Source organism: Chryseobacterium sp. SIMBA_028 (assembly GCF_046535285.1).
GTDB lineage: Bacteria > Bacteroidota > Bacteroidia > Flavobacteriales > Weeksellaceae > Chryseobacterium.
On the sequence record NZ_JAWRWZ010000019.1, the window covers coordinates 1 to 57,671 of the forward strand.

47 protein-coding genes and 1 tRNA gene (1 of these 48 running past the window's edge) are annotated in these 57,671 nt (G+C 35.5%); 23 read left to right on the forward strand and 25 right to left on the reverse strand.

Features of this window, described 5'->3' with window-relative positions; translation table 11 throughout:
* The first annotated feature begins 229 nt into the window (after window positions 1–229).
* On the forward strand, window positions 230–1,696 hold the full coding sequence (locus SCA31_RS20520) for a helix-turn-helix transcriptional regulator (RefSeq protein ID WP_410698860.1): 1,467 nt from the start codon (window positions 230–232) through the stop codon (window positions 1,694–1,696).
* 100 nt (window positions 1,697–1,796) lie between these two features.
* Here SCA31_RS20520 and SCA31_RS20525 read toward each other — a convergent pair.
* Together SCA31_RS20525 and uvrA are read right to left on the reverse strand one after the other, a co-directional pair.
* Window positions 1,797–1,871: transfer RNA gene (locus SCA31_RS20525), tRNA-Arg, on the reverse strand.
* Between the two features lie 531 nt (window positions 1,872–2,402).
* Window positions 2,403–5,195 carry an excinuclease ABC subunit UvrA gene (gene uvrA / locus SCA31_RS20530; protein WP_410698904.1) on the reverse strand — a complete coding sequence of 931 codons (2,793 nt, stop codon included), beginning with the start codon at window positions 5,193–5,195 and terminating at the stop codon, window positions 2,403–2,405.
* 644 nt (window positions 5,196–5,839) lie between these two features.
* Here uvrA and SCA31_RS20535 point away from each other — a divergent pair.
* Together SCA31_RS20535 and SCA31_RS20540 are read left to right on the forward strand one after the other, a co-directional pair.
* Window positions 5,840–7,651 carry a TonB-dependent receptor plug domain-containing protein gene (locus tag SCA31_RS20535; RefSeq protein ID WP_410698861.1) on the forward strand — a complete coding sequence of 604 codons (1,812 nt, stop codon included), beginning with the start codon at window positions 5,840–5,842 and terminating at the stop codon, window positions 7,649–7,651.
* Window positions 7,652–7,722: 71 nt separating this feature from the next.
* Window positions 7,723–8,439, forward strand: coding sequence for a DUF2490 domain-containing protein (locus tag SCA31_RS20540; protein WP_410698862.1), 717 nt, complete (start codon window positions 7,723–7,725; stop codon window positions 8,437–8,439).
* On the opposite strand, the gene SCA31_RS20545 is transcribed toward SCA31_RS20540, so the two are convergent.
* From SCA31_RS20545 to SCA31_RS20600, 12 genes are all read right to left on the reverse strand, one after another.
* Complete coding sequence (locus tag SCA31_RS20545; RefSeq protein ID WP_410698863.1) at window positions 8,436–8,882, reverse strand: phosphohydrolase; 447 nt, start codon at window positions 8,880–8,882, stop codon at window positions 8,436–8,438. The genes SCA31_RS20540 and SCA31_RS20545 overlap by 4 nt on opposite strands.
* Before the next feature lie 80 nt (window positions 8,883–8,962).
* On the reverse strand, window positions 8,963–9,298 hold the full coding sequence (locus tag SCA31_RS20550) for a YegP family protein (protein ID WP_410698864.1): 336 nt from the start codon (window positions 9,296–9,298) through the stop codon (window positions 8,963–8,965).
* Between the two features lie 300 nt (window positions 9,299–9,598).
* On the reverse strand, window positions 9,599–11,374 hold the full coding sequence (locus SCA31_RS20555; RefSeq protein WP_410698865.1) for an acyl-CoA dehydrogenase family protein: 1,776 nt from the start codon (window positions 11,372–11,374) through the stop codon (window positions 9,599–9,601).
* A gap of 17 nt (window positions 11,375–11,391) precedes the next feature.
* Window positions 11,392–13,674 carry a hypothetical protein gene (locus tag SCA31_RS20560; protein ID WP_410698866.1) on the reverse strand — a complete coding sequence of 761 codons (2,283 nt, stop codon included), beginning with the start codon at window positions 13,672–13,674 and terminating at the stop codon, window positions 11,392–11,394.
* Between the two features lie 49 nt (window positions 13,675–13,723).
* Complete coding sequence (locus tag SCA31_RS20565) at window positions 13,724–14,902, reverse strand: thiolase family protein (protein ID WP_410698867.1); 1,179 nt, start codon at window positions 14,900–14,902, stop codon at window positions 13,724–13,726.
* A 107-nt stretch (window positions 14,903–15,009) separates the two neighbouring features.
* A complete protein-coding gene (tnpA, locus tag SCA31_RS20570; RefSeq protein WP_410698868.1) occupies window positions 15,010–15,474 on the reverse strand; it encodes an IS200/IS605 family transposase in 465 nt (154 codons plus the stop codon).
* Between the two features lie 82 nt (window positions 15,475–15,556).
* Window positions 15,557–17,950, reverse strand: coding sequence for a 3-hydroxyacyl-CoA dehydrogenase/enoyl-CoA hydratase family protein (locus SCA31_RS20575; RefSeq protein ID WP_410698869.1), 2,394 nt, complete (start codon window positions 17,948–17,950; stop codon window positions 15,557–15,559).
* 55 nt (window positions 17,951–18,005) lie between these two features.
* Window positions 18,006–18,458, reverse strand: a complete 453-nt coding sequence (locus tag SCA31_RS20580) for a MarR family winged helix-turn-helix transcriptional regulator (RefSeq protein ID WP_410698870.1) — start codon at window positions 18,456–18,458, stop codon at window positions 18,006–18,008.
* 165 nt (window positions 18,459–18,623) lie between these two features.
* Window positions 18,624–19,547 (reverse strand): ABC transporter ATP-binding protein, encoded by a 924-nt coding sequence (locus SCA31_RS20585; RefSeq protein ID WP_410698871.1) that lies wholly within the window; start codon window positions 19,545–19,547, stop codon window positions 18,624–18,626.
* Window positions 19,548–19,660: 113 nt separating this feature from the next.
* On the reverse strand, window positions 19,661–19,897 hold the full coding sequence (locus SCA31_RS20590; RefSeq protein WP_410698872.1) for a GxxExxY protein: 237 nt from the start codon (window positions 19,895–19,897) through the stop codon (window positions 19,661–19,663).
* A 231-nt stretch (window positions 19,898–20,128) separates the two neighbouring features.
* Window positions 20,129–21,100: a FecCD family ABC transporter permease gene (locus SCA31_RS20595; protein ID WP_410698873.1), complete on the reverse strand. Its 972-nt coding sequence runs from the start codon at window positions 21,098–21,100 to the stop codon at window positions 20,129–20,131.
* A gap of 25 nt (window positions 21,101–21,125) precedes the next feature.
* A complete protein-coding gene (locus SCA31_RS20600; protein ID WP_410698874.1) occupies window positions 21,126–21,686 on the reverse strand; it encodes a TlpA family protein disulfide reductase in 561 nt (186 codons plus the stop codon).
* Window positions 21,687–21,719: 33 nt separating this feature from the next.
* Here SCA31_RS20600 and SCA31_RS20605 point away from each other — a divergent pair, with 33 nt between their 5' ends.
* Window positions 21,720–22,844, forward strand: coding sequence for a ferredoxin--NADP reductase (locus SCA31_RS20605; RefSeq protein ID WP_410698875.1), 1,125 nt, complete (start codon window positions 21,720–21,722; stop codon window positions 22,842–22,844).
* Window positions 22,845–22,900: 56 nt separating this feature from the next.
* A complete protein-coding gene (locus SCA31_RS20610) occupies window positions 22,901–23,458 on the forward strand; it encodes a vancomycin high temperature exclusion protein (RefSeq protein WP_394337078.1) in 558 nt (185 codons plus the stop codon).
* Here SCA31_RS20610 and SCA31_RS20615 read toward each other — a convergent pair.
* Complete coding sequence (locus tag SCA31_RS20615) at window positions 23,455–26,064, reverse strand: BamA/TamA family outer membrane protein (RefSeq protein WP_410698876.1); 2,610 nt, start codon at window positions 26,062–26,064, stop codon at window positions 23,455–23,457. The genes SCA31_RS20610 and SCA31_RS20615 overlap by 4 nt on opposite strands.
* Here SCA31_RS20615 and SCA31_RS20620 point away from each other — a divergent pair.
* Window positions 26,050–26,775: a TrmH family RNA methyltransferase gene (locus SCA31_RS20620; protein ID WP_410698877.1), complete on the forward strand. Its 726-nt coding sequence runs from the start codon at window positions 26,050–26,052 to the stop codon at window positions 26,773–26,775. The two genes, SCA31_RS20615 and SCA31_RS20620, sit on opposite strands and share 15 nt — an antisense overlap.
* Before the next feature lie 68 nt (window positions 26,776–26,843).
* Here SCA31_RS20620 and SCA31_RS20625 read toward each other — a convergent pair whose 3' ends face one another.
* From SCA31_RS20625 to porQ, 5 genes are all read right to left on the reverse strand, one after another.
* Window positions 26,844–27,341 (reverse strand): phosphoribosyl-ATP pyrophosphatase, encoded by a 498-nt coding sequence (locus SCA31_RS20625; RefSeq protein ID WP_106915822.1) that lies wholly within the window; start codon window positions 27,339–27,341, stop codon window positions 26,844–26,846.
* Between the two features lie 3 nt (window positions 27,342–27,344).
* Window positions 27,345–27,653, reverse strand: a complete 309-nt coding sequence (locus SCA31_RS20630) for a phage holin family protein (RefSeq protein WP_076355480.1) — start codon at window positions 27,651–27,653, stop codon at window positions 27,345–27,347.
* Window positions 27,654–27,733: 80 nt separating this feature from the next.
* On the reverse strand, window positions 27,734–28,084 hold the full coding sequence (locus tag SCA31_RS20635; RefSeq protein WP_106915821.1) for a YtxH domain-containing protein: 351 nt from the start codon (window positions 28,082–28,084) through the stop codon (window positions 27,734–27,736).
* A 95-nt stretch (window positions 28,085–28,179) separates the two neighbouring features.
* Window positions 28,180–28,854, reverse strand: a complete 675-nt coding sequence (gene cmk / locus SCA31_RS20640) for a (d)CMP kinase (RefSeq protein WP_410698878.1) — start codon at window positions 28,852–28,854, stop codon at window positions 28,180–28,182.
* A gap of 73 nt (window positions 28,855–28,927) precedes the next feature.
* Window positions 28,928–29,920, reverse strand: coding sequence for a type IX secretion system protein PorQ (gene porQ / locus SCA31_RS20645; RefSeq protein WP_410698879.1), 993 nt, complete (start codon window positions 29,918–29,920; stop codon window positions 28,928–28,930).
* Between the two features lie 167 nt (window positions 29,921–30,087).
* On the opposite strand from porQ, the gene pyrH reads away from it, so the two are divergent.
* Window positions 30,088–30,795, forward strand: a complete 708-nt coding sequence (gene pyrH / locus SCA31_RS20650; protein WP_076355472.1) for a UMP kinase — start codon at window positions 30,088–30,090, stop codon at window positions 30,793–30,795.
* Between the two features lie 82 nt (window positions 30,796–30,877).
* On the opposite strand, the gene SCA31_RS20655 is transcribed toward pyrH, so the two are convergent.
* Window positions 30,878–32,236 (reverse strand): lipase family protein, encoded by a 1,359-nt coding sequence (locus SCA31_RS20655; RefSeq protein ID WP_410698880.1) that lies wholly within the window; start codon window positions 32,234–32,236, stop codon window positions 30,878–30,880.
* 487 nt (window positions 32,237–32,723) lie between these two features.
* Between SCA31_RS20655 and frr the strand changes: the two genes are divergently transcribed.
* Together frr and SCA31_RS20665 are read left to right on the forward strand one after the other, a co-directional pair.
* Complete coding sequence (frr, locus tag SCA31_RS20660) at window positions 32,724–33,278, forward strand: ribosome recycling factor (RefSeq protein WP_410698881.1); 555 nt, start codon at window positions 32,724–32,726, stop codon at window positions 33,276–33,278.
* 225 nt (window positions 33,279–33,503) lie between these two features.
* On the forward strand, window positions 33,504–34,565 hold the full coding sequence (locus SCA31_RS20665) for a 3-oxoacyl-ACP synthase III family protein (protein ID WP_410698905.1): 1,062 nt from the start codon (window positions 33,504–33,506) through the stop codon (window positions 34,563–34,565).
* Window positions 34,566–34,652: 87 nt separating this feature from the next.
* On the opposite strand, the gene SCA31_RS20670 is transcribed toward SCA31_RS20665, so the two are convergent.
* The 4 genes from SCA31_RS20670 to SCA31_RS20685 all read right to left on the reverse strand — a co-directional run bounded on the left by SCA31_RS20670 (window position 34,653) and on the right by SCA31_RS20685 (window position 40,466).
* Window positions 34,653–35,450 carry a hypothetical protein gene (locus SCA31_RS20670; RefSeq protein ID WP_410698882.1) on the reverse strand — a complete coding sequence of 266 codons (798 nt, stop codon included), beginning with the start codon at window positions 35,448–35,450 and terminating at the stop codon, window positions 34,653–34,655.
* A gap of 159 nt (window positions 35,451–35,609) precedes the next feature.
* Entirely contained in the window at window positions 35,610–37,067 is a 1,458-nt protein-coding gene (locus SCA31_RS20675; RefSeq protein WP_410698883.1) for an LptF/LptG family permease, read from the reverse strand.
* Between the two features lie 99 nt (window positions 37,068–37,166).
* Entirely contained in the window at window positions 37,167–37,814 is a 648-nt protein-coding gene (locus SCA31_RS20680; protein ID WP_410698884.1) for a LolA family protein, read from the reverse strand.
* A gap of 66 nt (window positions 37,815–37,880) precedes the next feature.
* A complete protein-coding gene (locus SCA31_RS20685) occupies window positions 37,881–40,466 on the reverse strand; it encodes a DNA translocase FtsK 4TM domain-containing protein (RefSeq protein WP_410698885.1) in 2,586 nt (861 codons plus the stop codon).
* Window positions 40,467–41,069: 603 nt separating this feature from the next.
* Between SCA31_RS20685 and SCA31_RS20690 the strand changes: the two genes are divergently transcribed.
* From SCA31_RS20690 to SCA31_RS20755, 14 genes are all read left to right on the forward strand, one after another.
* Window positions 41,070–42,758 (forward strand): hypothetical protein, encoded by a 1,689-nt coding sequence (locus tag SCA31_RS20690; RefSeq protein WP_410698886.1) that lies wholly within the window; start codon window positions 41,070–41,072, stop codon window positions 42,756–42,758.
* 10 nt (window positions 42,759–42,768) lie between these two features.
* Complete coding sequence (locus tag SCA31_RS20695) at window positions 42,769–43,269, forward strand: hypothetical protein (protein WP_410698887.1); 501 nt, start codon at window positions 42,769–42,771, stop codon at window positions 43,267–43,269.
* Window positions 43,270–43,405: 136 nt separating this feature from the next.
* Window positions 43,406–44,050, forward strand: a complete 645-nt coding sequence (locus SCA31_RS20700) for a cysteine hydrolase family protein (protein WP_410698888.1) — start codon at window positions 43,406–43,408, stop codon at window positions 44,048–44,050.
* A 78-nt stretch (window positions 44,051–44,128) separates the two neighbouring features.
* Window positions 44,129–44,710 (forward strand): Crp/Fnr family transcriptional regulator, encoded by a 582-nt coding sequence (locus tag SCA31_RS20705; RefSeq protein ID WP_410698889.1) that lies wholly within the window; start codon window positions 44,129–44,131, stop codon window positions 44,708–44,710.
* A gap of 291 nt (window positions 44,711–45,001) precedes the next feature.
* Window positions 45,002–48,271 carry a cytochrome c biogenesis protein CcsA gene (gene ccsA, locus SCA31_RS20710; RefSeq protein ID WP_410698890.1) on the forward strand — a complete coding sequence of 1,090 codons (3,270 nt, stop codon included), beginning with the start codon at window positions 45,002–45,004 and terminating at the stop codon, window positions 48,269–48,271.
* A 166-nt stretch (window positions 48,272–48,437) separates the two neighbouring features.
* Window positions 48,438–49,304 carry an SPFH domain-containing protein gene (locus SCA31_RS20715; RefSeq protein WP_410698891.1) on the forward strand — a complete coding sequence of 289 codons (867 nt, stop codon included), beginning with the start codon at window positions 48,438–48,440 and terminating at the stop codon, window positions 49,302–49,304.
* A 71-nt stretch (window positions 49,305–49,375) separates the two neighbouring features.
* Window positions 49,376–49,564, forward strand: coding sequence for an Arc family DNA binding domain-containing protein (locus tag SCA31_RS20720; RefSeq protein WP_106915807.1), 189 nt, complete (start codon window positions 49,376–49,378; stop codon window positions 49,562–49,564).
* 477 nt (window positions 49,565–50,041) lie between these two features.
* A complete protein-coding gene (locus SCA31_RS20725) occupies window positions 50,042–51,592 on the forward strand; it encodes an aldehyde dehydrogenase family protein (protein WP_076355452.1) in 1,551 nt (516 codons plus the stop codon).
* 112 nt (window positions 51,593–51,704) lie between these two features.
* The gene (lat, locus tag SCA31_RS20730; RefSeq protein WP_410698892.1) at window positions 51,705–53,030 is read left to right on the forward strand and encodes an L-lysine 6-transaminase; all 1,326 of its coding nucleotides are present in this window, start codon (window positions 51,705–51,707) and stop codon (window positions 53,028–53,030) included.
* A gap of 61 nt (window positions 53,031–53,091) precedes the next feature.
* Complete coding sequence (locus SCA31_RS20735) at window positions 53,092–53,319, forward strand: DUF2007 domain-containing protein (protein ID WP_106915805.1); 228 nt, start codon at window positions 53,092–53,094, stop codon at window positions 53,317–53,319.
* Between the two features lie 164 nt (window positions 53,320–53,483).
* Window positions 53,484–53,996, forward strand: coding sequence for a GNAT family N-acetyltransferase (locus tag SCA31_RS20740; protein WP_410698893.1), 513 nt, complete (start codon window positions 53,484–53,486; stop codon window positions 53,994–53,996).
* A 116-nt stretch (window positions 53,997–54,112) separates the two neighbouring features.
* On the forward strand, window positions 54,113–54,568 hold the full coding sequence (locus tag SCA31_RS20745) for a transcriptional regulator (protein WP_410698894.1): 456 nt from the start codon (window positions 54,113–54,115) through the stop codon (window positions 54,566–54,568).
* Between the two features lies 1 nt (window position 54,569).
* On the forward strand, window positions 54,570–55,757 hold the full coding sequence (locus SCA31_RS20750; RefSeq protein ID WP_410698895.1) for an efflux RND transporter periplasmic adaptor subunit: 1,188 nt from the start codon (window positions 54,570–54,572) through the stop codon (window positions 55,755–55,757).
* A protein-coding gene (locus tag SCA31_RS20755; protein ID WP_410698896.1) for an efflux RND transporter permease subunit crosses the window boundary here: on the forward strand, window positions 55,757–57,671 show its 5' portion. Its footprint extends 1,232 nt past the window's final position; the window shows 1,915 of its 3,147 coding nt (coding positions 1–1,915); it begins with the start codon at window positions 55,757–55,759; its stop codon lies off the right edge, out of view. Before SCA31_RS20750 ends, SCA31_RS20755 begins: the two co-directional genes overlap by 1 nt.

Consider the following 57,671-nt stretch of genomic DNA (forward strand, 5'->3'; position numbering starts at 1 on the left):
TAATTGAATTCCCCCGAAAAAAAACTTGGAAATAATTTTATAAATACGCCAAACCTATTAAAGTTTAGAATGGAACAGAAGCAAATTTACAAGAAACCATATATTCTTTTATTTGAATTGAAAATGATACAGATATTAAAAACTAACGGAGTACATATCAATGTGTATATAATTTAAATTTCTCTGCTATAGATTTATCAAAAAGAAATAATAAATTAAAAAAAGGGGTATGAAAATATATGTATTGATCGGCTTGTTTTTTTCAATTTTGCTTCACTCGCAGAATCCTGATCAGCAGGTAATACAGGAAAAGATTAAGCAACTTAAAAATGTAGATCCAGATAGTAAAATTGAGGAAAAAAAGATCATTTTACTATCCAATGAAATCTATTATATTTCAAAAAACGTGGGATATAAAAAAGGGATGTTGACAGCCTTACTAAGCCAAGCAGTGCTATATGGAAACATGGGGGAGACTAATCAATGCTTGAAGGCCACTGAAGAAGGACTTGGCCTAGGTAAAGAATTAAAGGCCTATGGAGAATATACCTCATTGCTGGCACTAAAAGCCGGAGCATTGTTAAATGCAGGAAATTATCTTGATTCTCGGATTAATTTTTCAAGAGCATTGAAATATTCTGAATTGATAAAGGATAAAGATGAGGAACATTTTATAAAAAGCTATATCTATAATTACCTTGTAAATTATGCATCATTTTTAGAAAATGAATCTCATAATACTGTGTATAAAGATTCTATATTAATTTTTGCTAAAAAGAGCTATGAAGAATCATTGCAAATGTCAGTAAGAGGTGGTGCTCGTAGAGAAAAAATTGTTGCAAACTCTGCTATAACGTTAGGACAGATTTATATAGACATGAAGGATTTTAAAAAGGCTGAAGTATATGTAAATATAGGAGAAAAGCATATTGATACTAATAATAAATCTTTATTGGGAGGTTTATATTATACTAAAGGATGCCTGAAATTTGAGAACGGAGATAAGGAAAAGGCATTGGAATATTATGAAAAAGCTCTTGCCTTATCACTAGAGGCTCATTATACAGGACTTACGATGTCCATCTATGAAAGCTTATTGGAGTATTATAGGGAGACAAAAGATGTTAAGAATGAATTATATTATCTAAATAAAAGCAAGAAATTAAATGACAGCTTTTCCAAAATTAATAGGAATGCCCTGATAACACAAAGCAGGCATGATATTAATTTACTGTACCAACAGCAATCGGATAATAACACTTGGAAGATTCTGCTGATCGCATCCGGAGGTACTTTGGGTGCTCTCCTCTTATTTTACTTTTATCGAAAACAAAGAAAGAAAAATGCAGCAATACACATTGATACAAGGGTTGATTCATCAAAAAATAGGATCGATGAAGATAAGATTGCACTCTTGCTGGAATTGGCCAGGAATAATGATAAGCAATTTTTAATCGTTTTTAAGGAAATATATGCCGACTTGTATAAAGAGCTATTAAAATTTCAGGAATTAACAGCTGCGGATTTGGAAATGTGTGCGTATCTTACCCTTAATATCCAGACTAAGGAAATAGCCACCTATAAGAAAATATCCATTGGTGCTGTAGACAACAGGAAATACAGAATAAGAAAAAAACTCAATTTACTTCCTGAAACCGATCTTTATAAATGGATTGATACAATTAGAAAAGAATAACTATTTTTCAACAGTCTTCCCTGATAACAATTACTTGCAGCGAGCAATTTTTTATTATAACTTATTGATACCTTTAAGTACCAATATTTAGAATAATTATTGGTAGCCGCACCAGGAATCGAACCTGGATCTAAAGTTTAGGAAACTTTTGTTCTATCCATTGAACTATGTGGCCTTTTAAATAATAAAAATACAAATTAATTGAAAGAATTACTGATTATAAGGCTATTAATGATGTTTCTTTGGTTGGTACAACCAAAAGTAGATTTCCTTATGATTCACAAATTAGGACAGTTATTAAAGGTTTAATGGAGCTTACTATAAAAGAATCTGCTCTTTAGGAGCAGATTCAGTAGATAATACATCTCATTTTTTTAATTAGACAACAATAAAAAGCACAGCCGACAATGCTGTGCTTAAATTTTTATTTCAAATTTAATTGCAATTTCAATAGTAGTAAGAAAAGCAAATAAAGTTTCCACTTCGATTATTATTACATAGTAAATGTACTACTATTTTTAATACGAAATATGAATTTAATGTTAAAATTCACAAGTTATCCACATTTTTTTGTGGATAAGTCTAAAGTTAATCCACAATCACAATCAGGTTAGGAAATATTCTGCCAACGTATATCTACCCATCAGGAGACTTTACTTTGCCTTTATGACTAAAAAAACAGAGAACAATTGCTCTCTGTTGGTATTTAATTTTTAAGTTTTTCCTTGATGTATTTTGCAGTATAAGACTTTTTATTTTTTATCAGGTCCTCCGGGGTTCCGGCAAATACCACCTCACCACCATGTTTTCCTGCTTCCGGACCAATATCGATGATATAGTCGGCACATTTGATGATGTCCGGTTGATGCTCAATAACAATTACTGAATGGCCAAGGTCAATCAACGCTTGTAGTGATTTTAAAAGCTTCTGGATATCATGGAAATGAAGCCCTGTGGAAGGTTCATCAAAGATAAATAGAGTTTTATCTGTGGTTACTCCTTTTACAAGGAATGAAGCCAGTTTTACACGCTGTGCCTCACCACCGGAAAGGGTAGAAGAGCTTTGCCCCAACTGTAAATAGCCCAAACCAACTTCCTGTAAAGGTCTTAGTTTAGTAACAATTTTCTCTTCATTATTATCCTTGAAGAATTCCAATGCCTCATCAACGGTCATGTGAAGAATATCTGAGATGTTTTTTTCGTCAAATTTCACCTCAAGGATTTCATTCTTGAATCGTGTTCCCTTACAAACTTCACATTCAAGCTCAATATCAGCCATAAATTGCATCGAAACATTAATCACTCCTTCTCCTTTACATTCATCACATCTTCCGCCGTCTACATTGAAAGAGAAGTGTTTCGGCTTATAACCCATCATTTTTGAGATTTTCTGCTTGGCAAAAAGATCTCTGATATCGTCATAGGCCTTAAGATAGGTAACAGGGTTTGAACGGGATGATTTTCCAATTGGGTTTTGATCAATCAGTTCAATATTCTTGATTAATTTCTTCGGGAACTCTACAGAGTCATAGTCTCCTTTTTTACCACCCATCCCCAGTTGGATCTGAATGTCATTGGTTAGAATTTCCCTCATTAGGGTAGATTTTCCACTTCCGGAAACTCCCGAAATTACGACCAGACTTTCCAGAGGAACGTCTACATCTATATTTTTAAGGTTGTTCTGACGAGCCCCTTTGATATGAATCCATTCTTTTCCTTTTCTGCGTTTCTTTGGAACCTCTATTTCCAGTCGTCCCGTAAGATACTCAGAGGTAAGCGTATTGGCTTTTTTTAGATCCTTATAGTCGCCGGCAAATACAAGCTCACCACCCAAATAACCTGCTTCAGGGCCAATGTCAATAATATAATCGGCAGCGCGCATTACATCTTCATCATGTTCTACTACGATTACGGTATTTCCCAGGTCACGAAGGTTCTTTAGAACTCCAATAAGGTTTTCCGTATCCTTGGAGTGCAATCCGATGGACGGTTCATCTAATATATATATGGAACCTACCAAGGAACTTCCTAAGCTTGTTGCCAGATTAATTCTTTGGCTTTCTCCTCCTGAAAGAGTATTAGAGGTTCTGTTTAAGGTCAGATAACCTAAACCAACTTTCAATAAAAATTCAAGACGGGTTGTGATTTCATATAAAAGTCTTTTGGCAACTTCTTTATCATGATCTGAAAGCTGAAGGCTATTGATTAATGGAGCCAGTTCATCCAAAGGAAGTTCAATCATCGATTGAATGTTATGCCCATCTACTTTTACCCAGCTGGTTTCTTCACGAAGTCTCAATCCTTCACAAGTAGGACAAAGGGTTTTTCCTCTGTAACGGGAAAGCATAACCCTGTACTGAATTTTATAAAGATTTTCTTCAAGCATCTTGAAGAAGTTATTAATACATGGGAAATTGCTTTTTCCGTCACCTTTCCAAAGGAAGTTCTTTTGTTCCTTTGTTAATTGGTGATAAGGTTTATGAATAGGGAAATCACCTGCCTTTTTTATAAAGTCTTTTTTCCATTCGCTCATGGTTTCTCCTCTCCAGCAGACCACAGCATCTTCGTAGATTGATAAAGTTTTGTTGGGAACAACAAGGTCTTCATCAATTCCGATTACTTTTCCGTATCCCTCACAAGCGGGGCATGCTCCGTATGGATTATTGAAACTGAAAAAATGAACATTGGGTTCAAGAAATTCCATTCCGTCCAGTTCAAACTTATTGGAGAATTCCTTTACTTTTTCAGTATCTGTATTTTTTAAAGAACAATGGCCGTGGCCTTCATAAAATGCCATCTGAATAGAGTCTGCCAATCGTTGTAAAAAACTCTCATCTTCTTCATACGCAAAACGGTCAATGACCAAATTGATGGCCATTCCTTTTTCAGGAGTAAATCCAAAGCTTTCAAGATCTTCAATTCCGGCAAGATTTCCATTGATCTCAAGTCTGGTAAAACCTGCAAGTTTTAAAATATTAAGAGTTTCCTTAAAGTTATCTGCATCATACTCCAAAGGAGCGGTTAATAAAAAAGAAGTATCTTTTTTAGAAGATTTGATAAAATCTACCACATCAGAAACTGAATCTTTTTTCACTTCCTCACCGGAAACAGGAGAAAATGTTTTTCCAATCCTTGCAAATAAAAGCTTCATATAGTCATAGATCTCAGTGGATGTTCCTACTGTAGAACGTGGATTGGAAGAAATTACTTTCTGCTGTATGGCAATGGAAGGTGCCAGTCCTTTAATGTCATCAACTTTAGGTTTTTCAAGCTTTCCTAAAAACTGACGGGCATAAGAACTTAAGCTTTCAACATATCTTCTCTGTCCCTCAGCATAAATAGTATCGAAGGCCAATGAAGATTTACCGCTTCCTGAAACTCCCGTAATGACAATTAACTTGTTTTTGGGGATCAGGACATCTATATGTTTCAGATTGTTAAGATGTGCATTCTTAACGTAGATCTGTTTCTTTATGTCTATTTCTGTAATATGAGCCATATTTTGTTTATTCATAAAAGTAACTGTACAGCATCATGTCTGCCAGTGTAATGGTGTTCTGCCTTAGAATATTCCAAGGCTGTCATCAATTGAACTTTTGAGATTCTTTCCAAATTCATCCAATCAGGAGATAGCATATTTATAAAATGCTATCCAAAATGCATTTGAAAAAGAATGATTTAATTGTAAAATTAAGACCCACAAAATTACGAATTTTTTGGCGAAAATTTACGATTGTCCTATTTCTAAAATAATATATTTTGAATCCAAAAATGATGTCGAAAGATGAAAAAGGAGACCGTAAAAAAAGAAAATTTAAAAGCCTTTTGTGGACTTATTTAGGTTTTTCAATTTATTTTTATCGTATTATAAATGGTTTATCTGTTTTCAGTATATTTTTTCATTAAGGTATTGTTTTATGTTTTAAAATTATTTAAAATTGTATTCATAAATATGTAATATAGAAATGAGAAAATTATTCAGAGATCTAGTTACACATTTAATGAGAAAAAGATAGAAAACTACTCCCTCGGACACAGAAAATGCAGCATACTATGCTGCATTTTTTATGACAAGTATCATTTGCCTGTCTACACGAACTCCCTTACTTTTGAATCTTGTTAAAAGAAACTACGGAAACGATTATGATCAAAAAGATAGGAAGCGCTTTTTTTCTCGGATCTTTGCTTTGGGTACATGCACAGGAAAAGACAACGGATATAGAAAATATTGAATTTCAGGGTAAATTTATTTCTACACCTTATAAAAGTGCCAACCAGAATATTACGGTAATTACAAAGGAAGATATAGCTAATTCTCCCTCTAAAAGTATTGATGAGATTCTTCAGCAGGTTCCGGGTATGGATATCCGAAGAAGAGGAGCGAATGGAGTGCAGAGTGATATTGGCTTCCGTGGAAGTTCTTTTGAACAGGTATTATTGCTATTGAACGGAATCAGAATGAATGATTCTCAGACAGGTCATAATTCCATGAATCTTCCTGTAGATCTGGAGGATGTAGAAAAAATAGAGATCATAAAAGGCCCTGCAGCCCGACGTTTTGGACAGAATGCCTATGCGGGTGTTATTAATGTGATTACAAAGACAACTCCAGGGAAGCGTGTTAAGATAAGTGCAGAAGGAGGAGATAATGCCTCTTATGGTTTGGGCTTCAATGCACAGATAGGAAATGAAAAATTTTCAAATTCACTTCAGGCAAATTCTTCGGCTTCACAAGGGTATATGTACAATACTGATTACGAAATCAGAAATGTATTTTATCAGGGAAAATTGAATATTAAAAATGGTGATCTAAGACTTCAGGCTGGCTTTGCAGAGAAAAAATTTGGAGCAAATGGATTTTATGCCTCCAAGAAAGCAAGAGATCAGTATGAGGAGATGCAGGCTTCCATTGTAAGTGTAGCGCATCAGCAGACCTTTGGAAAATTAAAGCTTAATTCTAATGTATACTGGAGAAGAGGGCAGGACATGTACCTTTATACCAGACAAAATCCTAATGGATACAGAAATATGCATATTGGAAACAATGTAGGTGGCGAAGTGAACTCCAGCTACCAATGGGGATTGGGAACAACCGGGGTTGGTTTTGAGTTAAGAAAGGAACTTTTGGTGAGCAGTAACCTGGGAAATCCAAATCGTTTTGTATCGCAGGTATTTTTTGAGCATCACTTTTCTTTATTGGATAAAAAACTGAATATAAGTCCCGGAATTTCATGGGCAAATTATTCTAAGGAAGGGAACTTTTTCTATCCGGGATTAGATGTAGGGTATAATTTTACCCTTAACAGTAAAATCTATGGAAATATTGCAAAAGTACACCGTATTCCAACATTCACAGAACTTTATTATATAAGCCCGACTGAGCTTGGAAACCCCAATTTACAGCCTGAAAATGCTATTTCATCCGAAGTTGGATATCAGTATCAGAACAAAAATATTTTAGCAAAAGTGAGTGGGTTTTTAAGGGATTCCAAAAATTCTATCGATTGGGTTAAAAAAGACATTAATGATGATGCCTGGGCTGCCGGAAATGTGGGAGATATTAAGATTAAAGGAATAGAAGCTGAGCTTAACCATAGAGTAACAGACTGGTTAAAATATACAGTAGGATATACTTATATTGACAGTAAGTACAAAGAACCCAATGAGCTTGTGTCAAGATATATTCTGGACAATCTGAGACATCAGTTTATTGCTAAGTTAGAGACAAAGTTTCTTAAAAGCTTTACCAATGAGCTTGCTTATAGATACAATGAAAGAGTAAATCTTGGAACTTATAATCTTTTGGATGAAAAATTGAGCTTTACCCAAAAGGACTATTCTGTGTATGTTTTAATTAATAATGTGACTAATACGAAATATACGGAAGCCTTTGGAGTGGAAATGCCCCAAAGATGGTTCCACATTGGTTTTTCATACACTATTAACATTAAGTAGGTGTTAATTGTATATTAATGAAAGTTAATATTAACAAATTGTTAAAAAAATTACATTTGCAAAAATTTTTTATGAAACGTTTTTTAGGTTTAAGCTTACTTCTTAGTTTATCTTTCTTCAAAGCACAGGAACATATTTCGAGCTTCAATGCAGTGACTTTAACCTATAAGTTTCATCCAAAGTTTTTCCTTTATGCTGAAGGGCAGCTGCGTGGTAACGAAGATTACACCTATCCGGATTATTATGAAATAAAAGGTGGGGTGGGATATAATCTTACGAAAAACCATAAACCTTTCATAGGATTGGGAAGATATGTTAACTATAAGGAGCATAGCCTGAGCAGAGAAGAATTCAGGGTATGGCTTCAGGATGTTATTGATTTCAAAAAAGGCATCGTGAAGTTTGAAAACCGTTTCCGTGCTGAAAAAAGCTGGTTTTATGAGCCTCAGATAGATAAAACCTCTCAAAGAATGCGTTACCGTTACCGCTTGAATATAAGTGTTCCGCTAAATGCTCCCACCATAAAAAAAGGAACTGTCTTTGCCAATGCCTACGATGAAATTTTCTTTGTAACCCCGATGAAGCCTACTTTTGCCAGAAACAGAGTTTATGGCGGTTTCGGCTATCAGATCGATGATTACTTTGGAATTTTGACAGGTTATTTATGGCAGCGTGAGTTTGAAGCCAAGGGAAACAAGAACCTGCATTTTATTTATCTTGCTCTGAACATCAATATTGATGGTACAGATCATCACGTGAAGACGTATGATTTCCCTGGTGCAGATTAATATTTTTCTACCAGATAACGATAAGCTTTAAGATATTTGTTAAACCTTTTAATGTCCTTAGGAGTAAGCTCCCGGTTTACTCTTCTAAGGTCCATATTATCACGAAGATCATTAAGCTTTACAGCAACCGCCAGTGGGGATCTCTCCGTTCTTTTGACAAACTCATCATAATCCTCCTCCGGATCAAATTTGGTAAGGCAGCTTACTGCGAAAATGATGTATTCAGGAAAGCCTTCGGTTCTTAAATAATCAAGACTGAATTCCAGTGGATGATCTTCTACAACATCATGCAGCACCCCTACAATTTTTTCATCCATTGTTTTACCATATTCCATTACACGCATGACGTGGGCAATGTAAGGGGCATGGTATTTATCGGTCTGTCCTTTATGAGCCTTATCGGCAATTTTTATAGCTCTATTTAGTAATTCTTCTTTTGTCATTTTTCGATGAAAATAGAATACAAAAATAAAAAATGCCTTAAAAAAATAAGACATTTTTATCAAGATTATTTTAGATGATTTTAGGAATTTGTTTCATCCTCTACAGAAGCGTGTGGAGCGTTGTTTTTTACAGATTCTATTCCGTTTTCCATGCCATTATCAGATTCATACATCTGGCTGGTTCCTATAATCTGACCATTTCCGGCTTTAAGATTAAAATAACATCTACCGTCTTTGGCCGTATTTCTTTCAAATTTAGAATCTTCCTGCGAATTGGTTTTCACAGAGCTGATTCCGTTTTCACATGATGGTTTTGTGCCATATCCCTGACTTGTTAGAATGACCTGACCGTTTCCCGCTTTTAGGTTGAACTGAAATTCTCCGTTTGTTCTTTTTGAAATAATGAATTTTCCCATAGTAATAGTTTTTAGAATTGTTGTTTGGTTATTATTTAAATAGCATTGTAGTTTCTTTTAAATTAAAGATAAAAAAAATATTGGAATTTGCTGTTATTCAATGATTAATTGATATTTATAAGCATATGTTATTTTTTTGAATAAAATTTATGATGATGAATAAATTACTTTAATAACAAGTTTGAAATGAACAATAAATATTGATCTATTTTTATACTGAAAAGGAATAAGGCTACAGGTTACCATAAAAAAGCGCCCCAAAATAGGGACGCTCTTGAATCAAATTTATGTTATAAAAGACTAATAATTTCCTTTTTCAATATAATGAGCCGCTACTTTTTCAGTTAATGCCACTACATTTGGATTGTTGGTATATTTAGTGAATCTTCTTAATCCTGAAAGCATCATTCTTTGCTCGTCTCCTTCAGCGAAAGAAATAATTCCTTCCTTAGCTGCTACTGTGATTTTCTCAACAGCTTTGTAAAGGTTCAATTGAGCCATTGCTGCTTCTACAGAATCAGGAGAGAAATGCTTTTCAGCTCTTAATACAGCAGATTCTGCCATATAGATCTGGTTAAGGATTTCAGAAGCATTCAATAGTAAATGCTGTTGCTTTTCAATATCCATCATGTATTTTTGAAGAGCAGCACCAGAAACCATTAAAAATACTTTCTTAAGATTAGCAATAATTGCTTTTTCTTCACTCATGAATTCTGAATAATCAGGAACTTCAAATGAAGGGATACCCATCAATTCTTTGCTGATAGCCATTGCAGGAGATAAAAGATCTAACTCACCTTTCATTGCTCTCTTAATAAGCATTCCTACAGCCAATAATCTGTTGATTTCGTTTGTTCCTTCGTAGATTCTTGAAATTCTTGAATCTCTCCATGCTGCTTCCATTGGAGTATCTTCAGAGAATCCCATACCTCCGTATACCTGAATTCCTTCATCTGCAGTGTGCTGTGCAAGATCAGAAACGAATACTTTAAGGATTGAACATTCTACTGCGAATTCTTCGACCCCTTTTAATTCTGCTTCCTGATGGCTTAACCCACCTGCTACCAATTCATCAATTTTATCCTGAACATCTTTAGCAGCTCTGTAAGAACCTGCCTCACTTACGAAAACTCCGGTTGCCATTTCAGCAATTTTCTTTCTGATTGCTCCGAAAGTAGAGATAGAAACATTAAACTGCTTTCTCTCGTTAGAGTACTGAATAGAGTGGTTTAGGATTCTTCTCTGTGCGTCCAAACAAGCCGCTGCTAATTTGATACGACCTACGTTCAATGCATTTAGAGCGATTTTGAAACCATTGTTTCTTTCTCCTAAAAGATTTTCTACAGGAATCTTCATATCATTGAAGAAAACCTGACGAGTAGAGGATGCACGGATTCCTAGTTTGTGCTCTTCCTCTCCGAAAGTTAAACTTTCAGGATTCTCAAGCTCAGAACGATTAATTACGAAACCTGTGATGTTTTTATCATCATCAATTTTAGCGAATAACGTGAATGTATCAGCAAATCCTGCATTGGAGATCCACATTTTCTGACCATTGATGATATAGTGTTTTCCGTCTTCGGAAAGTTTTGCTCTTGTTTTTCCAGAGTTAGCATCAGAACCTGCGTCAGGCTCAGTTAAGCAATAAGCTCCAAATTTTGTACCTGTTGCCAGGTCCGGAAGATATTTTTTCTTTTGCTCTTCAGTTCCGTAAAGAACGATAGGTAGGGTACCGATTCCGGTGTGTGCTCCATAAGCGGTAGCCAATGAACCTGTAGTTCCTGAAATATAGTCACAAGCAAGCATTGTAGTCACAAAGCCCATTCCAAGACCTCCGTACTCCTCTGGTACAGCAATTCCCAGCATTCCCATGTCACCAAGCTTACGCATTGTTTCTTCAGTGAACGCATAATCTTTCTTTTCAAAACGTTCTCTTTGAGGAACAACCTCTCTGTCTATAAATTCCTTTGCAGAATCACGAAGCATCTTCTGCTCCTCATTTAATTCTTCAATACTGAAAATGTCGTTTGCAGGAATTTGTTTGATTAGGAATTCACCTCCTTTTAGTGTAGCCATATTTGTTTTTTTTATTTTTAATTATAATATTCAATGTTTGTAGCAAGGTCAAGCCAGCCCTGCTGATTTTTTTCGTTTGTTATCTCCAAAAAGTTATCTTTTCGGATTCCCATTTTTTTGTACTTCGGCTCTTTGCTGAGTTGATAAACTCCGTATTTTTTGTCTTTGTAAAAAATGATTAATTCATCTCTGAAAATAATATCATCATATTCCATTGGTAATAGAGTAATGGCATCAAATTCATAATTGAAGTCATAAAACCTAAATTTATGATCATCTTCGCCCTCAACCTCATTCTTAGATCTGCTAAAACTTGCTTCCTGTGTGATCTCAGAATATTGTTTTTCAAATTCATTATCTCTAATTGTTATTCTCGCATCACTTACGAAATTTCTTTTTTCTTTATCAAAAGAGAAAAGTCCTTTTTTACCCTGATACTCAGCTGTTATGAAAAAATCTTCAATATCATACGTATCATATTTAAAATAGTTTAGAATATCCTTTCTGCCAGCTTTTATATCATTATAGATATAATTTAATTTTGCTTTTTGAGGCAGATTTTTTAAAGCATATGATTGTGTTTCAGAAGAATCCCATCGATTTCTTATTCTTGCAATTACATTTCGTTTAGAATTCTCATCATAAGCCGGCGAAAATTTATAATAGGTATTCGGATCCTGACTGCATGTCATATAAAGGTGTTTCTTAGGTAAAGTTTCTTCCAATAATGAATTGAGATTTCTTACCCTTCCATCATATAAAACATTGATATAGGTACCTTTTAGATAAACACTTTTTATATTGTTGATATTTAACTTATTAAAAAATGAATCATAAATAGAATAATCAGAACCTTTTTTAGTTATAATAAAATAATCATTCATTAGAATGTCATCATAACGATCAGGAATTACCTGATTCCCAAATATTGAATACAATTTCTTTTTGCCATTTTCTTCTATAATTGTATAATGCTTTTGAATATCGAGATTATGATCAATCTTACTGTCCGATTTATCTTCTGCCTTTACCTTGATAGTATTCAATAAGTACCCGTCTTCAAGAGGTATTAAGAAATTGTCTGACGAATCTTTAAAAGATATAAGAGGTCTATTGGTTGGAAGATTAAATAGGAAAGCCGGGAAAGATTCGGAAGAATAGAGTCTCCATTTTTTTTCATGATCATCCTTATTGGTCTCATAATACCCAAATCCATTACCCTCGTTATCTTCAAACTTATATACTTGTTTGCTAATTATTTCAGGGGTAGGAAAAAAATATTTATATAATAATTCTTCCTCCTTATCATAATAGCTGAAAACTTTCTTAGTTATCTCATTTTTAAAATTTTCAATAGTTTGGTTTTTAATTTCATTAACATCTAAAAGAAAATTTCTCTCACCTAAATAACTCTGAATATTTTTGAATTTAAAAATTCTATCATCATTTCCTAATTCTGTATACGCCCTGTTTTTTCTGTGATCATCAGAAATCCAGCTTTTATAGTTATAAAAAATATAGTCATCTCCATTTTTTTGAAGAATATCTGAATATTTACCATGCACTATAAAATGAGCATCGGGAAAATTAATTACCTGGTTTGTAGATATTTTATCATTAAATGAAAACTTTTTAGAAGCAATGGCAAAGTTATTAAGGATGTCATACTTAAAATATTCATGATTGATTACGTATCCATCAATAATATTATCAGAATTTATTTCACTGATCAAACTTCCGTCTTGCCTGTAATTTTTAATTTTAACTAACTGTTTTTCAGTATTGTAAAATTCCTCATAGGCGAGGTTATTACTATTGTTCCAATATACTTTTTTAACTCCGATATTTCTTGAATCCGAGTGATAATCTACTGAATCAATACTTTTTAGGCTTCCATTTTCAAGATAAATTTCTTCCCGTACTTTTTTTCCATTCGGTTTTTGAATTTTCCAGAGTTTTCCGCTAGGGTAGTAGAATCTAAGTTCTAAATCTCTGACATCGCTCTGGGAATAGTTTGAACTATTGTCAAGGCCATTTTCATCATACCAATATTCTGAACCAATATTTTTTTTATGATTTTCTTTTTTCAAAGAATATCCTTGATATTGGAGTTTTCCATTAATAAAGTAATCCCGGGTAAATTCTATTGAATCATTTAATACAACAGGAGTGGGTCTATAAAAAACAGCTTTATCTTTTGTCGTTTCTTTCCATTCTTTGTCAAAATATATCATTTTTTTCTGCTGAGAATTCACCAGAATGACCACAAAAAGAGAAAAAAAAGATAATTTATTTGTCATAAAAAATTAAAATTTGGGAAGAAAGAAAACTCAGTCTTCCCAATTTCTTTTATAGAAGTTCAAAAATACTTGCTGCTCCCTGTCCGGTTCCCACACACATGGAAACCATTCCGTACTTGTTGCCACGTCTTCTCATTTCGTCTAGAAGCTGAACGGTCAATTTTGTTCCGGTACATCCCAGTGGGTGACCAAGAGCGATGGCTCCTCCGTTTACGTTTAAAATATCAGGATTTAAGCCTAATTCTTTCTTAATGGCAACCGACTGAGATGCGAAAGCTTCATTAAGCTCGATCAAATCGATGTCTTTTAATTCCAAACCTGCCTGTTTTAAAGCCTTTGGAATAGCATAGATCGGTCCCATTCCCATGATTCTTGGTTCAAGTCCGGCTGCTGCGTATGCTACTAATCTAGCTTCAGGCTCAAGTCCTAACTCTTTTACCATTTCTTCACTCATTACCATCACAAAAGCTGCTCCGTCACTCATTTGAGAAGAGTTTCCGGCAGTTACGCTTCCTCCGTTGGCAAATACAGGTCTTAATTTGGATAATCCCTCAAAAGAAGTATCTTTTCTAGGGCCCTCATCTATAGAGAAATCAAACTTTTTAGTCTGCATTTTCTGGTTTTCATCCAGAAAGTTATATTCTACAGGGATTGGAACAATTTGGTTTGCGAATTTTCCTTCCTGATTCGCTTTTAAAGCTTTCATATGAGATTCAAAAGCAAACTGATCCTGTTCTTCTCTTGTGATGTTATATTGTTTAGCTACCTCTTCAGCAGTGTAACCCATTCCCCAATAGTAATCAGGATTTGTTTTTGCAATATCTGTTTCCGGAACAGGCTTATAGCCTCCCATAGGGATGTAAGACATAGATTCTGTACCTCCAGCGATGATACAATCTGCCATGCCAGCCTGAATTTTTGCAGAAGCAATAGCGATGGCCTCACTTCCTGAAGCACAGTATCTGTTTACGGTTACTCCCGGAACTTTATCTGTATTTAGCCCCATTAGAGAGATCAGACGAGCCACGTTAAGTCCTTGCTCAGCCTCTGGCATTGCATTTCCTACGATAAGGTCATCTATTCTGTTTTTATCTAATTGTGGAAGCTCAGCCATTAATTTTTCAATAACTGTAGCCGCCATTACATCGGGTCTTGTAAATCTTAGACTTCCTTTTGGAGCTTTTCCAACGGCAGTTCTGAAACCCTTTACTATATATGCTGTTTTCATTTTGTTGTTTAATTAAATTGTTTTAAGAATTTTTTGCCTCGTAGAGGTAAACTGTTCATAGATATTTGTTTTTGCATCTTTTTGCGGAGCTCCGTAGGAGCGATCTGTTAATCGCTAACCCATTCAAATAAATATTTTGGATCATATTCTATTTCAAATTTTGACATAAAATCTAGATATTCTTCTCTAAAAGTTTTCTCTTTATGATGTTCTTCCTGATTTAAAATATATTTTACAACAGAATCAACACTACTTTTAGAATAAGAAAATGCTCCGTACCCTTCCTGCCAATTGAATTTTCCATTTATCCATCCTTTTTCGTTAATGAATTTTGAAGAACCCGCTTTAATATCTCTTACTAAATCTGAAATCGAAACTGTAGGATTCATACTTACAAGAATATGGACGTGGTCTGGCATTGCAAAAACTGCGAATAATTTTTGGTTTCTATTGGAAATAATACCTGTTATAAACTGATGTAATTCTTCTCTGTTTTCTTTTGAAATCAGATTTTGTCTTCCTTTTACAGCGAAAACAATTTGAATATAAATCTGAGTGTAGGTGTTTGCCATAAATTAACAGGCCGCCTCTACGAGGCTCTCCAATTTTTTTAATTATTCATGCTATTAACAGTTCGCTCCTACGGAGCTCCCATTAGTTTCTTAATGGTTTTCCATTTTGCAACATGTACTGAATTCTTTCCAATGTTTTTCTTTCACCACAAAGCTGTAAGAATGTTTCTCTTTCAAGATTTAATAGATATTGTTCAGTAACAACAGTTGGTTCAGATAAGTTTCCTCCTACCATTACGTTGGCTAGCTTGTCTGCAATTTTCTTGTCGTGTGCGGAGATGTAGTTTCCGGTAAGCATTTGATCTGTTCCTACATAGAACATTCCTAAAGCATCTTTACCAAGAACTTTTACTTTTTGCTCGATGGGTTGAGTATAGCCTTGTTCTGCTAATAATTTTGCAACTTTTTTAGCTTCTGCAATCTGTCTGTTTTTGCTCACAGAAACAATGTCTTTTCCTTTTTCAAGAATTCCCATGTCGTAGGCCTCGTAAGCAGAAGTAGCTACTTTACCCATAGCGATATTCATGAATGCTTCACGAAGTCTGTTATTTTTAACATCATCACTGTGGAATTCTCGGGAAGTTCTTAAAGTAAGTTCCTTTGTACCACCACCACCAGGAATTACACCCACTCCGGTTTCTACCAGTCCGATGTAAGTTTCTGCTGCGGCAACCACTCTGTCTGCATGCATGGTCATTTCGCATCCACCTCCTAATGTCATTCCGTGAGGAGCAACCACTACAGGAATAGAGGAGTAACGAACTCTCATCATAGATTTTTGGAAGTAAGCAATAGCCATATTTAAATCATCCCAGTCCTGCTCAATAGCCATCATAAGGATCATCGCAAGGTTAGCTCCTACAGAGAAGTTAGTACCTTGGTTCCCAACTACCAGTCCCTCGTATTCTTTTTCAGCTAAATCAATCGCTCTGTTTAATCCATCAAGAACTTCGCCTCCAAGAGAGTTCATTTTTGAACGGATTTCGAAGTTGATGATTCCATCACCTAAATCTTCAATAGCAGCTCCTGAATTGCTCCAAAGTGTTTTGTTTTTTCTGATATTATCTAGAATGATAAATGCATCCTGACCTGGGATTTTGTTATATTCTCCTGAGTTTTTATCAACATAAATACTTTGCCCCTCATCATTCACTTTATAGAAAGTCTCTACATTTTTCACCCAGTCTGAAACTTCATAACCAGCATCTTTAGCCAATTCAATACCTTTTTGAACACCTACGGCATCCCAGATTTCAAAAGGACCATTTTCCCATCCGAAACCGGCTCTCATAGCATCATCAATTTTATAAACCTCGTCAGAAATTTCAGGAACTTTATGAGAAACGTAAGCGAACAACGCTCCTAGTGATTTTCTGTATAATTCGCCTGCTTTATCTTTTCCTCCGATTAATACCTTGAATCTGTCAATTGGTTTATCGATGGCTTTCGTTAATTCTAAAGTAGGGAAAGATGATTTTCCTTGAAGTTCATATTCTAAAGTATCAAGATTCAATCCGTGAATTTCAGATTTTCCTTCTGCATTTTTCACTTTTTTATAGAAACCTTGTTCAGTTTTTGAACCCAGCCATTTGTTATCCATCATTTTCTGGATATAAGGAGGAAGAGCAAATACATCATTGAAGTCATTGGCTTCAGCACCGCTCTGGCGAACCCCATTGGCTACCATTACTAAGGTATCAAGACCTACAACGTCAGCTGTTCTGAATGTTGCAGATTTTGGACGTCCAATTACAGGACCTGTTAATTTATCTACCTCAGAAACTGTAAGTCCTAATTTTTGTACATTATGAAGAAGATCCATCATAGAGAATACCCCGATTCTGTTGGCGATGAAAGCAGGAGTATCTTTTGCTAAAACGGTAGTTTTACCTAAGAATTTAGCCCCATAATTCATATAAAAATCAATGATCTCAGGATCTGTATCGTTTGTAGGGATAATTTCAAGAAGAGGAAGATATCTTACTGGATTAAAGAAGTGGGTACCCGCAAAGTATTTTTTGAAGTCATCACTTCTTCCTTCTGTCAAGAAGTGGATGGGAATCCCGGATGTATTTGAAGAAATTAATGTTCCCGGTTTTCTGAACTGCTCAATCTTTTCATATACTGACTTTTTAATATCAAGTCTTTCTACTACTACTTCAATGATCCAGTCTGTATTTTTTATTTTCTGAAGATCGTCATCGAAGTTTCCTACCTTGATTCTGTCTGCAAACTTTGGAGAATAAAGAAGTGCAGGACTGGCTTTTTTAAGTTTTTCAAAGTTTTCAGTAGCAATTCTGTTTCTTACTACCTTATCATCTTTGGTCAAACCTTTTTTCTGTTCAGCTTCGGTCAGTTCAAAAGGGACAATATCCAAAAGTGACACTTCCACACCGATGTTGGCGAAGTGAGCTGCGATACCGCTACCCATAATTCCTGAACCAAGAACCGTTACATGTTTGATTCTTCTTTTCATATGTAAATTTTTATTATTTATAAGGTCGTATGTAACCATACGGTTTCATTATAATTTATTTTCTGTTATTTAAAAGTTCATTGGCTATTTTCATGATCTCAGTCATGACCTCCTTAAAGGTTTCCAATCTCTCCGGAGCAATCTTTTCCATCACCTTTTTATTAAAGTTGACAACAACTTCTTTTGACATGTTTCTGGAGTTTAATCCTTTATCTGTAAGTTTGATGATCACCTCTCTTTTATCAGTGGTGGTCTTTTCCTTATAAATATATCCATTGTCTTCAAGAAGTTTGATGATTCTCGTTAAGGAAGTAGGCTCTATGGCCATCTTGGGTCCAAGATTGGTACTTCGTGTTCCTTCCTTGGGATCAATTTTAAGAAGGGTGAGGGCTTGCACAGCTGTGGAATCATGTTCCTGAGCCAGTTCTGTGTACATTTTTGAAACAGCCAACCAGGTCTGCTTCAAAATTAAATCTACGTTTTCTATTTTTTCCTTATTATGATCCATCATTTTTGCGCTAATGGTTTTACCCAAATTTAGTAAATATTATGCATGCATAGTATTTATTAACGTTAAATTTTGTTAATAAGCTGATAATAAATAGATTAAATTATATGAGTTGCATAATACTATGCATGCATAGTATGTGAAATAATCAAAGAAAGTAGCGGATTAATAAATGTTTACAACGAAATTAATGATTTCTTCAAAAGATTCACATTGGTGTATCGTGGAATCATTAGTAATTACCCAAAAACTGTCCTGGAACTCAAAATTGAGGAAAGAAAGGTCTTTTTGAAAGTTTTTTTGAAGCAAAGAATAGAGCATTTCTTTCTGAACCTGGGGTGCAGAGATGTGGGGTGGAACAAAGTTCTCGTGTATTTGAAACAATGAGGCATTCGTAAGTTCATCATGCTGAAGTAAAATATCCTCAACTATTCCTGAATGCAGCTGAGTGTTTTTTACATACCAGATCTTGTCTGCAAATTCCTTAGCCAGTCGCCAGTCGTGGGAAGAAAATAGAATCAGTTTATTTTGTTCTTTCGCTAATCTTCTCAGCGTCTTAAGGATGATTATTTTATTTTTTTCATCCAGATGGGTTGTTGGCTCGTCCAAAATAATAATGGAAGAGTTCTGGGTAATGGCTCGTCCTATAAAGGCCTTCTGAAGATTTCCATCCGAAAGGTTTTTAAGCAATGTATATCTGTATTGACTTAAATCCAGTTCCTCAATAATATGAGCAACTTCATCACGGTCTTCTTTTTTCAGTTCAAAATAAAAAGGGTAGTAGATATATTTTCCCAATGAAATAAGGTCTTCAACCGTATAGTGCTGGGGAATGACCGATTTTGAAAAAACAATCGCTATATTTTCTGCAATTTCTTTTACGGAAAGTTTTTTAACATTTTTACCATTAATCAAGATTTCACCATCTAATAAAGAAATTTGATGAAGAATAGATTTAATTAAAGTTGTTTTTCCTACCCCGTTATTTCCAATCAATAAGCATACATCTCCAAGCTTCAGATCTGCATTAGCATTTGAAATTAAAGTTTTATGATAACCGATGTCTGCTTGTTTGATTTGTAGGTGCATATTGAGGGTTCGTTAGACGCAATAGATGCAAAATGTTTTACAAAAATACTGTTTTTAGGGTTCAAAGGATTTGACTTTATCGAATTTTTATGTGTTTTGAATTTATAGGCCATTTATAACCCTTGTACCCCCATTTTTAAATAAGTTAAAAACTGTGCTTTGTGGGTTGGAGCTATATAGTCAGCGATTTTTATTTCTGAAATCAATTTGTTTTCTAACATTATATCAAGTCTGAAAGCGTTTTCAATCCTTAATTCTTCATAAACATACTCAAATACACCTGCTCCAAGCTTTTTGTGAATTTTTAATCCTGTTTCAAAAACGATTTTTAATAATTCATTTTCTGTCATGGGGGTGTTTTTCATAAATATTATGAATTGTTAGGCAAACGCAAGGACGCAAAGGTTTCTATATATTGTGTATATATTTTTAAGGCGCAAGAAAATCATCGATTTTCAGCAAGCAGCGTGTTTATCTTTGGGTTTGTTTGATGTGCTTAATTTTATTGGAGATAAGATCTTTGTGGCTTAAAATATGAGGCCGGTAAGAAAATAACGTCTTTGCATTTTCCAATAAAAGTATTATACTTTATTCTGTCTCAAAAGCATCACAAGAATCACAGGGATTCCAAATACAGAGCTTATCACATTCAATGGGATCTGTGTTTTTTCTGCAATTACTGAGAAAAACAGCATGATTAGCATTCCCAGAAACATATTAAGGATCCACTGCTGCCATAATTTTGAGGGATTGTAGATCAATCGGCAGAAATGAGGTACAATAATCCCAATAAATAGAATAGGTCCTAAAAATGCTGTAATAGAAGCTGAAAGTAGGGAAGAAGCTACTATAATCAGTAGTTTTAATTGTTTTAAATTAACTCCTAAACTCTGTGCATAAGAGGTTCCCAGAGAGTTTCCAATTAGAGGTTTTATAGATTTAAAGCAGAAAAATAATCCTATTAATAATAAGGCGGATAAAACATAGATCTGATTTCTGGTGACCATATTATTAGCACCAAATGACCATAAAATGTAATTCTTTAGACTTTGGTTTTCGGCATAGAACTGTAGCAGAGACACTATTGCTCCCGCAAAGGCTGATACCAGAAACCCGAAAATAATAAGGTAAGACTTATCCTGAAATTTATTGGACATTGATAAGAGAGCCAGCATCAGTCCTAATCCTCCTCCAACGGCGGATAAACTAAGGAAGCTATTCTGCAGAAATTCCGGAAGAAGAATATTATGCGAGAAAAATATGTAGAATGCTACCGATAAACTTGCTACCGATGTAATTCCCAAAATATCTGGCCCGGCCAGTGGATTTTGAAAATATTCCTGCATCAGAAACCCCGAAGTAGGAATTGAAATTCCGGCTAGCAGCATTACTAAAACACGATTGATACGAATTTCAGCAATCTGGCTTTGAGCAGAATCCTGAAAAAAATCCTGTAAGTTTAAACTCAAAAATCCTGTGTTCAGATTAATGACTGCACTTATAATAATTGCAATGACTAATAATAAACACAGGATTTTAAATCTTTTTGACATTATTCAGAAAGAGCTCTGTATGTTTTTACTTTAAAAAAGCATCAATTTTAGAGTTCAATACTTCTTCCGTCATCATTCCCAGATATTCATCTGTCTGACTTCCTTTTCTCATAAAGGTAAACGGAATTGAACCACCATCCCATTGCTTGAAATTCTTGGAGAAGAAGTCCTGATCTAATTTTTGACCATCCAGCAAAATAACATTCGCACCAAGATTATTTTCTACAACAAAATCCTTAACTGCTGTATCCCAGTCATTCTTGTCATCAAGGTTTACGAAAGTGAATTTTACAGGTTTATCCTTTAATTCCTGCATTTTATTTTTGAAACTTGGGATTTCTTTCATACATGGGCCACACCATGTTGCAAAAAAGTTAGTTACATATAAAGTATCGTTATTTTTGGCTAAGTGCTGACCTACATTTCCAGGAGAAAGTTCTTTAGGAACATACGTAGCCCCTTGTGCCGTAGTATTTTGAGTTACAGAAAGAGAGTCTGTAGCGGGAGTGCCATCAGTCTTCGGGCTTTCTTTTTTGCAACTGTAAACTGCAGTAAGGATTAACGTGGATAAAATTATCTTCTTCATAAATTATTTTTTATCTATTTTTGAATTGAAGTTATGGAACAACAAATCTATAAAGGGAAACTTATACAGTTTCATCCGTTAAAAATAGCGAAAAAGGTAGAGCTGACCAAAAATACTTTTTCTCTGGAGTTTGATATTCCGGAGAATTTGAAAGAAAACTTTAAGTTTGAAGCCGGGCAGTTTGTAAGTGTTAAATTTCAATCCCATGGTAAAGAGGTTATTAATGATTATTCAATGACTTCAGCTCCTTATGAAAGGAAAATATGCCTGGGAATAAAGGTGAATTCTACTGAGGGAGCCACTTTCCAACTATTTCAGAACTATAATGTTGGGGATGAACTTCTGATAAGTGAACCTGCCGGAAGATTTACTCTGGGATCTAAACCTAGTGAATTCAGGACAATTGTAGCCTTTGCAGCCGGTATTGGAATAACACCTATTGTAAGCCATTTTAAAAATATTCTTCATAATGAACCCAGAACAAGACTATTTTTATTTTTTGGAAATAAAAGTTCAGATGATCTGATCTATCGAGATCAGTTGGATAATCTTGCCAGAACCTGTGGCGATAGGCTCCAAATTTTTTACTTTTTTTCACAGGAAAAAACGGGTGATCAGTTTTTTTATGGCAGATTGGATGAAAAGAAATTAAATTTAATTATCAATCAAATTCTTCATTTAGATGATACAGATGAGGAGTCTACCATTTGGGATGCTGTGGATGAAGTTCTTATCTGTGGAAAAGGAGAAATGATTAAAACACTGGCAAATGCCTGTTACCATCACGGAATTCCGAAAAGGAATATACATTTTGAACTTTTTGAGGAATATAATGATGATATTTATCCTGTAGAAAAAGAATTTCCGCTTATTGAAAATATAGAGGTGGAATTTACCACGCTTGGAAAAAAATATACGGCTCAACTTCCTGATAATAAGGATAGAATTCTGCAACAGCTCTTGCTTCAAAAGTTTCCTGTCCCTTATTCCTGTAAGTCCGGAATTTGTGGAAGTTGCGAATGCTCTTTAGAGGAGGGAGAAGTGGAACTGCTGGAAAATGAGTACCTTACAGAAAAGGAAGAAAATCAGGGCCATATACTGGCTTGCATGTCAATTGTGAAAAGTAAAAAAATAAAGCTTAACTTTGATCTTAGTTGAGAGTTATTAGGAACATATTTAATTTAGGTTTTATATCATTAGAATTGGGAATTTTAATGATATGTTTCTGTAATGTGTGGGTTTTTGGGCTTACCAACGGACGTACCTATACTAAAATTTCTAAAATTCCACCCAGAGAGATTGCTTTGGTGCTGGGAACTTCCCCAAAGATGAGATCCGGGGTTTCCAATCCTTATTTTACGAAAAGAATGGATGCTGCATCTCTTCTTTATCATCATGGGAAAATTAAAAAAATCATTGTAAGTGGCGAGAAAAGTAAAGGGTATAATGAACCTGCTGCCATGAAAAATTATCTGATTTATCAGGAAGGGGTTCCTGAAGATATTATTATTGAGGACCCGAAAGGATTCAATACCTATAAAAGTATTCTTCGTTGTAAGGATGTATATAAAAAGAAAAATGTGATTATCGTTTCACAGGGATATCATAATCTGCGTGCCTTATTTTTCGCAAGAAATAATGATATGAATGCACTAGGATTTGATGCGCAGGATGTCACAAAACCTGAAAGTTTCTACAGAAACCAGGCGAGAGAAATTCTCGCCCGTGTCATTGCTGTAGTTTATTTTATTCTTGGAGTTTCTCCGGATTAGAAAGGATATCCGAAAGCAAAGTTGACTGTAGGCTTGAAAGGCTGGAAGTTTTTAATTCTCCATCTGTCGCCTTCAGCCTTATTAGGATCATACATCTTATAAGCAAAGTCTAGTCTGAATGTAATGTAGGCTACATTGATTCTTAAACCGAACCCACTACCAACCCCAACTTGACCTAGGAATTTATTAAATTTAAATTCATCGCCGTAACCGTCATTATAATTACGAAGACTCCACGTATTTCCAATATCTGTAAATAATGCTCCTTCATACATCTTGTTGAAAGGGATTCTGTATTCAATATTGGTGGTAAGCTTTACGTTGTCTGTCATATAGGTACGTACTCTTTCATCTACCTGAGAATCTGCAGGACCCAGTCCTCCAAATGCTACCCAAGCTCTGATGTCATTGGATCCTCCGTTAAAGTAAGACTTGATAATTGGCATATCTTCAGAGTTTCCATATGGGATCCCAACTCCTACAAACTGACGAAGAACCAAGGTCTGATTGCCATTAAATTTAAAATATTTTCGGACATCAACATCAAACTTTACGAATTGTGCATACGGAATTCCAAAAATTGTTCTTTGAGGTCCTGTAACAAGTCCACCGCCGTCATCTTTTTTATTGAATAAACTTAAGATGTTACCTGCAAGTTCAACTTTTCCGTTAAAGTAAAAAGCATTGGGATACTCTTTTTTTCCAATTTCATTATAAACGAAGTTATAGATCATGGAAGAGATCAAAACATCCTGTGTTTGTCTGTCCTTATTCACCAAAGTCCCTCTGAACGCTGTTAAAAGATCAGCCCCTTGTTGGTTAAGTGAATTTCTGTAAGGTTCATTCTGTATTATTCTCTTAGAAACATCTTCAATACTCAATTTTCCATCTAAATAATCCTGATACTCCTGCTGGGTATCGGCATTAAAGGTAGAATAGTTATTAAAAATATCAGCTCTGATTTTTTCATCATTGGGGAAGTAATCATAATAAGCATCTTTGTTCTTTGTTAAACTGACTTGCGTATTAAATAAGGTTAGCTTATGATATACCTGTTCATTAACATTTGCCTGATAATTTAATCCGGTATTAAAGTTAACTCTACCCAGGCCTATATTATTTTGAATGGAAGCCCCCAATAAAATGGAAGATGTAGGTGTATACCTTTTAGGCATAAACTTATAATAATTAAAAGGAAGTAACAACCTTGGGAAATTAAGGGATGCCTGAGCAGATATTTCGTAGGCTGTAGTTCTTTTATCAATGTCTTTTGTACTTCTGATAGATCCAAATGTTCCTGAAATACTGGTAAAAAGGTTTTCTGCCCCTCTGAATACATTTCGGGTAGTTAGATCTACAGACGGTGACACTCCAAGATTTAATATCTGAGAATAATTAACATCAGTACCCACTTTAAGCTCATACTTTGGAAGCGGTTTCAATACATATAAAACATCTACAATACTGTCATTGGGAGAAGATATTCCCCCTTGTCTTAGAGAGTCTCTTGCCTTTACAATACTAAAATTGTTCATAGACATAAGATTCCTTTTGGTAACATCCAGTTTCTTTTGGTCAAAAACCTGTTTACTGTCAGCAATAATTGTCCTCCATAAAGATGATGTCTTATAATTATTGTTCATCTTATGGAATCTTATTCTTCTTAAACTATCCTTAACCGTGTTTTTAGGATAATCACCAGGTTCATCTACAATGGCAACATCTATATTTCCAAAAGTAGCCACCTTATAAGGAGTATCCAAAGAATCTTTATGGATTTCCAGAGTAAGAGGAACCTGCTTTTTACTTTTCAAAGAGTCGGCCACAAAATAAACCTCATCATTGGATGCATTAAATTTATAATATCCAAATTCCCTCATCAGATCGGTAATTCTCGTTACCTCTCTTTCAAGGATTGTCTGATCGAGAATTTGACCGGATCTTATGAAGCTTCTATTAAGGTTGTGGGCATAATATCCTTTAATTCCCGGATCTGGAATATTGTAATAATAATCTTTAATGCGGGTAGGTTCATTATGCTTTACAAAATAGTTTACGACTGCTTTTTTAGATGCAGAATCCAGATCATGTCTGTATTTTACCTCTGCATCCCAAAATCCTCTGTACGTTAATCTTTTTTTGATGGACTCTGCGCTTTTTTCACTTCTGGTTTGATCCAGTATGGAAGGAGGAGATCCCCAACTATGTAAGAGACGGTCAAAGAAAAGGTTTTTTCCGACACTATTTTTCATGTTATATTTGATGAATAGGGAATCCCTGAGTTTCTGATTTCTCATTTCACCAGGGTAGGTCATGTATTCATTAAGGATTGTGTCGTATTTGGGATTGGCCATATTGTAAAACATGAGGCCTAATGGCATAAAAAGAACCTGCTTTTTATTGGGCTTTTGCTGAACGTAATCTTTCAGTTCCTCATCGAAGAATTCTTTCTTATCTTCGAACTCAAATTTGTTCTGAGTAAGGAGATATTCACCGTCCGGAACTTTTTTTGTCGTACTACAAGCATAAAGGAGACCAACAAATGTTGCAAATGAGATAATTTTATAATATTTTTGAGGAGAATTCTTATAATGCTTACAGCTCATACAATAAAAGTTTTACAATCTTTAGATAAAAAGAAGTTCAGACAAAAATACAATTTGTTTTTGGTTGAAGGTAATAAAATCATTTGTGAACTTTTTAATTCTAACTTTAAAGTTAAAGAAATATTATCAACCGATCCACAAAAATTGGACCGTACTGATATCCCTGTGACTCATATCTCTGAAAATGAGTTAAAAAAAATCAGTTTTCTGAAAACCCCAAAAGATTCTGTTGCCGTGTGTTATCTGGCCGAGGAAGAAACGTGGGAAGATAAGAATATACAGCTGGTTTTGGATGGTATTCAGGATCCGGGAAATTTAGGGACCATTATTCGATTAGCAGATTGGTTCGGAATAGAACAAATTATTTGCAGTGAAGATACGGTGGATTTTTACAATCCAAAGGTGATTCAGGCAACCATGGGATCATTCACCAGGGTAAATGTGGTGTATACAGACCTTGTTGAATATCTTTCTAAAACGGAAAATGTAAATATCGGAACGGATATGGATGGGGAAAACCTCTATACCTTTGATAAACCCGAAAAAATTAATCTGATCTTAGGAAACGAAGGAAATGGAATGAGGCCCGAAACGGAAAAACTTCTGCAAAAATGCATTACCATTCCAAGGTTTGGAAAATCCCAGTCTACAGAAAGCCTGAATGTATCAATGGCAGCCGGGATTATTTTAGGACAGTTATTTTCAAAATAAAATTAGATATTAGAAGCTAGAAGTCAGATGGCATCAATAGATTCATACTAACCTCTAGCTTCTAACTTCTATATAAGCTGTTCCATACTGGAAACACTTTTGTTTTTCTGGTATTCTTCCAGTTTTTTTCTCACAAATTTCAGGGCAATAGGAGCAAGATATATCAAAGCTGCACCTACCAGTTTATTCTTCCAGTTTGAGCTTTTCATATTCTTTTTGGCATAGTTACCTACAATGGCTGTAACGCCTAGTTTAACAATGCTATCCGCAATATTTCCCTTGAATGCAGAATTGGCAAGCCCTACAGCAGTATTCTTACTAATCAACAGATCTTTTACTTCCGAGGTAAGCTGCTTGGCAATGACATCTTTTCTTAAGACCACTTTTTCATCTCCATCCTCATCCACTTTTTCCTGAAGATACTGATCACTCAGTCCATTGGTAAATGCACTGAGGCTTTCTTTTGTATTCTTAAAGGTAAGAAGGTTTTCTAAATCATTGATCTCTCCCTGAAGCAGTTTTTTCTTTCTTCTTAGTTCTTCTATGCTTTCGTATTTTCTGCTCATAGTTTAATGATTTAAAAATTTAATAACCTGGTCTGCAACAGTATTGACAATCTTATTTTTGAATGAAATTACAAAGGCCATTACAACAGCATAGAATGCTGCAACAATTAAGAACCCGTAAGAATAATTATCCAATGCTTTTCCGATAAGAAATGCAATTCCAAAGTTGAAAAGGATAATAAAAAAAGCAAAAGCAACAAGCAGTACTACAAAGTAGGTAATGAGCCCGGCAGAAAGAGAAGACTTTTCAGTAGCTTCAATTTTCAGAAGATCTATTCTCTTCGAGGCATATTCTTTAATAGTTTCTATCATTGTTTTTTTTTAAAGTTACAAAAAAAGGAACTTTCGCACAAAAGTTCCTTTCTGTAATTTACTTAAAAAAGATAAATTACTTATTTTTTAAGATCATTTAATTCTGCCTCTACATCTTTTACTACATCTGCAGTTTTAGAAACAATCTGATCTTTGTATTTGTCATACCCGTCTTTCATAGTATGTGCTACGTTGTTTGCTGTTTCCTTGAAAGTAGAAGAGATATTACCATATTGGTCTTTCACTTTTTCAGAAACTTCTCCGTATTTATCTTTAGCCTGATCTTTTAAATCATTAGCTTTATTTTTGATTTTTTTTCTGGTTTCTTTTCCTTCTTCAGGAGCATATAGCATTCCTAAGATTACACCTGCTGCAGCACCTGCAAGAAGTCCCGCTAATATACCTGCTGTATTTTTTCCGTTTTTAGACATTATAAGTTTTTTAATAGTTAATAATAGATTAGTTTTTACAGTGATAAAACTTGCAATTTGTATACCAAAGGAGGTTTTATTCCTATTAAAAATTGTTAAATCTTTTCAATGTAAGAAAGGATAAGTTCAATGGTTTCTTCTTTAGTCAACTCAGAATTGTCAATAATAATAGCGTCGTCAGCCTGCTTCAATGGGGCTATTTCACGCTCACTGTCAATTTTGTCCCTTTCGATAAGATTCTGCTTTACCTGTTCTTTATCAGCTTCAATTCCAAGTCCTCTTAATTCAAGAAATCTTCTGTTGGTTCTTTCATCAATGCTGGCAGTAAGGAAGAACTTATAGTCCGCATTTGGCAGAACTACTGTCCCTATGTCACGTCCATCCATAATTACTCCGCCTTTTTCTGCCAACGAACGCTGGGATTGCAGCAGAAAATCTCTTACTTCCTTTTGTTTGGCAACAAGGCTTACGTTATCAGAAACTTCATTGGAACGAATTTCCTTGGAGATGTCCGTATTATTAAGATAAAGGATTAATGTTCCGTCGTTATTCTTAAATTCAAGTTGAATCTGGTCTAAAGAAGAGAATAGGATATTGAGATCAATTTGGCCATCATCATTCAAACAGTGCTGTAGAGCAAACCAGGTAACCCCTCTGTAAAGTGCTCCTGTATCCATATGAATAAGTCCTAGCTTATCAGCAATGATCTTGGAGATAGAACTTTTTCCGGTAGACGAGTACCCATCGATAGCTATTACAGGTTTTTTCATACTGCAAATTTCAAGATTTTTTTTAGAAAATCAAGAAATAAAAAGAAATTTTAAGAGGTATTTAAGATTTTCCTTACTCTCCTCTGTGGCTGGAAAGATCCATGGAAACTCCTATCTGATTGACATTCGAAGAGTTGTGGTATCTTACATGTGCATAATCTATACGGAACCTTGAAACTTTAATTCCAAATCCTGCAGAAAGTCCTGAAAAGTTTCTTTGATCTGCCACGGCAAGTTCATTTCCTCTTTTTACATTATATCCCAATCTGATATTGAAGTTTTTTTCCGGAAATAATTCAGCTCCTAAAGAGAAGTGATCAGCAATTTTTCTACCGGAATTGACTTTTTGACCCTCTACATTATATTCTGAGGAAATATCAAATTTCTGAAGATCGTGTGCAGTAATAGTAATAGCAAGAGGGAAATTCTTGAGTATCCTGGTATATCCCAGATCAATTCTAAATGGTAGATTCTCGCGTACTCCATTGAATGATTTCAATTGAAAACCAAAGTTTCTTAAAACAAGGGAAAGAACTTCCTTGTTTTTTTTGTTATGATAGGTAACTCCCGCAGTTCCTGAAATGGCGGAAGAAGTATAATTATCAATTTTTGAAGTCACAAAGTTTAATCCTCCACCAATGGTCCAGTCTTCTTCAAACTGATAGGCATAGCCTGCTCCAATGGCAACATCCGAAGCTTTATATTCTCCATCCTGAAAACCACTTTCATCTGTCCTCGGAATACTTCCATAGCTCATGTAACGAGCATTGATGGTGGCCATATGACCATTTTCAAAGTCCTTGGCATAGGCAATTGTTCCGTATTTTGAATCGGCCAAATAGGCTGTAGCATTTACAGAAAGCTGCTTATCAGAATCTTTATTTAACAGGGCTGGGTTTGCAATAGCAAAGGAAACATCATAATCTCTTATCGAAATTGCATCTCCACCCAGAGCAGCCTGTCTTGCAGATACAGGTACATTTAAGAACGGATAAACATTTGTTCCTGTTTGCGCATAAGAAACAATTCCTGATAGAAATAATGAAAAAATGATAATTTTCTTCAACTCAATTTATAATTAATGCAAAAATAATCCTTTTTCGTACTTTTCAAAATATTTCTGACATTATTTCTAATTAAATATTTTTCTTTTATCAATATCTTTAATGATTATATTTGCAAAATCAAATTTTTGGGAAACCAAGCCTAATAAAAGCTTATTAAAAATAAAAGATGAAATATAAAAGAATCCTTCTAAAACTGAGTGGTGAGGCCTTAATGGGGAACAGACAATACGGTATCGATAACGAGAGACTGCAGGAATATGCTGCTGAGATCAAAAAAGTTGTTGAAAAAGGCTGTGAAGTAGCGATCGTCATTGGAGGAGGAAATATTTTCCGTGGTGTTGCAGGAGCTGCAAAAGGAATGGATAGAGTGCAGGGTGACTACATGGGAATGTTAGCTACTGTAATTAATGGTATGGCACTTCAGGGTGCATTGGAGGATGCAGGAATCAAAACAAGACTTCAGTCTGCTATTGAAATGGATAAGGTAGCTGAACCTTTCATCAAAAGAAGAGCAGTAAGACACCTTGAAAAAGGAAGAGTAGTAATCTTCGGTGCAGGAACCGGAAATCCTTATTTTACAACTGATACCGCTGCAACATTAAGAGCCATTGAAATTGGAGCAGATGTAATCCTTAAAGGAACAAGAGTAGACGGAATCTACGACAGTGATCCTGAAAAGAATGCTGATGCAGTAAAATACAATTCATTATCATTTGATGAAGTATTTGAGAAAAACCTTAAGGTAATGGATATGACCGCATTTACTTTAAGCCATGAAAACAAATTACCTATCATCGTATTTGATATGAACAAGGATGGGAATTTAGAGAAAATTGTAGATGGAGAAAATGTAGGTACTTTGGTTGATTTATAATCAACTTTAGTAGGAAAAATATAATAAACACCTGTCACGGTTATCGTGGCAGGTGTTTTTGCTTTTATATCGGTTTTAATAATTATTTATCTGCCTCAACATTTTGTGTGGCACTTTCTTTTTCAACTAAAACGTAATGGGAAGAAATCCAGCCAATGATCTGACTTATTATTTTCATGATCATTTCAAGTTGGCTGACTTTAATTACTCCAGGTACAAGTTTCACCGGAGTTTGTTGCGGTAATGGCTGTGGTAAAATAAGACCGGTTACCTGAGGATCAGATCCTACTGCGGGAATACCGGTATACATACCTACGTGTTGTACTGCTAACTGAAGCATATAGTCATGCAAAGTCTCAGGAGGTGTTTTGATACTAATAGAGGGTCCGTCTGAGTTTAGGAGTTGACCTGGAAGTGATTTGTTTTGTATTCTTGTATAGCTAGCTCCTGATTTTGAAGAATCATCAATAGCCATTTTTTGTAAAGCTTTTAATATGGATGCCGTCATATTTGTAGTGGCCGGGCCATATATATTTGCGATTTCTCCCAGTTCTGATACTGGCCAGGCATGAGGGACTACATCCAGATCATTCCAGTGCATCGTGTTCCAGCTTTGATAATTGCCTGTTTGCGGCTTCCATCCCGGAGGCAATGGTGGAAAAGCATTGTTAAATACGTTAGCAAATGCTGTTTCGCCCGGAGTAGGGCCTGCAGTAGGATATACCAGAGTGATACCAAAACTATCCAGATCTTTATTTTCTTTTAGATAAAGGGCCAGGGTAGGAGATAGTGCTCCTGCAAGACTGTGTCCGCAAAATACAATAGTTGTACTTGGGTCTGGGTGTAAACTGGCTAGAAACTGTTGTAACGTAGTATTGGGTGAAGCTGCATGATTCGGGCTTATGAGTCCCAGAAGTATACTGAGACCTGTAGCTGTACCTTTTGAAATATAAGGATCAGTCCCATTATAAGGTGACGGAGTGAAATTAGAAGGATCATACGTTGTCCAGTTCACTACCTCTGACACAGAAAAATCTTCTGTTTCCCAATCATAAAGTGAAGAAGGATTGGTAGCAGCAATAGCTACAACGTAGGTTGGTAGTACAGGTCCTCCCGGAAATGCAGCAGTATTACATTGTGCCACATATAATGCATTGTCGGCTACTCCGGTTGGCTTACCTTTTTCATCAGTCTCTTCAATCAGAGCAGGTCCCCAGACAAGATCCCAATCGCCTAGCAATGGGGTAATTGACGGGTCGGCTGTTGAAGGATTTTTTTGTCCCATGATCTTAACTGGCGGAACATTGTTGAAATAAAAAGATAAATCGTACTGAAGTTGTAGCTGCAATTGAAGACCGGTACCATTGTAACCCCCGGCGCGGTTTGCAAGAGTTGCCATACCAAAAACTTGTTGATAGACATCTAAAGATGGATTTGTCATAATGTGATTGGTTTAAAATTAGTTTAAAGATGAGTATTAGTTTTTTTTCATGGAATGGTCTTTCACAAGGCTTTCCGTTTTCATCATGACAAGTCATCTTAATTTATGATCAAATTTAGAATCAGTCATGTTGTAGATATATAGCTTCGTTCATTAGAACAGGGTAAAATAAGTTATTTAAAATGATATGGGAGTAAGTAGAAATAACCAAAATATTGTATAGGTGTTTGTACCTGAATCTCTTCACTTTAAGATAAATAGGGGCATTAAAGACGGCTTCCTTTTTTTCAAAGCAGAGACAAGTACACAAAATCCATCTATGGAAATACCTATTATTCGAAAACAATTATTATTTTTGCAGCACTAAATAGCAAAAAATAGTTTATAAACAGTAAAAAACACTTTTATTTACGGAGGTTTTAAGTTTCAACTAGTTGGTATTCAGTACTATTAATACATGTGTAATTTATCAAACTTTAATATAATAATGGAAGAATTAGATCTTATATTAGAATCTGTAAAACAGGATATGGACGCGGCTGTAAAGCACTTGGATCATGCATTTCAAAGAATCAGAGCAGGACGTGCTTCTACATCAATGGTTCAGGATGTAATGGTGGAATATTACGGAGCACCAACTCCTATCAACCAGGTTGCCAATGTTTCTGTTCCGGATGCAATGACCATCTCTATTCAACCTTGGGACAGAACAGCTATCAATGCTATTGAAAAAGCTATCATCAATTCAAACTTAGGTTTTGCACCTTCTAATAACGGAGAGAATATTATTCTTAATGTTCCGCCTTTAACTGAGGAAAGAAGAAGAGAATTGGCAAAACAGGCTAAGGTAGAAGCTGAGAATACTAAAGTTACAGTAAGAAACGCAAGACAAGACGGTTTGAAAGAACTTAAAAAGTTAGAGGGAGTTTCTGAAGATGTTATCAAAGGAGTGGAAGAAGAAATCCAAACTTATACAGACAAATACGTAAAACTTTGCGAAGAGCATCTTAAGACAAAAGAGGCTGAGATTATGAAAGTATAATTTTCAGTTTTTAAAAAATATAAAATAGGCTTCCAATTTGGAGGCCTATTTTTTTGTGCTTAATCAGTTTAAACATGTTTTTTACAGCTTTTTTGTTGAGTTATTTTAATTTTTTATCGAAATAAAGGACTTGCATAATAATATATTAATAAGTATCTGCGTTAATTCATTATATTTATAAAATTATTCCTGAAACATTACTAAAACGGGAAGTTAAACATTAAAATAATGACTAAAATTATTGGGGTAGGAAACTACATTCCATCAAAGACTATAACCAATCTCTTTTTTGATCAGCATGTTTTTCTGAATGAGAATGGTATTTTATTAAAAGAAGATAATGCGTCCATTACAGAGAAATTAAAAAAAATCACAGGGATTGAAGAGAGAAGATATGCTGATAATACACAGGTAACTTCGGATTTAGGTGTTATTGCTGCTCAGGCTGCGATAAAAAATGCAGGCATAGATCCTGAAACATTAGACTATATTATATTTGCCCATAATTTTGGAGATGTCCGTTTCGGAACCATTCAGTCAGATATGGTTCCCAGTCTTGCCGCAAGAGTAAAACATACATTAGGAATTAAAAATAACTTTTGTGTGGCTTATGACGTTTTGTTCGGATGTCCGGGATGGATTGAGGGAGTTATACAAGCCAATGCATTCATCAAAGCGGGTATTGCAAAACGTTGTCTGGTCATTGGAGGTGAAACCCTTTCCCGTGTTGTAGATATTCATGATAGAGATAGTATGATTTATGCAGATGGTGCAGGAGCTGTTATTTTGGAAGTTGGGAACGATGATGGAGCGGGGATAAAGTCTCATTTATCTGCTTCATATACTTTTAAGGAAAAGGATTATCTGTACTTTGGGAAAACCTATAATACTGATGGATGTCCGGATACAAAGTTCATTAAAATGGATGGAAGAAAGATCTACGAGTTTGCTCTTCTTAACGTTCCTGATGCCATGAAAAAATGTTTAGACAATAGTGGATATTCCATTAATCAGTTAAGTAAAATTATTATTCATCAGGCCAATGAAAAAATGGATGAAGCTATTGTTAACAGGTTTTATCAATTGTATGACACACCGGTTCCTGAGAATATTATGCCTATGGTGATTAGTAAGCTGGGGAACAGTAGTGTGGCGACCATTCCTTCTTTATTGACAATGATTTTAAATGGCGAACTGGAAAAGCATAACATCCAGAAAGGTGATGTGGTTTTATTTGCTTCTGTAGGGGCGGGAATGAATATCAATTCTTTTGTCTATCAATTTTAAGTTTTAAAAAGAAACAGGATTCTAGGATCCGCATAAAAATAAAAAGAGAGGCTTCAAATTTGAAGCCTCTCTTTTATATGTTAAAATTTACTTACAGTTATCATTATAGTCTGTAATGACTTCTTCTACAATTTCAGGAACATTAGACATTACATCATCAATCTGGCTTTTAATTAATTTTCCAAGGCCTGACCTTTTCTTTTCATCATTCTTCATGGAAGCGTATGAACCTCCGGTTAGTTTTCCTTTTACATAGCTGCAGTCTGCTGTGATGATTTTAGCTTTGGCAAAGGTAAGCTCTTCAATTTTACCCCCTTTTTTACTATAGATATAAGATGGATTCTGTCTCATTCTTTTAGTTTCTTCATCGGCTGCAGCCATTTGACTGGTTCCTGCCGAGAATGTGGTAGGATATCCGTATAACTTATATACTTTGATCTTTCCTTCTTTTACAATTTCAGCAAATTGTGTATTTTTTGTAAGGTTATTGAATGCCTTAATATTACCACTCAGGCCACCCGTTGCTGTATTGAAACCCTCTTTGGTATTCGTATACTTAATGGTTTCGAAATGCCTTTCGTTATTGTTGTTATCAATGGCTACATACTCCTTAATATCATCTGTGTCAAGATTCTTGAACTTTTGTTTCTTTTTAGATTTGTCAATGTCTGTAACGGCAACAAATTTAACTTTCTTTTGATTATTCCAGGGATATAAATCATCTCCATTCATTCTTACAATCCCCTCAATCTTTTTACCGCTTTTATCGATGATATAACCGTATTTTTCATCTCCTCTTAATTCATAATCGGTATTGTTGTCTTCTTGTGCATATGCAGTAAAGCAAACCAATGTAAACAGGCCTAGTGCCAGTACTTTTTTCATGTAGTTATTGTTTTATTTTTTTGTAAATATAATCTTTTATGTTTTGAAGAAGAATAACTGATTTAAGTTTGTTTAAAAATGAAGAGGGGTTGAGTAAATTGTTTTAGAAATAAAAAAGACCCGGAAAAATCCAGGTCTATATTTTTTAATAATAGAAAATTATTGATATCTCTTATGTTCTTTACTTTTTGAGAATCTCTTTGTAATGGGCTTAAATAATACCTTGTATTTTTCTGCATCAAACAATTGTGAATCTGTAAGGGCTTTGTAAGTCATCCAGATTCCAAACGGAAGAAGGATGAAGTTAGGAAGCCATGCTGCCAGATATGGATTCATTTTTCCGCTCCATGACATGTTTTCCACCCCAACATTCATTACATAAAAGATGATGAAAATAACAATCGCAATAATTACCGGTAGTCCCATACCTCCTTTTCTAATGATGGAACCTAAACTTGATCCAATCAGGAAAAATATAATACAGGTTACAGAATAAGATACCATTCTTTGTTGGTAGATAACTACCTTACTAAAGTATTTTACATTAGAACTGAATTCATTCTTTTTGGATTCCAATGTAGATTTAAGATTGTCGAGTCTGTTATAGGAATTATAAATAATGTCCAGTTTCTTGTCTCCTTTTACGGTATCTAACTTTATTTGAGCCTTTGGAGCTACCTTATGTTTGTTGCCCTTATCCATATAAGTAATCGTAGAATTGGTTTGATTTAGAACATCATTTCCAATGTTTTTAAAGAATAACTCATTCTCCTTTTTACTTTTTCCTATAGTCTGGTTCAGTTGATTGTAGGTTTCGAAACGGTAATCATCAGTAATCTGTTCCTTTTCAATAGCCTTGTTGATGATCTCGCTGATGTCGAAATGGGAAACCAATGTGTCAAATTTAATGGCCTGATCCGGTTGCTTTCTTCTTACATTATCTCCTTTTCCTTCAAAGCTGTCTTCAAATACATATCCATTATGAAGAACAAGCTTTAAAAAGTTCTTATTGGCAGCCGGAACAAATTTCCCTTTTTCTGCAACAACAGACTGTTGATTCTCGTAGGTGTTAGCCTTTTTATGAACAAATACCCCCTCAATATTTTCACCGTTTTCCCCATATATTTTATCAAACTTTACCATATATCCGGGAATTTGATCAATAAACTGCCCCGGAGTAAAATTGATTGCCGGCTTGGTTTGGGCAATGTTGAATAACATATTCTTTGCCTTTTTCTGGAAATCCGGAATAATGCTGTTTGAAAAGAAAAACAACATGATGGCAAGTAGGGTAGCGATTCCAAACAAGGGAGTCATTACTCGGGTCAACGGAATACCGGCAGCCTTCATGGCGGCAAGCTCATAGCGTTCTCCGAATTCCCCAAATGACATGATACTTGCCAAAAGAATGGTCAGCGGGAGAACCATACTGATAACGTTTACCCCAAGGTAAAAAAGAAGTTTCAGGATCTGCCAGTAGCTCAATCCTTTCCCCATAAACTGCCCCAACTGAACCCAGATAATGTTTACAATAAAAATGAAAAACAATACGCTGAATATAAAGAAAAACGGTCCAAAGAAGGTTTTTATGATATATCTGTCTAGTATTTTTAACATGCGCCAAAATTAATCAAAAAGCCGCAAACTTGCGGCTTTTATATTTTGTTATTTTTTACTTAAAAAGCAGATTTGCTAATTAATTTACTTCTAAGTTTTTTAAAGTTCTGTAATAACGTAGTTTTTAAACTTATTCTTGTCAAAAACAAACATATTAGGATCCAAAGTTTGGTTTTCCTTGTATTCTTTAATGGCAATTACTGCAACATCCTTGTTGTTTCCGTGTTGTTCTAATTTTACCATTTGTTTTTTCGCTGAATCTACAAAAATATAAACATATTGTATTCCGTTTGCCTTTACAGGAGTCAGCTTAATAAAGTCTGCATTCACACCGTTTACTGTTTTCTTACCCTTATAGGTTACGTTGTAATCGTTTCTATAAGTGGTAAGATAGTTGATAGGAGAGAACATGGTACTGCTTCCGTTAGGTTTTGCAATCGTTACCTCCATATCATCAGCGTTGATGTTGTAGATTTTATTTCCGTCGAAGATCTGTTCTGTATCCATAATCTTCAGTTTGTACTTATCTCCGGCAGCATAATAAATGCCGGGTTCAGTCTTTGTCACTTGTCCGTTTAGACCGCTTCCAAAAGAAAATTTGAAGTAAGAATTCTTTTTAGAATTATAGTTGGCTGTAATATCATCCAATATCTTTTTAGCTTTTGCATCTATTTTCTGAGCATTCGCCATACCTACTGCACCTACAACAAAACTTCCTAATATAACTTTTGAAATAATATTTTTCATTTTCTTAATTTAATAATCGTTAGATTTTTTTTAACTCTTAAGGTTAAAAACTATTCGTTTTTCGCTTTAACTACGCAGATCTTCCAAAAACTGTTCCAAAGAATGAAGATCACTGATGATAACTTCTCTTGCTTTGGCTCCATTAAATCCGCCTACGATACCACTGGCTTCTAACTGATCCATGATTCTTCCTGCTCTGTTGTAGCCTAACTTAAGCTGTCTCTGAAGCATTGAAGTGGAACCTTGTTGTGTAGAAACAATGATTCTTGCAGCATCTTCAAATAATGCATCCTTTTCATTGGGATCGAATGCTCCTACCGTACTTGAAGAATCTTCAGAAACGTATTCAGGAAGAAGGAATGCAGACGCATATCCTTTTTGTTCACCAATGAATTCTGCAAGTCTTTCTACTTCCGGGGTATCTACAAAGGCACACTGAAGTCTAAGAATTTCATTACCATTGAAATAAAGCATATCTCCTTTACCAATCAGCTGATCTGCACCCGGAGAGTCAAGAATCGTTCTTGAATCCACACTGGAGATTACTCTAAAAGCAGCTCTTGCAGGGAAGTTGGCTTTAATCATACCTGTGATTACATTTACAGATGGTCTCTGGGTAGCAACAATCAGGTGGATTCCTACGGCTCTTGCAAGCTGTGCTAATCTGGCAATAGGTAATTCAACCTCTTTACCTGCTGTCATGATCAAATCTGCGAACTCATCTACTACCAAAACTATATAAGGTAAGAAACGGTGTCCGTTTTCAGGATTTAGCTTTCTTTCGGTAAACTTTTTATTGTATTCCTTTAAGTTTTTACAGAACGCATTTTTAAGAAGATCATATCTGGTGTCCATTTCGATACATAAAGAATTCAAGGTATTGATTACTTTATTGGTATCTGTAATAATTGCTTCCTCTGCATCTGGTAACTTTGCTAAATAATGTCTTTCTATCTTTGAATATAAAGAAAGTTCCACTTTTTTAGGATCTACCATCACGAATTTCAATTCGCTTGGGTGTTTCTTGTAGAGTAGGGAAGTCAGGATGGCATTAATCCCTACAGATTTACCTTGTCCTGTTGCTCCTGCCATCAATAAGTGAGGCATTTTTGAAAGGTCGGCCATGAAGATTTCGTTGGAAATTGTTTTTCCGAAAACCACAGGAAGATCCATATCCGTATTCTGGAATTTTTGAGAAGCAATCACAGAACGCATGGAAACCATGGTAGGATTTTTTCTTGGCACTTCAATTCCGATTGTTCCTTTTCCTGGCATTGGGGCAATAATTCTGATCCCTAGCGCGGAAAGGTTCAATGCAATGTCATCCTGAAGCTTTTTAATAGCAGCCACTCTGATTCCTGCTTCCGGTACAATTTCATATAGCGTAACGGTTGGCCCAATCGTTGCCTTGATTTCTGAAATTCCTACGTTGAAATTCTTTAAAAGTCCGACGATTTTATTTTTGTTTTCTTCTAGTTCTTCCTGATTGATGGAAATTTCTTCACTACCATAGTCTTTCAACAGATCAACAGGCGGCATATGGAAATTAGCCAAATCTAATTTGTGATCATATAAACCATGTTTTTCTACCAATTCCTGGGATTTCCGGTCAGAATCATCCAGGATATCAACTACTTGTGCTACTTCCACATTGAACTTAATGTTTTCCTGCGCTTGTGTTGCTGGAGCTACAGGAGCCGGTGTAGATGGTCTGATATCAAACGCTTCCTCCGGAGTGGAAACAGGAACAGCTGGTTTAGTTGAAAGATTCAAGCTTACAGGTTGAGACACCTCTTTCGGCTCATCATTAAAGGAAGTATGATTAGGAGTAGTAATGGTTTCTATATTTGTAGAAACGGAAGCTTCAGAGAAACTTTTTGGAACATTTACAGGTTCCTGTTCTTTAGCTTTATTGATAGAATTATTGGAAACAGGATTTGGCATGTCACTTACCGTAACATTGGATGCTGTTATTTCCCCGGCGCCAGTCTCGTCTGTTTCTTCTTTTAATTCTTCATCAGCCTCAAAGTCTTCATCAGAATCCGGCATCATAGATTTTACCTTACCAATAGTATTTTCATTGATCTTATCTAGTTTTGCTTTAATAGAGCTTGGACGAAGATTGAATTCTAGGATGAAATATAAAAGTATGCTTGCTGCCAATACAGTCCATAAACCTACAGTACCAATAATGGAATTAAGGTAATCCATGATCTGAAATCCATAGACACCACCCAAAACGCCTTGTCCTTTTGTAAGTGCTCCCATAAAAATAGGAAGCCAACAGATAAAAAATAGGGAGTGACCAATCGTCTTCCACGGTTTGAAAGTTTTCTTTTTAAGGATTAGGGTCCCGACAACCAGAAATAGGAATGCAATAATAAATGAAGCAATCCCAATACTTTCAAAAATGAAAATATTCCCCAGCCAGTCTCCTGCTTTACCAAATATATTTGAAGATTTTATACTCTTGTCGAGCATGGTTCCTGCCTGGCTTTGGTCTGCTTTCCAGTTCATTAAATAGGAGATGAATGATAAGGCGAGAACAGCGGAAAATAGTATAAAGGTAAGCCCGAAAAAAATACGTGGCTTAGATAAAATCCTGCCTTTTTCAGGCAATTCAGTCGGTTTTTTTTGTGTCTTTTTATCCATAATATCAATGTGGCAAATTTAACGTTTTTTCAATACCAAAAAGAATCTTTTTTTCTCCAAAAAACATTTTGTAATGCCCGCTTTTTACTACGATTATTTAAAATTGATTAAAAAATATTTTCTATTATAATATTGGCTGAAATAAAAATAAGGTTATTTTTTTTGTTTATCCAAATACATACCTGTTAAATTATATTAATTGATTTTATTTTTACTGTATAATTCTTCAAAAAACAAACTGTGTTTTAATTTAAATGAATGAAAATGAAAAAAAATCAATAATTAAAAAATAAAAGTTAATATTATAAAATAGAGATCTGTTTTCCATTGATGATTTAGTAAGTTTTTAATTTTAAATATGTATAATATTAACGTTTTCAATTAGATGATCGCTATCTTATTGAATAAATATGTCATATATTTGTATATCTATATTTAGTGAATATAGATTTTATTGTACTGTTTTATTATATAAATAATAAAAGTAGTTTGTAAATTTTACTTTTGAATTAATTTCCATATTCCCTCTTTCCTAATGAGTTGACATTTCTTAATTGGATTCGCCAACTTTAAAAATAGACAAGAACATTTAAAAATACATCAATGAGAAAGCAACTATTCTTTGTATTCTTGTTGGGTAACTGTACTCTGTGGGCACAATCTCCAGGTGGTGTTTCCAATAATTTGCAGATATGGGCGAAAGCAGATGCAGGTACAGGCACAACAACAGACAATACACAAGTCTCCATATGGGGGAACCAAAAAACGGGCGGGGTAAATGGAATTGCCAATCAGGGAATACCAGGGTATTATGCAGATCCCGGGACAGGGGCAATACCTGTGTATCGATCAGCAACGACTATTCCTAGTTTTAACTTTAATCCAGCTATAGAAATAGTAAGTACAAACGGCTATAGATCAGGATACAAATTTCCTTCAGGATTTCCTGATAATATCACAAAGTCACTTACTTCATACACTCATCTTACCAGAACGGCATCTGCTACCTACAGAACTGTATTTGTAATGAATGGTACGGCTCAAAGTTCCAATACTACGAATATTGCAGGGGTCTGGCAGTCGCCATTTTTTGGAACAAGAACCAATCGTCCTGAATTTTATAATGAAAAAGAATCTGGGGATGTATTCTTTGGGACAGATGTTATCAATACGGTAGGAAGTAATATTCCCAGTATTCAATCTTATTATAATGATTTAACAGGCAGTGACGTAAAATATTTCTTTGATAATAATGGACGTGCCTATGGAGGTCCATCAAATAATGTCTCATCAACAGCAAACTATCCAGGGATGGTTCTTTTAATGGATAATGACGGAGGTTCCGGATCCACTTCATTGGCAGGAGATAGAATAGGAGAGTTTATTTTATATTCAGAAACACAGACAGCTGAAGAAAGACAAAGGGTGAATTCCTATCTGGCTATCAAGTACGGGATTACTTTACAACAGCCTCAAAATTATCTGAGTTCTGATCAGACAGTCACATGGAATTCTAGTCTGAATGCCACTTTTAACAATAACATTTTTGGTATTGCAAAAGATGATATGTCAGTTTTGAACCAAGTGGTGAGTAATAGTATCAATGAAGAAAATAATATTATGCTTACGCTGGCTACTACAGGTAATTTTGTCTTACCTAATGCTGATTCAGGAAGGATTTCTTTTTTTCAGGATAAAACTTTCTTGGTGCTAGGGGATAATAATGTTCAGGCACTTCCTTTGGTTACTTTTGGAACAACTTCCGGAAAGATTATCCAAAGAACCTGGTTGGCTCAAAAGACTAATGATACAGGTTCGGTTTGGCTGCAGGCTGATCTTTCAAGATATACAGAAATCTTGCCTACAGACAAGATATTAATGATGACAGCAGACGATGCCGGATTTACACAGAATGTACAGATGATCTCTGCTACAAGCTTTGTTAATGGCAAGGCTGTGTTTAATTATTCATTTCCGGCTAATAAATATTTTACATTTGGGACTAATCTTCAAAGCCATTGTACCAAAGATCCTGCAACAGGAACTCCGGATGGCATCACAACAGTAGGGATTACCGGACATAGTCAGGTGCAGAATGGCTGGCCTGGAAATATTCCCAACGGATTTTTGGCCCTTGAATCTAATAATAAAGGACTGGTAATTACGAGGACTACTTCAGCAAACATTGCCTTACCTGTTGAAGGAATGTTGATTTATGACACTACGGATAAATGCTTTAAGCTTTATAACGGAACGACTTGGAATTGTATCGTCAGATCTTGTAATGATTAAAATTTTAACAATGAAAAAAGTATTCACAATAATAATAACGCTTTATGCAGTTGTGATTTCTGCGCAAATTGCTATTGAGAAAAGTCAGGTTGATGGAGATGGTCTTTTAGATTTTCCGGCCAATACTACAAAAGGTATTTTGCTGCCTATTGTAGAAACACTTCCATCTGATGCTTCCTCAGGAACACTTCTCATGGATAAAAATGATAAAACATTAAAAATGAATGTAGAATCTGCATGGGTGCCTTTAAGTGATGAGGGTTCTGTAACAGGAGCTGTATTCAATGCCAATGGAGAAATTCCAGGGCAAAATAGGGTTATCATGGGAGCTGATACAACAAGCGCTCCCGGAGTATTGGTGCTGGAGTCTTCAGACAAAGCGCTGATTCTTCCGAAAATTGCAGCCCCTCATACAAGTGTTAAAAATCCATATCCTGGTATGATTTGCTATGATACGGTAAGTAAGAGCATGGCTGTATTTGATGGATTAAAATGGAGCTATTGGAAATAATACATGAGTCAACGATAATAATAAGAGCCGGAATATTTTATTTCGGTTTTTATTTTGCCCCTTGATGAGCTTTTTTGAACTAGTTCAAGTGTAAAGAGCAATTGTCTTAATAATTTTGCCCCATAAAATTGAGTCAATGAAAAATTTATTAAAAAGCATTTTGACTGTATGTCTGGCTTTACTATCACTGGTACAAATTAACGCACAACAAAAAAGAAAAATGGAAAACACAGCATTATTAATTATCGATGTACAAAACGATTATTTTCCGGGAGGAAAAATGATATTGAATGGGGCAGAGCAAGCCGGTAAAAACACGAAGGGAATTTTGGAATACTTTAGAAAAAATAATCTTCCTGTTATTCACATTAAACATATTTCCACAAACGAAGGAGCTGCTTTCTTTTTACCTGAAACGACAGGGGTGGAGATCCATTCTTTGGTTTCTCCTTTGGCAAATGAAAAAGTGATTGTGAAACATTTTCCTAATAGTTTTCGTGAGACCAACCTATTGGAATATCTTCAGTCTAAAAATATTAAAAACCTTGTGATAACTGGAATGATGACAGATGTATGTGTAGAGGCAACGACTAGAGCTTCCTTTGATTTTGGTTTCCAGAATACAATTATCGGAGATGCTACGGCAACAAGAGACAGAGCATTGAATGGAATGGTTGTAAAAGCAGCAGAAGTACAAAAGTCATTTTTAGCAGGAATATCTGCCCTTGGAAATCTTTATGCCAGTATTGTCAATACACATGATTTTATAAACGGAAAATAAGCTTATTCTAAGAAAATATCAATAAGCAATAAAGGTATCAATCATAAATATTGGTATCTTTATTCTATTAAATAACCCATGTTCGATCAGCTTTATAAAAATATCAACAGATACATCGATCTTTCTGAGGAAGAGTTTGGCGAATTTACATCACGTTTTCAATATAAAAACTTTAAAAAGAAAGACGTTGTTCTGAAAGAAGGGGATTATTGTCTTTTCGAAGGCTTCGTTTTAAATGGCTGCTTTAAGGTTTACTATCTGAATGAAGAAGGATTTGAACAAACACTGTATTTTGCAATTGAAGGATGGTGGATTACTGATATTGACAGCCTGATAAATGATGTTCCGAGCATACTAAATATTGAGGCTATTCAGGATAGTGATGTATTGATGATTTCAAAAAAAGATAAAGAATATCTGTATGGTACGTTGCCACAGATAGAGAAGCTTTTCAGGATTATGAATCAACAGTCATCAGTCGCATTGCAGAGAAGAATTTTATCATTAACAGGTAAAACAGCAGATAAACGCTATCTTGAATTCTTGGAAAAATATCCTGGTCTTGAGCAAAAGCTTACCCAGCAGCAGGTAGCATCCTACCTTGGAATTACGCATGAATTTTTAAGCAAGATCAGAAAAAAGACCTCTTTGGGAAAATAATTTTTCATTTTTGACTCATCTTTTTGTTTTGGTTTTATATTTAATTACTTGTGTGTAAGTGAATTATTCTTTTTTTTATCCTTCTAGGATATAGAGGTTTTCAATCGTGGGAATAGGTATTATGAATTCATATTTTTTCGGTATTAAAGATTGAATTTTTCCCAATAACTCCAATATTATTAAGAGCGATTCAAAATAAGCCAAACAGGCTTCAAAATGACAAAAAACAGCTTTTTTTCAGCACTTTATAGTTTATCATCCTTATTTTTGCATGTCAAGTACATATAAATCATGAAGAAGCTCCAAGATATTCTTATCTCAACCAGGACAATGGCTGTATTGTTACTGGTGTACGCATTTGCGATGGCCTATGCAACGTTCTTAGAAAACGACTACGGAACTCCTACAGCAAAAGCATTAATTTATGAGGCAAAATGGTTTGAACTGATTATGGTTCTGCTTATTCTGAACTTCATTGGCAATATCGGAAGATATAGACTTTGGAAAAGGGAGAAGTGGCCGGTTTTGGTTTTTCACCTTGCCTTTATATTCATTTTTATTGGTGGTGCTATCACAAGATACATTAGTTTCGAGGGTACCATGCATATTAGAGAAGGGGAAACATCCAACGAAATTGTAACGGATAAAAACTTTCTTAAAATTCAGATCGAGGAAAAAGGAGATGTCCTTAATTACAAGGATATTCCTTATTTGATGTCTCCACTGCACAAGGATTTGAGTGCAACTTATGATTTCCACGGAAAAGAAGTAAAGATTTTTGCCAAGGAATATATTCAGAGAAAAAAAGATAGCCTAGTAGCTGAGCCAAACGGCGCTGAATATCTTCACCTTGTTTCTACGGGAAGTACAGGAAGACAAAACATCTACATCAAACCGGGAGAAACAAAATCCATCAACGGAACTTTGGTAACATTCAACAGAGCGATTGAGGGTGCTGTGGAATTCAAAAACGAGGGGGGTAAATTATTCATCAAAACTCCTGTGGATGCAAACTTTATGACGATGGCTACTCAAGCTACCGGAAGTACAGTTAAAGATGAATTCCAGCCTTTAGCATTGAGAAGTTTATATACGATCAATGAATTAAAACTTGTAGTTCCTGAAGGTCTTAAAAAAGGAAGACTAATGGCTATTGAGGGAGACCGAAAGAAAGATGCCAATGTTCCTGATATGCTTCAAATTGAGCTGCAAGGACCAAAAACAAAGCAACTGGTTGATCTTTCCGTTGAAAAAGGAAATCCAAATGCCTACAAACAAATAACAATGGATGGGTTAAACATTATGGTTGGATACGGACCAAAGGTTTACAATACACCATTTGCATTGAAACTGGATGATTTCGTTATGGAAACTTATCCAGGTAGTTCATCTCCAAGTGCCTATGAAAGTCACATTAAAATTGTTGACGGAGGAAAAGAAACTCCTTATAAAATCTATATGAACCACGTTCTAAACTATAGTGGATACCGTTTCTTCCAGTCAAGTTTTGATCCGGACAGAATGGGAACAGTACTTTCTGTAAACCATGATTTCTGGGGAACCTTGATTTCATACATTGGATATGGCCTTTTATTCTTAGGAATGTTTGTTATTTTCTTCTGGAAAGGAACTCACTTCTGGAAATTAAATAAAATGCTTGTAGATGCCAGTAAGAAGAAAGCTGCTACAGTATTATTGGTACTTTTAAGTTTAGGCTTAAATGCACAGAAAATTGAAACACATGGTACTACTGACGGAAGCAGAGAGCATGTACATGTAGAAGGTGATGGACATAGCCACGCTCCGGCTCCGAATGCTCAACCGCTTGACGGTGCTGCTCCAAAGCAGAATTCACTGGCTACTCCAATGGGGAAAATGAGATCAATTACCCCCGATGAGATCATTGCAAGAAACAGAATCAGCAAAGAACATGCTGATAAATTCGGATATCTTTTAGTTCAGAATTTTGAAGGAAGAATTGTTCCTATGAACACACAGGCTTTAGAGGTTTTAAGAAAACTTTACAAGCATGACAGCTTCAAGGGAACAGACGGGAAATCCCTGACTGCCAACCAATGGTTCCTTTCTATCAATACAGATACACCAAGCTGGACAATGGTTCCAATGATTAAAGTTGGACCAAAAGGAGGTGATGAGCTAAAGAATAAAACAAAAGCTGATGAAGATGGGTACACGTCATTAATGAATCTTTTCCCTGCAGATGCAAATGGAAACCTGACGTATATCTTAGAGCATGATTATAATACTGCTTTCCGTAAAAAACCGGCTGAGCAGACCAATTATGATAAAGAAATAATTGCTGTAAACGAAAGAGTACAGATCTTTAATGAGTTCTTTAGCGGTCAGTTTATGAGAATCGTTCCTGTAAAGAACGATGCCAACCACACATGGCACTCATGGCTTGACCAGAAATTCGAACCGGATATGGAATCTCAGCAGGTAATGGGACCTTATTTTGCAGAAGCACTTACTGCTCAGAAGTCAGGAAACTGGAGCAAGGCAGATGCAGAATTAGCTAAGCTTTCAGACTACCAGCAGAAATGGGGGAAAGCAGTGGTTCCTGCAAAGTCTAAAGTTGACCTTGAGGTTTTCATGAATAAGGCGGATATTAACTTCAAATTATTGATTTTCTATACAATCATTGGAGGTCTTCTTTTGATTATTGGATTTGTTGAATTATTCAAGCCAAGTAAAGTATTAAAGAAAGCCATTAAGGTTATTATTGCAGTTGGTTTAATAGGATATCTGTGTCACTTCCTTGGGCTTGTAGCAAGATGGTATATTTCAGGACATGCACCTTGGAGTAACGGATATGAAGCTATTATCTTCATCTCTTGGGTAGGTATCACGGCAGGTCTTGCACTTTATAGAAATTCAAATGCGTTAATTCCGGCGTCCGGATTTATGGTAGCAGTTATCATGATGGGATTTGCACACGGAGGTTCAGCACTTGATCCACAGATTACACCACTTGTTCCGGTATTGAAATCTTACTGGTTAATTGTTCACGTGGCAATTATTACATCAAGTTATGGTTTCTTTGCCCTGTCTATGATTATTGCTGTACTATCCTTGGTATTCTATATTATTTCAAAGAAAGAAACCTATAAAATCCACCATGACACTACATTAAAGGAATTGGTAATTGTTTCTGAAATGTCATTAACTATTGGTCTTTTTGCTTTAACAGTAGGGAACTTCTTAGGAGGGATCTGGGCCAATGAATCTTGGGGAAGATATTGGAGCTGGGATCCGAAAGAAACTTGGGCTTTCATCTCTATTATGGTCTACGCTTTTGTATTGCACATGAGATTAGTACCTGGGTTGAGAAGCAGATGGGCATTCCACGTAGCAACAATGTTTGCGTTCTGCTCAATGGTAATGACTTACTTTGGGGTAAACTATTATCTAAGCGGACTTCACTCCTATGCTGCAGGTGATCCGGTTCCGGTTCCAGCTTGGGTATATATAGGAATTGCTACAATGATTACCTTATCAGCCGTTTCTTATTTCAAGTTTAAAAAATTAACGAAGAAATAAAACGTTGAACATATAATTTAAAATCCTGGAATTTATTTTCCAGGATTTTTTTTGTCTTGAGCTGAAATCTAAACTCTTCGAAAAGTCAAAATTTATAATTCAAAATCCAAAATTTACTCATATCTTTATGATATCAAAATAATATCAAATTAAAAATTACATCTATATGGAAAAAATCTTAAAACCCATGTCTGGCTATTTAACATTAGTGATTTGTCTCATTTTGTTTGTAGCCGCTATTTACTTTTTTGTAAGTGGGGTAGACCAGAGTCTTACTTTCGTTATTTTAGCAATGCTTTGCTTTCTTGTTTCCTGCTTTTTCCTAAAAGGACTGATGATTATTCAGCCTAACCATTCGAGAGTATTGAATTTCTTTGGGAAGTATGTGGGAACCGTAAAAGATAACGGACTGTTCTTTATCAACCCGTTGTATTCATCCCAGAAAATGTCATTACGTTCTGAAAACTTACAAGGACAGACTTTGAAGGTAAATGATAAAATGGGTAACCCTATAGAAATTGCAGTGGTAATGGTATGGAAAGTAGGAGATACCTACAAAGCTGCTTTCGATGTAGAACGCTATTCAGACTTTGTAAGAATGCAAAGTGAAGCTGCGGTACGTCATTTAGCAATGAGCTTCCCTTATGATAACTTAGAAGACGATCATGCACCGATTACTTTGAGAGAAGGAGGTGATAAGATCAATTCTATTTTAGAACAAGAACTTACAGACCGTCTTTCAAAAGCTGGAATTGTTATTCAGGAAGCAAGAATTTCTCACTTGGCCTATGCTTCAGAAATAGCAGGAGCAATGCTTCAAAGACAGCAGGCAACAGCAATTGTAGCCGCAAGAACTAAGATTGTAGAAGGAGCTGTAGGAATGGTAGACCTTGCCTTGAAAAAGCTTTCCGAAGAAAATATCGTTGAATTGGATGATGAAAGAAAAGCGGCCATGGTAAGCAATCTAATGGTGGTATTATGCGGCGAAAAAGCAGCAACTCCCATCTTGAATGCAGGAACCCTGTATAATTAAAATAACAACTAAAATTTCAGGCTTGCAAACCTGTAAGCCTATCAATAAATCTTGCATTAAAAACAAGAACAATGAAATCAGAAAAAGCTCAAAACACTTCAGAAAATAAAGGTAAAAAGTCCTTTGTGATAAGGATAGATGAGTCTACTTATAAGCTTCTTGAAAAGTGGGCGAATGATGAATTCAGAAGTGTAAATGGACAGATAGAATACCTGTTGCATCAGAGCCTGGTCAATGCAGGGAGGAAGAAGAATGAATAGCTTAAAAAGGGATAACGTAAGATTATAAATAGTCTTTTTGGGAAGTATACGAATTAAAAACTGTTATTTCTTTCCTTTTTTAAATTACAGAAAATATAAAAAAGGGCTGTTTTTTTAGTGTTTCAATAAAAAAATGACAATTCGGTTACTCTTTTACAAAAAAATAAAAGCAGAGAAATTTTCTCTGCTTTTTTATTTCATGCAACTTTGAAGCGTATCTGCCCCAAAGTAGAATATTACGAGCCAAATCAAGCCTTTAATGGTAAAGAAAGCAAAGCCTGCCCATCCTACACGCTTGAACCACTTTTTAAACTTTGAGTTATTTTCTTGTGAATTTTCCATCGGTGATTGTCAAAAGGATTACCCTACAAAGATAAGCATGTTTATAATTAGTCCAAATAAAAAGCGTAATAAAAATTTAAGTTTTGAGGTTCGCATAATATTTTTATCTTTAGAGAGAACGAAAAGTAAGATTTTATGTCAAAAAAAGTAAAGGATTTCGGAATCGAAAAAACACTCAAAAACCTTGGGATTAAAGAAGAGAACAAAGGGACTTCAGTGGGCGGGAAATATTTCGCTTCAGGAAAGGTGATAGAAAGCATTTCTCCTGTAGACGGAAAATTGATCGCTAAAGTAAAAACTTCCGGAGAAAGTGATTATGACAAAGTAATTGAAACAGCTCAAAAGGCATTTCAGGAATTCAGGCTGATCCCGGCTCCTAAAAGAGGAGAGATCGTAAGACAGCTTGGCTTAAAATTGAGAGAATATAAGGATGATCTTGGTAAACTTGTTTCTTATGAAATGGGTAAATCATTACAGGAGGGACTTGGAGAAGTTCAGGAAATGATTGACATCTGTGATTTTGCAGTAGGTCTTTCCAGACAGCTTCAGGGATATACAATGCACTCCGAAAGACCAGGTCACAGAATGTACGAACAATATCATCCGCTTGGAGTAGTTGGGATCATTACAGCATTCAACTTCCCGGTAGCAGTATGGTCTTGGAACACTGCTTTAGCTTGGATCTGTGGTAACGTAACCATTTGGAAGCCATCAGAGAAAACTCCACTTTGTGCTATTGCATGCCAGAATATAATGAATGAAGTCTTAAAGGAAAACAATCTTTCCGAGGGAATTTCAAGTGTATTGGTTGCAGATCATGAAATCGGACAGAAATTGGTGGATGATAAAAGAGTTGCCCTAGTATCTTTCACGGGGTCTACAAGAGTAGGAAGAATGGTTTCTTCTAAAGTGGCAGAAAGATTCGGAAAATCTATTCTTGAATTAGGCGGAAATAACGCTATTATCATTACCAAAGAAGCAGACCTTAACATGTCTATCATCGGGGCTGTTTTCGGAGCTGTAGGAACTGCAGGGCAAAGATGTACATCTACAAGAAGACTAATCATTCATGAAGATGTTTATGATGAAGTAAAATCAAGATTGGTAAAAGCCTACGGACAATTAAAAATTGGAAATCCATTGGATGAAGCGAACCACGTAGGACCATTGATCGACGTTGATGCTGTAAACCAGTATGAAGAATCCATCAAGAAATGTAAAAAAGAAGGTGGGAAATTCGCTGTTGAAGGCGGAGTTTTATCCGGAAAAGAATATGAATCAGGTTGCTACGTGAAGCCTTGCGTTGCAGAAGTAAAGAACTCCTACCAAATAGTTCAGCATGAAACTTTTGCACCGATCTTATATCTAATCAAATACAAAACTTTAGAGGAAGCCATTGCTATTCAGAATGATGTTCCGCAAGGATTATCTTCTGCAATTATGACTCAAAACCTTAGAGAAGCAGAATTATTCCTTTCTCATGCAGGGTCAGACTGTGGTATTGCTAACGTAAATATTGGTACTTCAGGTGCTGAAATCGGAGGCGCTTTCGGAGGAGAAAAAGAAACCGGAGGAGGAAGAGAATCTGGATCAGACGCTTGGAAATACTATATGAGAAGACAAACCAATACTATAAATTACACCGCACATCTTCCTTTAGCACAAGGGATTAAATTTGATTTATAAAAGCTTTACTTAAAGCACTCAAAAAACTATAAAACTTAATAACCTGAATGATTACCTGCTCAGTTTTCTGATCATTTAGTCATTCACTTATTAAATCACACAACAATTTATTATGGAACACACATTAGATATACAAGCAAACAAAGTAAAAGAAACTGTAGGAAAACATGTTCTGGCAGATGGTTTTGATTTCGTGATGGATATTGAAAAATCCCATGGTTCATGGCTTTACGATAAACTTACAGATAGAGAATACCTGGATATGTTCTCTATGTTTGCATCAGCTTCCATCGGCTACAATCACCCCTATCTTTTAGAAAGATCAGAATGGTTGGGAAGAATGGCTGTCAACAAACCAACATTGGCAGACGTTTACTCAGAGGAATATGCTCACTTTTTGGAAGTATTCGAAAGAGTAGTTATTCCTGAAGAATTACAGTATGCTTTCTTTATCGAAGGAGGGTCTTTAGGTGTTGAAAATGCTATGAAGGCATGCTTCGACTGGAAAACCCGCAAGAATTTTGAAAAAGGACTTCAGACAGAAGCAGGAATCTGTATTCATTTCAGACAAGCATTCCACGGAAGAAGTGGTTATACTTTAAGCTTAACCAATACTTCAGATCCTAGAAAATATCAGTATTTCCCAATGTTTAACTGGCCGAGAATCTTAAATCCAAAATTAACATTCCCGATTACAGAAGAGAATCTTGAAGAAACTATCAAGAATGAAAGACTGGCTTTGGTTCAGATTGAAGAAGCTATCTTGATGAATCCTGATAAAGTAGCTTGTATCATCATTGAACCTATTCAGGCAGAAGGTGGAGACAACCACTTCAGAGATGAATTCCTTTTAGGATTAAGACAAATTTGTGATAACAACGAAATTCTATTAATATTTGACGAAGTTCAGACAGGTATTGCTATTACAGGTAAAATGTGGGCATTCCAGCACTTCACAGCAAAACCGGATATCATTTCTTTTGGGAAAAAAGCACAGGTTTGCGGAGTGTTAGCTAACAAGGAAAAGTTTGATCAGGTTCCGAATAACGTTTTCAGAGAAAGCTCAAGAATCAATTCTACATTTGGAGGTAACTTTATCGATATGCTTCGTTTCCAATTGGTAATGGAAGTGATTGAAAAAGAAAACCTTGTTGAAAATGCAAGAGTGGTTGGAGATTTCCTATTAGAAAGCCTAAAGATGCTCGCTGAGAAATACCCTGAGAAAATTTCAAATGCAAGAGGGAGAGGGCTAATGTGTGCTGTTGATCTTCCATCCGGAGAAGACAGAAATAAGATGATGAACGAATTATTCAATGACGGATTGATCATTCTTCCATGTGGAGATTTGTCTCTACGTTTCAGACCACACCTGAATGTTACCAAGGAAGAAATCCAATTGGCATTAGACAAAATTGAAAATAATATTAATAAAATTTAAAACCAAAGACTTGTAATTTTCAAAAAAACATTGTACATTTAGATACTCAAACAATTAGAATATGGAAAGAAGTACGAGAGTGTCAGTTTATGAAAGTGATAACCCTTCAGAAATTCAGTTGGTTAAGTCTAAATTAGATGATGCGCAAATTACAAACACTGTTGAAAACAATTATCTTACATTTACCACAACTCCCACAGCTACATCGCTAAAAGTAATGGTAGATTTGGAAGATGAAAAGAAAGCATTCGAAATTATTGATGCTTATCTTCAACAAAGTGAAAATTAATAAAAACAATTTCATAATTTTAAATTTTACTACTTCAAACCGAAAATTAATTTTTTAATTAATTTTCGGTTTTTTAATTAAGAAAACAATCAATTATTAAAAGATTCAAGAATGAAGTGATTCCAATTCTTTAATCTTTCAGTTTTTAGTCAAAAATAAATTACATGAATCCAGAAACTAAACTAAGAAAAGCGGAAATTGAAGACAGAAATATTATTTGGGAAATCATCCAGCAGTCGATTGAAAGAAGAAGACAGGATGGAAGCACACAATGGCAGAACGGATATCCTAATCTTGGAACAGTGGAAAGTGATATTGCCAAAGGATTTGGACATGTTCTTACAGTAGATGGGGAAATTGCAGTGTATGCAGCCCTGATTTTGAATGATGAACCTGCCTACAGTAAAATCGAAGGAGCATGGTTAAGCAACGGAGAATTTGTTGTTGTTCATAGAGTGGCAATTGATGAAAAATTTGCAGGTCAGGGGATGACAAAAAAACTTTTTGACCATATTGAAGATTTTACCAGATCCCATGGAGTTCAGAGTGTTAAGGTAGATACAAACCACGACAATATAGCCATGTTAAAAATCCTTGAAAGCAAAGGGTATTCTTATTGTGGTGAGGTCCTTTTGGCAGATGGAATGAGAAAGGCCTTTGAGAAGATTATAATTTAGGCAAAAAGTTAAATCAACTTTCATTGAATTTTTAAAACGCCCTGTATTTATAATCTCTATCAGGTTTGTTCGTTTGGTTCTGAACTAATTTTTACTTTTGTTAAAATTTTTATATTATGCACCAAAGTATAGAGATTGATGGAAAAATTTTTCAAGATGCCGTAAAGTTCTATGGCACCGTGTTCAGCTTACCTCCTTTAGCCTCAAAAATTTATTCCTACCTTCTTTTTGACTATGAGAAAGTAGGAATTACTTTTGATGAGTTTGTTGATGTACTTTCTGCGAGCAAAAGTTCAGTATCTACCAGTATTTCATTACTGTTGAATGCTCAGCTCATCGTAGATCATAACAAAATGGATGAACGGAAACGGTATTTTTTCATCAATGATGAATATAAGAAAATTCGATTTGAGAAAATTGTCCAAAAAATGCAGGACGAACTAAAACTATTAGATGATTTAAACAATTTTAAAAAAAGTAAAGACGATGGATACAACGAAAGAATAGAAGTTTACAAAGCACTCTTAAATAAAAACATAGAAAATATTCAGGAATCTCTTAATAAACTATAAAATGAATAATAAGCTAGTTATACTTTCGATTGCGGCATTCTCATTGACTGCCTGCAAAAAAGAAGCTCCAAAACAGGATGGTGCAAAGCCGTTCCCTGTTGTTTCTGTGGAGTCAAAAAATATAGTGGGTTATCAGACGTTTCCGGCTACCATTCAAGGTAGGGTAAACAATGATGTGCGTGCAAAAATACAGGGTTATATCACCCAGTTATTGGTAGATGAGGGACAATATGTTACAAAAGGACAGCCTTTGTTTCGTCTGGAAACCAACATTCTGACTGAAAATGCTGCTGCTTCCAAAGCAGGAATCGGTGCTGCGGAATCTACTATTGCTGCTGCACAAGCCTCTGTAAATGCTGCACAAGTAGAAGTGAACAAACTGAAACCACTTGTACAAAAAAATATTATCAGCAATGTACAGCTACAAACCGCCCAGGCTCAGTTGGCTCAGGCTCAGGCTCAGTTACAGCAGGCACATGCAGCAAAAAGACAGGCTGAAGCCAATTACAAAGGAGTAGAAGCAAACATCGAATACTCCATCATTCGTGCACCTATTTCAGGGGTGATCGGAAGGCTTCCGCTAAAAGTAGGAAGTTTGGTAGGACCATCTGATCAGACCCCTTTAACAACGATTTCTGATACTTCTGAGATCTTTGCCTACTTTGCGATGAATGAAAAAGAATACTTTAATTTCCTTGAAAAATCTCCTGGGGCTTCTATGCCTGAGAAAATCAAAAACCTACCAATGGTAGAGCTTCAGTTAGCGAACGGAAGCCTTTATCCTGAAAAAGGAAGAATTGAAGCTATTACAGGTCAGATTGATCCAACAACAGGAACCATTCAGTTCAGGGTTGCGTTCTCCAATGCTCAAAAATTATTAAGCAATGGAAACAGTGGAACCATTAGATTCCCCCAGCATTATGACAATGTATTAGTGGTTCCGGAAAGTGCTACTTACGAACAACAAGGTATTGTGTACGTATATAAAGTAGAGAAAGGAGATACTGCCAGAAATGTTGTTGTAAATGTTATTGACAGAATTGACAATATGGCTCTTATCAAATCAGGAGTGAATAAAGGTGAAACAGTTATTGCAGCTGGTATCGGAGGTTTAAAGCCGGGAACAGCAGTGAAACCGAAGCCAATCAAAATGGATAGTCTTGTTCAATCAATAAAACCGAAATTCTAATGATAAAAAACTTTATTAACAGACCGGTTTTATCTACCGTAATCTCAATTTTGATTGTGATTCTCGGTGTGCTAGGGCTGATCTCGTTACCGGTTACACAGTATCCGGATATTGCACCGCCTACGGTAAGTGTTTCTGCAAACTATACAGGAGCCAATGCTGAGACGGTGATGAAAAGTGTAGTGGTACCCTTGGAAGAACAGATTAACGGGGTGGAAGGAATGGATTACATCACTTCCAGTGCTGGGAACGACGGTTCTGCTCAGATCCAGGTTTTCTTCAAACAAGGAATAGATCCGGATATTGCTGCGGTAAACGTACAGAATCGTGTAGCCAGAGCAACACCACTTCTGCCGTCCGAAGTAACCCGTTCAGGGGTTGTAACTCAGAAGCAGCAGACCAGTGCCCTGATGTATATGTCTTTCTACTCAGAAAATAAAGATCTTGATGACGTATACCTTCAGAACTTTTTGAATATTAATATTATTCCAAACCTAAAAAGGGTAAATGGTGTAGGGGATGCCAACGTTTTCGGAGGTAAAAACTACTCGATGAGAATCTGGCTGGACCCTGCGAAAATGGCTGCTTACAGTGTAACTCCTACAGATGTTACCAATGCAATCAACGAGCAGAGTAGAGAAGCGGCTGCAGGTTCTATTGGACAGAACAGCGGAAGTTCTTTTGAATATATTATCAAATATGTAGGTAAATTCAACGATAAAGAGCAGTACGATAATATCATCATAAAATCTCTTGCAAACGGACAAAACCTGATGCTGAAAGATGTTGCCAAAGTAGAACTGGCAGGTCAGTCTTACACGGGTATTGGGGAAAACGGAAACAATCCTTCCATCAGTATGGGGATCTTCCAGACTCCGGGATCCAACGCACAGGAGATTATTAAAAATATCAAAACATATCTGAAATCAGCGGAGGGAACTTTTCCACAGGGAATTAAGTATACTTTTAACTTTGATACCAACGAATTCCTTGAAGCTTCTATTGAAAAGGTAGTACATACTCTAATTGAAGCCTTTATCCTGGTATTTATTGTAGTATATATTTTCCTTCAGGATTTTAGATCTACTCTGATTCCTGCCATTGCGGTTCCGGTATCTATCGTAGGAGCGTTCTTTTTCCTGAATCTCTTCGGATATTCATTGAATCTCTTAACCTTATTCGCATTAGTACTCGCCATTGGTATTGTGGTGGATGACGCGATCGTCGTCGTCGAGGCCGTTCATGCGAAGATGGAGCACGGTATTTCTGATGCGAAAAAAGCTACGGTAGAAGCGATGGATGAGATTACAGGGGCTATTATTTCTATTACTTTGGTAATGGCAGCCGTATTTATTCCGGTGACCTTCATTACGGGGCCTACAGGGGTATTCTACCAACAGTTTGGTATTACACTGATCATTGCCATCATCATTTCTGCTATTAATGCATTAACGTTGAGTCCGGTTTTATGTTCATTATTCTTAAAACCTCACGCAGAGCATCATGCAGAATATCAAAACTTAAACCTGCTACAGAAGTTTTTCTATAAGTTTAATATTGCCTTTAAAACAACTACTGAACGCTACGGAAGAGGATTTGTATTCCTTTTAAGACATAAATGGGTTACCCTGATTATTTTTGCGGTTACCGGAGGTATTTTATTCTGGGCAAGCAGCAGTATGAAGAAAGGATTTGTACCTACAGAAGATAGAGGAATTATCTTTACAGATGTTCAGCTTCCTCCGGGTGCTTCTATGGAAAGAACCTACAACGCTTTGAAAACTCTTCAGGCTAAAGCTATGAAAGTTCCGGGTGTACAGAATGTAACGATTTCTACAGGTAGAGGATTCTTATCCGGAAATGGAAGTAACAACGGTCTTGCCTTTGTTAAGCTGAAACCATTTGAAGAAAGAA

Coding starts and splice junctions, on each gene's coding strand:
- SCA31_RS20670 (WP_410698882.1), bottom strand. CDS start 35,450: ATGAAAAAAGTACTGGCACTAGGCCTGTTTACATTGGTTTGCTTTACT.
- SCA31_RS20715 (WP_410698891.1), top strand. CDS start 48,438: ATGGAAAAAATCTTAAAACCCATGTCTGGCTATTTAACATTAGTGATT.
- SCA31_RS20700 (WP_410698888.1), top strand. CDS start 43,406: ATGAAAAATTTATTAAAAAGCATTTTGACTGTATGTCTGGCTTTACTA.
- SCA31_RS20690 (WP_410698886.1), top strand. CDS start 41,070: ATGAGAAAGCAACTATTCTTTGTATTCTTGTTGGGTAACTGTACTCTG.
- SCA31_RS20745 (WP_410698894.1), top strand. CDS start 54,113: ATGCACCAAAGTATAGAGATTGATGGAAAAATTTTTCAAGATGCCGTA.
- SCA31_RS20595 (WP_410698873.1), bottom strand. CDS start 21,100: ATGTCAAAAAGATTTAAAATCCTGTGTTTATTATTAGTCATTGCAATT.
- SCA31_RS20580 (WP_410698870.1), bottom strand. CDS start 18,458: ATGGATCATAATAAGGAAAAAATAGAAAACGTAGATTTAATTTTGAAG.
- SCA31_RS20535 (WP_410698861.1), top strand. CDS start 5,840: ATGATCAAAAAGATAGGAAGCGCTTTTTTTCTCGGATCTTTGCTTTGG.
- SCA31_RS20600 (WP_410698874.1), bottom strand. CDS start 21,686: ATGAAGAAGATAATTTTATCCACGTTAATCCTTACTGCAGTTTACAGT.
- SCA31_RS20550 (WP_410698864.1), bottom strand. CDS start 9,298: ATGGGAAAATTCATTATTTCAAAAAGAACAAACGGAGAATTTCAGTTC.
- tnpA (WP_410698868.1), bottom strand. CDS start 15,474: ATGGCAAACACCTACACTCAGATTTATATTCAAATTGTTTTCGCTGTA.
- SCA31_RS20735 (WP_106915805.1), top strand. CDS start 53,092: ATGGAAAGAAGTACGAGAGTGTCAGTTTATGAAAGTGATAACCCTTCA.
- frr (WP_410698881.1), top strand. CDS start 32,724: ATGGAAGAATTAGATCTTATATTAGAATCTGTAAAACAGGATATGGAC.
- SCA31_RS20675 (WP_410698883.1), bottom strand. CDS start 37,067: ATGTTAAAAATACTAGACAGATATATCATAAAAACCTTCTTTGGACCG.
- lat (WP_410698892.1), top strand. CDS start 51,705: ATGGAACACACATTAGATATACAAGCAAACAAAGTAAAAGAAACTGTA.
- SCA31_RS20540 (WP_410698862.1), top strand. CDS start 7,723: ATGAAACGTTTTTTAGGTTTAAGCTTACTTCTTAGTTTATCTTTCTTC.
- SCA31_RS20545 (WP_410698863.1), bottom strand. CDS start 8,882: ATGACAAAAGAAGAATTACTAAATAGAGCTATAAAAATTGCCGATAAG.
- SCA31_RS20705 (WP_410698889.1), top strand. CDS start 44,129: ATGTTCGATCAGCTTTATAAAAATATCAACAGATACATCGATCTTTCT.
- SCA31_RS20635 (WP_106915821.1), bottom strand. CDS start 28,084: ATGTCTAAAAACGGAAAAAATACAGCAGGTATATTAGCGGGACTTCTT.
- uvrA (WP_410698904.1), bottom strand. CDS start 5,195: ATGGCTCATATTACAGAAATAGACATAAAGAAACAGATCTACGTTAAG.
- SCA31_RS20630 (WP_076355480.1), bottom strand. CDS start 27,653: ATGATAGAAACTATTAAAGAATATGCCTCGAAGAGAATAGATCTTCTG.
- SCA31_RS20555 (WP_410698865.1), bottom strand. CDS start 11,374: ATGGCTACACTAAAAGGAGGTGAATTCCTAATCAAACAAATTCCTGCA.
- SCA31_RS20655 (WP_410698880.1), bottom strand. CDS start 32,236: ATGACAAATCCATCTTTAGATGTCTATCAACAAGTTTTTGGTATGGCA.
- SCA31_RS20590 (WP_410698872.1), bottom strand. CDS start 19,897: ATGACAGAAAATGAATTATTAAAAATCGTTTTTGAAACAGGATTAAAA.
- SCA31_RS20680 (WP_410698884.1), bottom strand. CDS start 37,814: ATGAAAAATATTATTTCAAAAGTTATATTAGGAAGTTTTGTTGTAGGT.
- SCA31_RS20720 (WP_106915807.1), top strand. CDS start 49,376: ATGAAATCAGAAAAAGCTCAAAACACTTCAGAAAATAAAGGTAAAAAG.
- SCA31_RS20615 (WP_410698876.1), bottom strand. CDS start 26,064: ATGAGCTGTAAGCATTATAAGAATTCTCCTCAAAAATATTATAAAATT.
- SCA31_RS20560 (WP_410698866.1), bottom strand. CDS start 13,674: ATGACAAATAAATTATCTTTTTTTTCTCTTTTTGTGGTCATTCTGGTG.
- SCA31_RS20685 (WP_410698885.1), bottom strand. CDS start 40,466: ATGGATAAAAAGACACAAAAAAAACCGACTGAATTGCCTGAAAAAGGC.
- SCA31_RS20740 (WP_410698893.1), top strand. CDS start 53,484: ATGAATCCAGAAACTAAACTAAGAAAAGCGGAAATTGAAGACAGAAAT.
- SCA31_RS20725 (WP_076355452.1), top strand. CDS start 50,042: ATGTCAAAAAAAGTAAAGGATTTCGGAATCGAAAAAACACTCAAAAAC.
- SCA31_RS20620 (WP_410698877.1), top strand. CDS start 26,050: ATGCTTACAGCTCATACAATAAAAGTTTTACAATCTTTAGATAAAAAG.
- SCA31_RS20695 (WP_410698887.1), top strand. CDS start 42,769: ATGAAAAAAGTATTCACAATAATAATAACGCTTTATGCAGTTGTGATT.
- SCA31_RS20605 (WP_410698875.1), top strand. CDS start 21,720: ATGGAACAACAAATCTATAAAGGGAAACTTATACAGTTTCATCCGTTA.
- SCA31_RS20520 (WP_410698860.1), top strand. CDS start 230: ATGAAAATATATGTATTGATCGGCTTGTTTTTTTCAATTTTGCTTCAC.
- SCA31_RS20565 (WP_410698867.1), bottom strand. CDS start 14,902: ATGAAAACAGCATATATAGTAAAGGGTTTCAGAACTGCCGTTGGAAAA.
- cmk (WP_410698878.1), bottom strand. CDS start 28,854: ATGAAAAAACCTGTAATAGCTATCGATGGGTACTCGTCTACCGGAAAA.
- SCA31_RS20585 (WP_410698871.1), bottom strand. CDS start 19,547: ATGCACCTACAAATCAAACAAGCAGACATCGGTTATCATAAAACTTTA.
- SCA31_RS20575 (WP_410698869.1), bottom strand. CDS start 17,950: ATGAAAAGAAGAATCAAACATGTAACGGTTCTTGGTTCAGGAATTATG.
- SCA31_RS20625 (WP_106915822.1), bottom strand. CDS start 27,341: ATGAGCAGAAAATACGAAAGCATAGAAGAACTAAGAAGAAAGAAAAAA.
- SCA31_RS20750 (WP_410698895.1), top strand. CDS start 54,570: ATGAATAATAAGCTAGTTATACTTTCGATTGCGGCATTCTCATTGACT.
- ccsA (WP_410698890.1), top strand. CDS start 45,002: ATGAAGAAGCTCCAAGATATTCTTATCTCAACCAGGACAATGGCTGTA.
- pyrH (WP_076355472.1), top strand. CDS start 30,088: ATGAAATATAAAAGAATCCTTCTAAAACTGAGTGGTGAGGCCTTAATG.
- SCA31_RS20610 (WP_394337078.1), top strand. CDS start 22,901: ATGATATGTTTCTGTAATGTGTGGGTTTTTGGGCTTACCAACGGACGT.